The 57398-nt window shown below is 62.2% G+C and carries 51 protein-coding genes and 1 tRNA gene (2 of these 52 cut by a window edge); 35 read left to right on the top strand and 17 right to left on the bottom strand.

Translation table 11 applies throughout. The features are described from left to right. From AAG612_RS12205 to eda, 6 genes are all read left to right on the top strand, one after another. Window positions 1–1280: the 3' portion of a tryptophan halogenase family protein gene (locus AAG612_RS12205; RefSeq protein ID WP_342510445.1), read on the top strand. 217 nt of this gene lie to the left of the window's left edge; only the last 1280 of its 1497 coding nucleotides appear in the window; its start codon lies off the left edge, out of view; its stop codon occupies window positions 1278–1280. A 106-nt stretch (window positions 1281–1386) separates the two neighbouring features. Then, window positions 1387–2832, top strand: coding sequence for a glucose-6-phosphate dehydrogenase (gene zwf, locus AAG612_RS12200; RefSeq protein WP_342510443.1), 1446 nt, complete (start codon window positions 1387–1389; stop codon window positions 2830–2832). Continuing rightward, window positions 2825–3448 carry a 6-phosphogluconolactonase gene (locus tag AAG612_RS12195; RefSeq protein ID WP_342510442.1) on the top strand — a complete coding sequence of 208 codons (624 nt, stop codon included), beginning with the start codon at window positions 2825–2827 and terminating at the stop codon, window positions 3446–3448. Before zwf ends, AAG612_RS12195 begins: the two co-directional genes overlap by 8 nt. After that, window positions 3445–5265, top strand: coding sequence for a phosphogluconate dehydratase (gene edd, locus AAG612_RS12190; RefSeq protein ID WP_342510439.1), 1821 nt, complete (start codon window positions 3445–3447; stop codon window positions 5263–5265). Before AAG612_RS12195 ends, edd begins: the two co-directional genes overlap by 4 nt. Beyond that, entirely contained in the window at window positions 5262–6251 is a 990-nt protein-coding gene (glk, locus tag AAG612_RS12185) for a glucokinase (protein ID WP_425341857.1), read from the top strand. Before edd ends, glk begins: the two co-directional genes overlap by 4 nt. Next, the gene (eda, locus tag AAG612_RS12180) at window positions 6248–6874 is read left to right on the top strand and encodes a bifunctional 4-hydroxy-2-oxoglutarate aldolase/2-dehydro-3-deoxy-phosphogluconate aldolase (protein WP_342510437.1); all 627 of its coding nucleotides are present in this window, start codon (window positions 6248–6250) and stop codon (window positions 6872–6874) included. Before glk ends, eda begins: the two co-directional genes overlap by 4 nt. Window positions 6875–7097: 223 nt before the next feature. On the opposite strand, the gene AAG612_RS12175 is transcribed toward eda, so the two are convergent. From AAG612_RS12175 to AAG612_RS12155, 5 genes are read right to left on the bottom strand one after another with little or no spacing between them, the layout of a single operon-like run. Next, window positions 7098–8996 carry a hypothetical protein gene (locus tag AAG612_RS12175; protein WP_342510435.1) on the bottom strand — a complete coding sequence of 633 codons (1899 nt, stop codon included), beginning with the start codon at window positions 8994–8996 and terminating at the stop codon, window positions 7098–7100. A gap of 3 nt (window positions 8997–8999) precedes the next feature. Next, window positions 9000–10016, bottom strand: coding sequence for a TniB family NTP-binding protein (locus AAG612_RS12170; protein WP_063512799.1), 1017 nt, complete (start codon window positions 10014–10016; stop codon window positions 9000–9002). After that, window positions 10016–10918, bottom strand: coding sequence for a hypothetical protein (locus tag AAG612_RS12165; protein WP_342510431.1), 903 nt, complete (start codon window positions 10916–10918; stop codon window positions 10016–10018). The genes AAG612_RS12170 and AAG612_RS12165 overlap by 1 nt, the downstream gene beginning before the upstream one ends. Window positions 10919–10935: 17 nt before the next feature. Next, window positions 10936–12414 carry a DDE-type integrase/transposase/recombinase gene (locus AAG612_RS12160; protein ID WP_188642662.1) on the bottom strand — a complete coding sequence of 493 codons (1479 nt, stop codon included), beginning with the start codon at window positions 12412–12414 and terminating at the stop codon, window positions 10936–10938. Next, window positions 12411–13322: a hypothetical protein gene (locus AAG612_RS12155; RefSeq protein ID WP_188642661.1), complete on the bottom strand. Its 912-nt coding sequence runs from the start codon at window positions 13320–13322 to the stop codon at window positions 12411–12413. Before AAG612_RS12155 ends, AAG612_RS12160 begins: the two co-directional genes overlap by 4 nt. A gap of 659 nt (window positions 13323–13981) precedes the next feature. On the opposite strand from AAG612_RS12155, the gene AAG612_RS12150 reads away from it, so the two are divergent. After that, window positions 13982–14758, top strand: coding sequence for a hypothetical protein (locus AAG612_RS12150; RefSeq protein WP_188642660.1), 777 nt, complete (start codon window positions 13982–13984; stop codon window positions 14756–14758). A 35-nt stretch (window positions 14759–14793) separates the two neighbouring features. Here AAG612_RS12150 and AAG612_RS12145 read toward each other — a convergent pair whose 3' ends face one another. Further along, window positions 14794–15738, bottom strand: a complete 945-nt coding sequence (locus AAG612_RS12145; RefSeq protein ID WP_342510425.1) for a hypothetical protein — start codon at window positions 15736–15738, stop codon at window positions 14794–14796. 573 nt (window positions 15739–16311) lie between these two features. On the opposite strand from AAG612_RS12145, the gene AAG612_RS12135 reads away from it, so the two are divergent. Beyond that, window positions 16312–16686, top strand: coding sequence for an excalibur calcium-binding domain-containing protein (locus AAG612_RS12135; protein WP_342510424.1), 375 nt, complete (start codon window positions 16312–16314; stop codon window positions 16684–16686). A gap of 18 nt (window positions 16687–16704) precedes the next feature. Continuing rightward, entirely contained in the window at window positions 16705–18396 is a 1692-nt protein-coding gene (locus AAG612_RS12130) for a VRR-NUC domain-containing protein (RefSeq protein ID WP_342510422.1), read from the top strand. Window positions 18397–18849: 453 nt separating this feature from the next. On the opposite strand, the gene AAG612_RS12125 is transcribed toward AAG612_RS12130, so the two are convergent. Next, window positions 18850–19320, bottom strand: a complete 471-nt coding sequence (locus AAG612_RS12125; protein ID WP_342510420.1) for a Panacea domain-containing protein — start codon at window positions 19318–19320, stop codon at window positions 18850–18852. 274 nt (window positions 19321–19594) lie between these two features. Between AAG612_RS12125 and AAG612_RS12120 the strand changes: the two genes are divergently transcribed. Continuing rightward, window positions 19595–20104, top strand: coding sequence for a GIY-YIG nuclease family protein (locus tag AAG612_RS12120; RefSeq protein ID WP_342510417.1), 510 nt, complete (start codon window positions 19595–19597; stop codon window positions 20102–20104). A gap of 106 nt (window positions 20105–20210) precedes the next feature. Here AAG612_RS12120 and AAG612_RS12115 read toward each other — a convergent pair whose 3' ends face one another. Continuing rightward, window positions 20211–20546, bottom strand: a complete 336-nt coding sequence (locus tag AAG612_RS12115) for a helix-turn-helix domain-containing protein (protein WP_342510415.1) — start codon at window positions 20544–20546, stop codon at window positions 20211–20213. A 13-nt stretch (window positions 20547–20559) separates the two neighbouring features. Here AAG612_RS12115 and AAG612_RS12110 point away from each other — a divergent pair, with 13 nt between their 5' ends. The 4 genes from AAG612_RS12110 to AAG612_RS12095 all read left to right on the top strand — a co-directional run bounded on the left by AAG612_RS12110 (window position 20560) and on the right by AAG612_RS12095 (window position 24292). Next, complete coding sequence (locus AAG612_RS12110) at window positions 20560–21375, top strand: 8-oxoguanine DNA glycosylase (RefSeq protein WP_342510413.1); 816 nt, start codon at window positions 20560–20562, stop codon at window positions 21373–21375. Between the two features lie 457 nt (window positions 21376–21832). Then, window positions 21833–23023: a PfkB family carbohydrate kinase gene (locus tag AAG612_RS12105; RefSeq protein WP_342510411.1), complete on the top strand. Its 1191-nt coding sequence runs from the start codon at window positions 21833–21835 to the stop codon at window positions 23021–23023. Next, window positions 23020–23610 carry a 7-cyano-7-deazaguanine synthase gene (locus AAG612_RS12100; RefSeq protein WP_342510410.1) on the top strand — a complete coding sequence of 197 codons (591 nt, stop codon included), beginning with the start codon at window positions 23020–23022 and terminating at the stop codon, window positions 23608–23610. Before AAG612_RS12105 ends, AAG612_RS12100 begins: the two co-directional genes overlap by 4 nt. A gap of 373 nt (window positions 23611–23983) precedes the next feature. Continuing rightward, window positions 23984–24292, top strand: coding sequence for a hypothetical protein (locus tag AAG612_RS12095; protein WP_342510408.1), 309 nt, complete (start codon window positions 23984–23986; stop codon window positions 24290–24292). A gap of 33 nt (window positions 24293–24325) precedes the next feature. Here AAG612_RS12095 and AAG612_RS12090 read toward each other — a convergent pair whose 3' ends face one another. After that, entirely contained in the window at window positions 24326–28048 is a 3723-nt protein-coding gene (locus AAG612_RS12090; protein WP_342510406.1) for a hypothetical protein, read from the bottom strand. 236 nt (window positions 28049–28284) lie between these two features. On the opposite strand from AAG612_RS12090, the gene AAG612_RS12085 reads away from it, so the two are divergent. From AAG612_RS12085 to AAG612_RS12055, 7 genes are all read left to right on the top strand, one after another. Continuing rightward, window positions 28285–28623: a hypothetical protein gene (locus AAG612_RS12085; protein ID WP_342510403.1), complete on the top strand. Its 339-nt coding sequence runs from the start codon at window positions 28285–28287 to the stop codon at window positions 28621–28623. A gap of 65 nt (window positions 28624–28688) precedes the next feature. Beyond that, the gene (locus tag AAG612_RS12080; protein WP_342510401.1) at window positions 28689–29942 is read left to right on the top strand and encodes a TolC family protein; all 1254 of its coding nucleotides are present in this window, start codon (window positions 28689–28691) and stop codon (window positions 29940–29942) included. Window positions 29943–30007: 65 nt separating this feature from the next. After that, window positions 30008–31117: an efflux RND transporter periplasmic adaptor subunit gene (locus AAG612_RS12075; RefSeq protein ID WP_342510399.1), complete on the top strand. Its 1110-nt coding sequence runs from the start codon at window positions 30008–30010 to the stop codon at window positions 31115–31117. 58 nt (window positions 31118–31175) lie between these two features. Beyond that, window positions 31176–34439, top strand: coding sequence for an efflux RND transporter permease subunit (locus tag AAG612_RS12070; protein ID WP_342511197.1), 3264 nt, complete (start codon window positions 31176–31178; stop codon window positions 34437–34439). A gap of 22 nt (window positions 34440–34461) precedes the next feature. Next, the gene (locus AAG612_RS12065) at window positions 34462–34833 is read left to right on the top strand and encodes a SpoIIAA family protein (RefSeq protein WP_229658168.1); all 372 of its coding nucleotides are present in this window, start codon (window positions 34462–34464) and stop codon (window positions 34831–34833) included. Then, entirely contained in the window at window positions 34830–35462 is a 633-nt protein-coding gene (locus tag AAG612_RS12060) for a cation diffusion facilitator family transporter (protein WP_278322083.1), read from the top strand. The genes AAG612_RS12065 and AAG612_RS12060 overlap by 4 nt, the downstream gene beginning before the upstream one ends. Window positions 35463–35464: 2 nt before the next feature. Beyond that, on the top strand, window positions 35465–36418 hold the full coding sequence (locus AAG612_RS12055; protein WP_342510392.1) for a cation diffusion facilitator family transporter: 954 nt from the start codon (window positions 35465–35467) through the stop codon (window positions 36416–36418). A 51-nt stretch (window positions 36419–36469) separates the two neighbouring features. Here AAG612_RS12055 and AAG612_RS12050 read toward each other — a convergent pair whose 3' ends face one another. Continuing rightward, window positions 36470–36745 (bottom strand): ArsR/SmtB family transcription factor, encoded by a 276-nt coding sequence (locus AAG612_RS12050; RefSeq protein ID WP_123639991.1) that lies wholly within the window; start codon window positions 36743–36745, stop codon window positions 36470–36472. A 138-nt stretch (window positions 36746–36883) separates the two neighbouring features. Between AAG612_RS12050 and AAG612_RS12045 the strand changes: the two genes are divergently transcribed. From AAG612_RS12045 to AAG612_RS12015, 7 genes are all read left to right on the top strand, one after another. Further along, window positions 36884–37261: a hypothetical protein gene (locus AAG612_RS12045; protein WP_342510391.1), complete on the top strand. Its 378-nt coding sequence runs from the start codon at window positions 36884–36886 to the stop codon at window positions 37259–37261. Beyond that, window positions 37254–38126 (top strand): 3'-5' exonuclease, encoded by an 873-nt coding sequence (locus AAG612_RS12040; RefSeq protein WP_342510390.1) that lies wholly within the window; start codon window positions 37254–37256, stop codon window positions 38124–38126. The genes AAG612_RS12045 and AAG612_RS12040 overlap by 8 nt, the downstream gene beginning before the upstream one ends. Before the next feature lie 36 nt (window positions 38127–38162). Beyond that, window positions 38163–38897: a hypothetical protein gene (locus AAG612_RS12035; protein ID WP_342510389.1), complete on the top strand. Its 735-nt coding sequence runs from the start codon at window positions 38163–38165 to the stop codon at window positions 38895–38897. Next, window positions 38897–39730, top strand: coding sequence for a hypothetical protein (locus tag AAG612_RS12030; RefSeq protein WP_342510388.1), 834 nt, complete (start codon window positions 38897–38899; stop codon window positions 39728–39730). Before AAG612_RS12035 ends, AAG612_RS12030 begins: the two co-directional genes overlap by 1 nt. Before the next feature lie 105 nt (window positions 39731–39835). Then, window positions 39836–40672, top strand: coding sequence for a hypothetical protein (locus AAG612_RS12025; RefSeq protein ID WP_342510387.1), 837 nt, complete (start codon window positions 39836–39838; stop codon window positions 40670–40672). An 11-nt stretch (window positions 40673–40683) separates the two neighbouring features. Next, a complete protein-coding gene (locus AAG612_RS12020; protein WP_342510386.1) occupies window positions 40684–41337 on the top strand; it encodes a hypothetical protein in 654 nt (217 codons plus the stop codon). Between the two features lie 680 nt (window positions 41338–42017). After that, window positions 42018–42602, top strand: a complete 585-nt coding sequence (locus AAG612_RS12015) for a DUF6602 domain-containing protein (RefSeq protein WP_342510385.1) — start codon at window positions 42018–42020, stop codon at window positions 42600–42602. 213 nt (window positions 42603–42815) lie between these two features. Here the strand turns inward: AAG612_RS12015 and AAG612_RS12010 are convergent, their stop codons facing one another. From AAG612_RS12010 to AAG612_RS11995, 4 genes are all read right to left on the bottom strand, one after another. After that, the gene (locus AAG612_RS12010) at window positions 42816–43256 is read right to left on the bottom strand and encodes a GNAT family N-acetyltransferase (protein ID WP_342510384.1); all 441 of its coding nucleotides are present in this window, start codon (window positions 43254–43256) and stop codon (window positions 42816–42818) included. Window positions 43257–43306: 50 nt separating this feature from the next. After that, a complete protein-coding gene (locus AAG612_RS12005) occupies window positions 43307–43468 on the bottom strand; it encodes a hypothetical protein (RefSeq protein ID WP_342510383.1) in 162 nt (53 codons plus the stop codon). A gap of 141 nt (window positions 43469–43609) precedes the next feature. Further along, entirely contained in the window at window positions 43610–45661 is a 2052-nt protein-coding gene (locus AAG612_RS12000; RefSeq protein ID WP_342510382.1) for a hypothetical protein, read from the bottom strand. 474 nt (window positions 45662–46135) lie between these two features. Then, a tRNA-Cys gene (locus AAG612_RS11995) sits at window positions 46136–46209 on the bottom strand. A 233-nt stretch (window positions 46210–46442) separates the two neighbouring features. Between AAG612_RS11995 and AAG612_RS11990 the strand changes: the two genes are divergently transcribed. Further along, entirely contained in the window at window positions 46443–47222 is a 780-nt protein-coding gene (locus tag AAG612_RS11990) for an acyl-CoA thioesterase (protein WP_342510381.1), read from the top strand. 135 nt (window positions 47223–47357) lie between these two features. Here the strand turns inward: AAG612_RS11990 and AAG612_RS11985 are convergent, their stop codons facing one another. Beyond that, entirely contained in the window at window positions 47358–48662 is a 1305-nt protein-coding gene (locus AAG612_RS11985; protein WP_342510380.1) for a crotonase/enoyl-CoA hydratase family protein, read from the bottom strand. Window positions 48663–48728: 66 nt separating this feature from the next. Continuing rightward, entirely contained in the window at window positions 48729–49913 is a 1185-nt protein-coding gene (locus AAG612_RS11980; RefSeq protein ID WP_342511195.1) for an LL-diaminopimelate aminotransferase, read from the bottom strand. A 161-nt stretch (window positions 49914–50074) separates the two neighbouring features. Here AAG612_RS11980 and AAG612_RS11975 point away from each other — a divergent pair, with 161 nt between their 5' ends. The 6 genes from AAG612_RS11975 to AAG612_RS11950 all read left to right on the top strand — a co-directional run bounded on the left by AAG612_RS11975 (window position 50075) and on the right by AAG612_RS11950 (window position 56490). Further along, window positions 50075–51970, top strand: coding sequence for a PHA/PHB synthase family protein (locus AAG612_RS11975; protein ID WP_342510379.1), 1896 nt, complete (start codon window positions 50075–50077; stop codon window positions 51968–51970). A gap of 111 nt (window positions 51971–52081) precedes the next feature. Next, window positions 52082–52900 (top strand): phasin family protein, encoded by an 819-nt coding sequence (locus AAG612_RS11970; protein ID WP_342510378.1) that lies wholly within the window; start codon window positions 52082–52084, stop codon window positions 52898–52900. Window positions 52901–53204: 304 nt separating this feature from the next. Next, window positions 53205–53543 (top strand): ATP-dependent Clp protease adapter ClpS, encoded by a 339-nt coding sequence (clpS, locus tag AAG612_RS11965; RefSeq protein WP_342511192.1) that lies wholly within the window; start codon window positions 53205–53207, stop codon window positions 53541–53543. An 88-nt stretch (window positions 53544–53631) separates the two neighbouring features. Continuing rightward, window positions 53632–54855, top strand: a complete 1224-nt coding sequence (locus AAG612_RS11960) for an LptF/LptG family permease (protein ID WP_342510377.1) — start codon at window positions 53632–53634, stop codon at window positions 54853–54855. A 10-nt stretch (window positions 54856–54865) separates the two neighbouring features. Beyond that, on the top strand, window positions 54866–55963 hold the full coding sequence (gene lptG / locus AAG612_RS11955) for an LPS export ABC transporter permease LptG (protein ID WP_342510376.1): 1098 nt from the start codon (window positions 54866–54868) through the stop codon (window positions 55961–55963). Further along, a complete protein-coding gene (locus AAG612_RS11950; RefSeq protein ID WP_342510375.1) occupies window positions 55960–56490 on the top strand; it encodes a GNAT family N-acetyltransferase in 531 nt (176 codons plus the stop codon). Before lptG ends, AAG612_RS11950 begins: the two co-directional genes overlap by 4 nt. Window positions 56491–56502: 12 nt before the next feature. Here the strand turns inward: AAG612_RS11950 and AAG612_RS11945 are convergent, their stop codons facing one another. Further along, window positions 56503–57398 carry the 3' portion of a fatty acid desaturase family protein gene (locus AAG612_RS11945; RefSeq protein WP_342510374.1) on the bottom strand. Its footprint extends 229 nt past the window's final position, so only the last 896 of its 1125 coding nucleotides appear in the window; the start codon falls outside the window, past its right edge — the gene reads right to left on this strand; its stop codon occupies window positions 56503–56505.

The raw sequence follows: 57398 nt of genomic DNA, 5'->3' as shown, positions 1-57398 counted from the left end.
CGGCGTGCGATGCGACCTACAAGCTGGGCATCCGCTTCACCGGATGGAGCGAGAGGGAAGGCTTCGAGAGCTATTTCCACCCCTTCCCCGGCCCGGTCGATCTGCATTCCGAGCCCGGCTTCGTCCATAACTGCCTGCTTGCCCGCCGGGGCTTCGACCTGCCCGCCCATCCCGACGACTGGTTTCTCGCCACCGCACTGGCTGAACATGGCCGGGCGCCCCATGCCGCCGACAGCTTCCCCTTCGGCCCGAGCTACGGCTACCATTTCGACGCCTACAAGCTGGGCGCCTTCCTGCGCGACTGGGCGACGGCGCGCGGCGTCACCCGTTTCGATCGCACGATCCGCGAAGTCGAAATGCACGAGAATGGCGATGTCGCCGCGCTGGTGACCGATGCTGGCGAGCGGATCGAGGGCGATATCTTCGTCGACTGCTCGGGCTTTCGCAGCCTGATCGCGCAAGAAGCACTGGGCGTGCCCTTCCGCAGCTTCGGCGACAACCTGTTCAACGACCGCGCGGTGGTGATGCCCACGCCGCATTCGGGCACGCCCAGGCCGCAGACCGAGAGCATTGCGATGCGCGCGGGCTGGCGCTGGCAGATCCCGCTCACCAGCCGCATCGGCAATGGCTACGTCTATTCCTCGGCCCATATCTCCGACGAAGAGGCCGAGGCCGAGCTGCGTGAAGCTCTGGGCCAGCCCGAAGGCGAGACGCGTGTCCTGACCATGAAGGTCGGGCGGGTGGAAGAAAGCTGGCGTGGCAACTGTTTGGCGGCGGGGCTCGCACAAGGGTTCATCGAACCCCTCGAAGCGACCGCGCTGCATATCGTGATCGTCACCGCGCTGGAGTTCGCGCAGGCTTACGAAACAGGCGGGTTCACGCCGCAGCACCGCGACGCCTTCAACGCAACGATCGCGACGCGTTACGAAGGCATCCGCGACTACATCGTGGCGCATTATCGGCTGAGCCAGCGGACCGACACCGACTACTGGCGCGCGAACGCGAAGAACGATTCGCTGTCCGGCGGGCTCAAGGCAATGATGACGGCGTGGTTCCGCCAGCAGGATGTGTCGGCGGCGAACGACTCGGCCTATGGCGGCAAGCGCTATTACGCCGATGCCAGCTGGCATTGCCTCTTCGCAGGCTATGGCACCTTTCCGCCGCGCGAAAAGCTGCAGCCGCCGCCGACCGGCCTCGGCGTCGCCGATATCGAGGGGACGCGCGGCATGATCGACGCCTGTCTTGCGAATTTCTCACGCTACGACCCGTTGATCGGGTGAGCGCCCGCCTCCATAGGGGGCGGAAGCAACCCGAACCCCGGGGCCGCACTAGCGGAAAACGAAACCGCGCACCGCCTTGCGGGCGTTCGAAGGAGCCGACCAGTCCATGCCCACATCGTCTTCCACGCTGCTGCTGTTCGGCGCGACCGGCGATCTTGCGAAGCGGATGCTGCTGCCCTCGCTCTACGCCCTGCACGAAGACGGCCTGATTGCAGAAGACCTGCGCATTTTCGGCACCGCGCGCAGCGAGCATTCGGATGAAGAGTTCCGCGAGATCGCGCGCGACGCGCTGCACGAATATCTGCCCGAAGACCGCAAGTACGAGGGCAAGATCGCCACCTTCCTCGGCCACCTGCAATACCAGCCGCTCGACGCATCGACCCTCGAAGGGTTCGACGATCTGGCCGCCAAGCTGGGCGATATCTCGGGCGGGCTCTCGATCTTCCTCTCCACCGCGCCCTTCCTGTTCGAACCCACCATTCGCGGGCTGCAATCGGCGGGCCTGGCGGGCGAGAACGTACGGATCGGGCTGGAAAAACCGCTCGGCAACGATCTCGCATCCTCGCGGGTCATCAACGATGCGGTCGCCGGTGCCTTCGACGAGGACCGCATTTTCCGGATCGACCACTACCTCGGCAAGGAAACCGTGCAGAACCTCATGGCGCTGCGCTTCGCCAACGCGATGTTCGAGCCGCTGTGGAACGCGAACGGGATCGAGCATGTCCAGATCACCATCAGCGAGACGGTCGGGCTGGAGGGGCGGCATTCCTTCTACGACGATACGGGCGCGCTGCGCGACATGGTGCAGAACCACATGCTCCAGCTGCTCGCGCTGATCGCGATGGAGCCTCCGGCAGATTTCGACTCGACTTCGGTGCGCGACGAGAAAGTGAAGGTGCTGCGCAGCCTGCGCCCCGTCACCTCCGACGAGATGGTGCGCGGCCAGTATGGCAGCGGCGCGGTGCAGGGCGAGGCGGTGAAGGCCTATACCGACGATCTGGGCGACACGTCCGAAACAGAGACCTTCGTCGCATTGAAAGCCCACATCGACAACTGGCGCTGGCAGGGCGTGCCCTTCTACCTGCGCACGGGCAAGCGCATGGCCGAACGCCGCAGCGAAATCGTGATCAAGTTCAAGGCTGTGCCGCACAACATCTTCGCACAGCGCGGCGGGCGGCTCAATTCCAACCGCCTCGTCATCCGCCTGCAGCCCGAGGAATACGTGCGCCTGATGGTGATGGCCAAACAGCCGGGAATGGACCGCGAAGGCGTATCCCTGCGCGAAGTCCCGCTCGACCTCTCGCTCACCCAGGCCTTTGCCAAGGCGCGCCGGCGGATCGCGTATGAGCGGCTGCTGCTCGACCTGATCGATGGCGACCCGACGCTGTTCGTCCGCCGCGACGAGGTGGAGGCGCAATGGAAGTGGATCGATGCGATCCGCGAGGTCTGGCGCACCGAATCGATGACTCCGCAGCTCTACGGCGCGGGCAGCTGGGGGCCATCGGACAGCTTCGATCTCGCTGCAAACGGCAAGGTGAAATGGCATGACTAAACCCAAGGTTCGCTGGGCCGAGGATGGCTCGACCGGCGCGGTCGCCGATCATGTCGAGCGCGTAGCCAAGGCGTCCGATGCGCCGATGATCGCAGTGCCGGGCGGCTCGACCCCGGTGGCGATTTTCGACGAGCTTGCCGCGCGCGGGCTCGACTGGACTGGCGCACGGCTGATGCTGGGCGACGATCGCCTCGTCGCGAAGGACCATCCGGCGAGCAACCAGGCGAAGCTGGAAAGCGCGTTTGCGCAAACCGCCGCCATTATCGAGCCGCTGGCCGAAGGCATGGCGGTGCCCGAGCTCGATCTGCTATGGGTCGGCATGGGCGCGGACGGGCATATCGCCTCGCTCTTCCCCGAGATGATCTGCGACGATCATGCCGGGGCGAGCGTGATCCGTACCGAGCCTCACCCGCTGCCGCCCGAAGCCCCCTTCCCGCGCCTCTCCATGAATATGGAAGCGCTCACCACCGCGCCCAAGGACACGATCATCGTGATCCGGGGCGAGGACAAGAAGGCGGTGATCGAGGATGCGCTGCGCGGCGACAGCGATCTGCCCATCGCCCGCCTGCTGCGCCATTCGCGCGCACCCGTCACCATCTACTGGAGCCCCGCATGACGCTGAACGCCACGCTCGCGAAAGTCACCGACCGGATCATCGAACGTTCGAAAGATTCGCGGCGGCGCTATCTCGACCTGATCGATCGTCAGCGTGACGAGGGCGTGCATCGGCCCACCCTCTCCTGCGGCAACCTCGCCCACGGCTTCGCGGCGAGCGGCGACGACAAGTCCACCATCCGCAGTGGCAAGGCGATGAATATCGGCATCGTCACCGCCTATAACGACATGCTCAGCGCGCATCAGCCCTATGGCCGGTACCCCGAGCAGATCAAGATCTTCGCCCGCGAACGCGGGGCGACCGCGCAGGTCGCGGGCGGCGTGCCCGCGATGTGCGACGGGGTGACGCAGGGCCAGGATTCGATGGAACTGTCGCTGTTCAGCCGCGACGTGATCGCGATGGGCACGGCCGTCGGCCTCAGCCACGGCATGTTCGAAGGCGCCCTGCTGCTCGGCATCTGCGACAAGATCGTGCCCGGCCTGCTGATCGGCACGCTGCGCTTCGGCCACCTGCCCACGATCCTGGTCCCCGCCGGCCCGATGCCGTCGGGCCTTGCAAACAAGGAGAAGATCCGCGTCCGCCAGCTCTATGCCGAAGGCAAGGTGGGCGAGAAGGAGCTGATGGACGCCGAGAGCGCCAGCTATCACGGCGCGGGCACCTGCACCTTCTACGGCACCGCCAATTCGAACCAGATGATGATGGAGATGATGGGCCTCCACATGCCCGGCTCCAGCTTCGTCAATCCGGGCAACAAGCTGCGGCAGGAACTCACCCGCGCCGCCGTCCACCGGATGACCGAGATAGGCTGGGACGGCGAGGATTACCGCGCGCTCGGCCATTGCATCGACGAGAAGGCGATCGTGAACGCGGTGGTCGGCCTGCTCGCGACCGGCGGTTCGACCAACCACGTGATCCACCTGCCCGCCATCGCGCGCGCCGCGGGCATCATCCTCGACTGGGACGATATGGACGAGCTGAGCGACGTCGTCCCACTGATCGCGAGCGTCTACCCCAACGGCGCGGGCGACATAAATTACTTCCACGCCGCCGGAGGCATGCCCTACGTCATCCGCGAACTGCTCGGCGCAGGCCTGGCGCATGACGATATCCGCACGGTCTACGGCAAATCGCTGGCCGAAGGCGCGCAGGAACCCATGATGGAGGGCGAGGACCTCGTCTGGAAACCGGCTGCCGAGGAAAGCCGCGACGATACGCTGCTCAAGCCCGTCTCCGCCCCCTTCCGAAAGGATGGCGGTCTCGCGCTGCTGGAGGGCAATATGGGCCGCGCGACCATGAAGGTCAGCGCGGTCGCCCCCGAACGCCACACGATCGAGGCGCCCGCGCGCGTCTTCACCACCCAGCATCAGGTCGCCGAAGCGTTCAAGGCGGGCGAGCTGGACCGCGACGTGGTCGTGATCCTTCGCTTCCAGGGCCCAGCGGCGAACGGCATGCCCGAGCTACACATGCTGACCTCTCCCCTCGGCGTAATTCAGGACCGGGGCTACAATGTCGCGTTGGTGACCGACGGGCGCATGTCGGGCGCGAGCGGGAAGGTGCCTTCCGCCATCCACGTCTCGCCCGAAGCCTTCCACGGCGGCCCGCTGGCCAAGGTGCGCGACGGCGACATGGTCCGCGTGTGCGCGACCACCGGCAAGCTCGAAGCGCTGGTCGATGCGGGCGAATGGGACGCACGCGAACTCGCCGCCCCGCCGCCGCCCGAGTGGGGCAGCGGGCGCGAACTCTTCGCCATGCTGCGTCACCACAGCGATCCGGCGGAAAAGGGCGGCAGCGCCATGCTCGCGGAGGCAGGTCTGTGATCGCCGGGCCCGATCGCCTCGTCGCCGTCGACATCGGCGGCACGCATGCCCGCTTCGTTATCGCGACCTTCGACGACGACGGCGAGATCACGCTGGACGAGCCGGTTACGCTCAAGACCGAAGACCACGCCAGCTTCCAGACCGCGTGGGAAGATTTCGGCCAGATGCAGGGCGGCGACCTGCCCCGCGCGGTCTCGATCGCGGTGGCCGGCCCGGTCGGCGGAGAGGTGATTAAGTTCACCAACAATCCGTGGATCATCCGGCCCGCGCTGGTGAAGTCCAAGCTGAACGTCGACGCCTTCACCATCGTCAACGATTTCGGCGCGGTCGGCCATGCGGTCGCGCGTGCTCCGGACAGCGATTTCCTCCACCTGACCGGCCCGGACGAGCCGCTGGCGGCGGAGGGCACGATCAGCATCATGGGCCCGGGAACCGGGCTCGGCGTGGCGCATGTCTGGCGCGACGGGATCGGCGGCTACCGCGTGCAGGCGACCGAGGGCGGACATGTCGATTTCGCCCCGCTCGACAATATCGAGGACGCGATCCTCGCGCGCCTGCGCAAGCGCCACAACCGCGTTTCGGTGGAGCGGGTCGTCTCCGGCCCCGCCATCGTCGATATCTACGCGACGCTCGCCAGGATGGAGAACCGCGCCACCATAGAGCAGGACGACCGCACGATCTGGCAGGCGGGAATGGCGGGCGAAGACAGTCTTGCCGCGGCGGCGGTGGACCGCTTCTGCCTCTCGCTCGGCAGCGTTGCGGGCGACATCGCGCTGGCGCAGGGCGGCTTCGGCGGCGTGGTGATCGCGGGTGGGCTCGGCTACCGCATCCGCGACACGCTGGCGGAATCGGGCTTTGCCGAGCGGTTCCGCGCCAAGGGCCGGTTCGAGAAGCTGATGTCGACCATCCCCGTCAAGATCATCACCCATCCCCAGCCCGGCCTGTTCGGCGCGGCTGCGGCCTTCGCCAAGGAGCATTTCGCGTGAAGCCCATCGAGCAACTGATGCGTACCGCCCCGGTCATCCCGGTGCTGGTGATCGAGGATGCGAGCGACGCCGTACCGGTAGCCGAAGCGCTCGTCGCGGGTGGCCTGCGCGTGCTCGAAGTGACCTTGCGGACCGACGCCGCGCTCGATGCGATCCGCGCGATGCAGGGCGTAGAGGGCGCGATCGTGGGCGCGGGCACCGTGACCAACCAGGCGCAATTGCAGGCCGCGATCGACGCCGGGTCCGAATTCATCGTTTCTCCGGGTCTCACCGATACGCTCGGCCGCGCGGCAATCCGCGCCGAGATTCCCTTCCTCCCCGGCATCGCCAATGCAGGCGACCTCATGCGCGGGCTCGACCTCGGCCTCGCGCACTTCAAGTTCTTCCCGGCAGAGGCCAATGGCGGCATCCCGGCTTTGAAAGCGCTGGCTGGCCCGTTCGGCGATGTGAAATTCTGCCCCACCGGCGGAGTGAAGCAGGACACCGCGGCCGACTGGCTCGCGCTCGATCCCGTGCTGTGCGTGGGCGGCAGCTGGCTGGTTGGCCCGAAGGAGGGCGGCGGCTCGATGGATGGCGGCGGGATCCGCGCGCGCGCCGAAGCTGCGGCAGCGCTGGCAGGCTAGTTCCCTGGCTGAAAATATCAGATTGCACTGAGAACCCCTCAAATTCCAACTGGAATCAAAGGATGTTTTCACAATCGCGTTGGGGCCGATTGCAGTAGTTTTCCCTCAGATCAACCTATTTCTGCAGATACACGCTCACCCTCCGCATATGAAGTGCGCCATCTATCGGGGAGGCAATGGGAATTCGGCGGCTGGCCGCAGAGGCACGTGGCCAAGGGGTGGATCAGAAACCCAACGAGAGTTGTGCGTCGCGTATCAGCGTTGCGCGATTGATCAGTTCGAAAGCATGAGCACGGTCCCAACCACCCGGAACGATCTCTCGGACCCGCGCGGCACTCAGGAGGCGCGAGGTCCGCGTCGGATCCAGGTCGAGATGCTTCGCTATCTCCGAGGTTGCCGCGACCTCTCCGGCACGTTTGGCGACAAGCTCAAGGGGAAATAGCTTTGGATTGATGCCCGTGCTGGCGATACCGTCCAGCATGCCGGAACTCGTCGCCGAGCAATTCAACACTTCATAAGCATCGGATTGGCAGATGGTAGATGACAAGCCGCACAAAGAGGGCGCCCCCTTGGCGGCCACTTTTCCGATGAGATCTTTCGCGGAACTTTCGTCGATCTGAAGCCGCTTGGCTAACTGATTATCATCTCCCGGCTCGAGCTTTGCCGAAATTCGGCCAAGCGCTACCGCACTCAGGACTTCACCCCAGGGCTTCAGTCTACCCGAGACCAGTCGCATCAGATCATATAAAGCGACCGTCGCAACGTGAGGTGCGGGCTGCTTCAGAGATGTCTCATCGCAGAAGCGATCGGCGGCTTGTTTAGAGAAGAAGTAGCCCGATCCCGGCAGGCTGAGCGCGGTGGGGATGAGGTGCCCCCGTATTACGCATTGCTCGATGGCATATTTCGGAAGCCCGAAACGCGAGGCAACCGATGATGCGCTCACTCGGGTTCTCCACGCTTCAGCGAATGCCAGCAATTCTCGCACCTCGAAAGCGGGAAGCAATCTATTACCATGAGCGCGATACCTCCGGGTGATCAGGCACGCTTCCCACGCGGCGCGAAGCGTGTCGTCTTCCAACCCTGAAATCGCAGAAGCCTCTCTTAGCCCGACGATCCGATCGAGTTCGTCGCCACAAGTTGAGTGGTTCATTGCCCTGATGCTCGCGTATTCCGCCTCGGCCGCATCGATAGCCGGCTCTACTCCCAAGGCTGCGTAGCTCTGCATTAGCGGCGGAAGGGTCTGGCCTGTGGGTGATGCACTGAACTCGATGTCATCCAGACCAGTCGGCCAGCTTTGGACGGCCTTGCAAGCTCGATGGAGGCGGATCACCTGCGGGTCACCATCCTCTTCGGTGGAAGGGGCTTCCATGTGCTTCGCTAGCCCCAGGATCACGTCAAGCAGTGCCTGCGGATCAGCCCTCCCGAGATCACTCGGGAGTAAGTCGAAAACTGACGCGCGTTCCTTCTCCGTGCAGCGCACTAGACACGAGATAATCTCGAGTGCTGGCCGCAGTCCCTCGGATACGTTCGACGTCGATCTTTCGGCCAGCCTTCTCCCGCACTCGTCGCAACGATCGACGGGCGTGAGCGTCCTGACCCACCCCTGCGCCTGCGGAGGCTGCGATCGGCACGCATCGCAGTGTTGCAGCAGGATGTCCCAGGTCACCGGACAGAAGGGGAGGAACTTCAGCTCCCAAGCAGCGAGATGATATCCTCGGTCACGAAGGAACGTGGGCGAATATCTCCTTGCACGGCTTTCGATGCTGCCTGCGGGAACGATCATTCCGAAGTATTCCCGGGCTCCGTTCTCCTTTTCGGGATATTGTCTGGCGGCCACCTCTTCGCGCGTGACGCCAAGCGCCTCCGCGAGTGCGCCGATATCGATGTCGGGATCCTCGGAAACTAGCACCCGATTTCGGTGCTTGAGCCCGACTTCCCGCAGGACCGTCCAGCTGTTCGGCGCGCCGGCGAGTTCACAGGCTCGGGCCATGCCGCCTCGCAGGGATTCCCCATCTCTGAAGGAGAAGGAAACCCGGTCCCGATAGAGCAGCCGACGAGGAGCATCGTCTGTCGAACGTTCCCCACGCAGCAGTTCCTGCGAGATATCGGCCAGAGCGAGCATGCGTCAGGCTGCTTCGAGGAGGAGGCGCTCTAGCGGATTGGTATCGCACAGCCCGAGCGAGATCGACCAGTCATCGACTGCGACTACGAGATCGTCGACAGAGATGAAATCGCGGTCGTCGTGGATCGAGATGCGCAGCGCCTGTCTCACCACGCTCATGAGCTGGCCGATGATCCCGTCGCATGCCTGCCAGAGAGCCAGCGCCAGTTCCTCATCGGCGAGGCCGGTCGGTTCGGCAATGATGCCGATCCGGATCATCTCTTCATCGAGCTTTGACAGGAATCCGATCCACAGGTCCCTGTCTTCGTCGACTGCCCAGTCGAGTGCTCCGAGACGACACGGTGCCATGGTCCGCATGAGGAACTCTTGGTCCTTGCTGATCATCTCTTCTGCCTTTTCGGTCCCGAGCAGGACGATCCCCACGTGTCCGCCATTAAGCAGCGTCTTGAGCTCCGCCGTGAGGCGCGGGCCGTAGGCCGATCCCTTGCCTCCCTCGTGCGCTTCATCGATCATGAGGAGATCTGTGCGGGCATGCCGCATCGCCTCGCAGGCGCGATCACGGAGGATTTCGAGGTCCTTTGTCGCCGGGAAGCCTTCGCCGAGGATTTTCAGGATCGCGCGATACATGTCGCTCGGCCCGCCACCACTGCCGAAACTCATGAAGACGACCGGCCTAATTCCTTCCTCGGCGCCTTCGTTAGCCACGTCCACGAAGGTTTCAGCCGCGGTGGTCTTTCCCGTGTGTGGCGGGTCGAAGACACAGATCGCTGTCTGCCTGCGTCCTTTCATTGCACGTCCAAGATCCTGAGCCTCTTGAAAGGTCAGCATGGCTTCGAGCTGGCGGGGATAGGGAAGCCGGATCGTGTTGAATGCCGCGATCGCCCGGGTCGCAGCAGTCGAGCGCATGGCCACCTTTTGGTCGCGCAGCGACCGGAAGGCATCCTTGATCGCCGGAGAGATGGTCAACTGATCAGCTTCAGTGACATCCTGTATTTCGGCCTTTTCGCTTTTCTTGCTCATCACTTCTCCTTCCATGTAAGGCCTCTTCCCGAGGATCGACGCGGCGGCGCCTCTCGCCGCGTTCTCGAGTTCGCTCTGCCGTTTTCATTGCGCGCGCGGACCGGGACACCCCTCTTCTTCGCGCGCTGCATCTCTGCCCACGTCTTGGGCGTCTGCTTCGCCATTTTCCTGGGCCGCGGGGTCATGTCTCCCGCGTCCTTGCGCCGACTTCCCGCAAGGGCATTGTCGATGACGCACGCGTCCGGCTCGAACGGATGGATGTCCTGGGGGTCGGTATCGGTCCGGGTCTCAACAGCGGGGGTGTCCTCGCCTTCCTCGGGCGTGAGTTCGACGTAGCGCCGCAATGACGCCGCCGTCGATTTATCCGCCAAGGCTCGGCCGAGGAGCTTGCGGTTTTTCGCCGACGCTTTCTCGTTCACATTCGAGATCATGTCGAACAGCTTGGCGCGGAAAACCGCCTGCTCCTCCTTAGAGCAGAATTCGTCGGCCTCGATGTTCGCCAGCTCCATGCACTTCTCGTGCAACCAGACGGGAACGCCAGCCATGTCCGGATTGTCGCACTTGAGCGTCACCCACCGCTTGTGTTCGCCGAATGGGATCCAGAGATGGACTACCCCGAGGTCATCCGGATCGAATTTCAGCTTGCCACGTGCGGTGACCTTGCGGTGCGGATTTTGGTTCCTGCGGGGCTGCTTCGGTGTGACGTCTCCTTCGGGAATGGCGCCGCGCTCGAAGAGCCCGACGATCTCACCCATTTCATGGCACGAATACCGGTTGTGCATGAAAACGACCCCGGTCGCGTAGACGGCAGCGTCGAACTTCACGCAGCCCATGTTGCGATCGAACTCGTCGAGATCCGCGATGACATTGGGCGCGCGGGTAGCGGTGGCCTTGCGCCACATCAGGAGGGGTTGCCGGTTCACAGGCCCTTGTGCCTCGTGATGTTGTAGGTGAAGCAGGCCCGGTCGAGCAGTTCCCGCGCCTGCGAGATCGTGCAGAGGATCTGCTTGTCCGGATCGAATCCGAACTTTCGCATCAGGGCGATGTCGTAATTGTGGCTCGGAAGCTTCTTGAAGAGCATCTGGAGGATCGTCCCGATGGTCCTCTCGATGAGACCCTTATGCGTGGGATGCTCCTTCCCGGTGAAGTTGACCTGAATGTAGGCTTCCGCGCACGCGTCCTCGAAATGACGGGAGTGCGCGCCTGCGGAATTGTCGACCTTGATGCGGTCGGGACGTAGTCTGACGAAAGGCAGGTCCGGGAATTTCTCGAGCAGATCAGCGGGAACCTCCTTGATCGAGTTGGCGTGCCTGACGGTGCGCAGCAGGGAGGCACTCGAAGCCGCCTCGGCGCACAGATCCCATCCGACCAATGCCGTCGTGCTGCATTCGGCCATGAGGGTCATCGTTGCCGAACCCATGCCGATGCCGGTGTCGTCATCGACGAGGAAGACGTAGGGAACGGGCGTTTCATCCGCCTCGCATAGCGAACCGAACGACGGTCGCTCGCTGAAGCCACCACCACCGTAGCGCGCGCGCTTTCCCCTCTCGGTAGTCGCGAGGCCGAAAAGCTTCGGGGTGCGCATATCGCGGACCCGGCGCCAGAAGGTGGTGTAGTGAACGGCCTTATAGGGTGTCGACGGCCTGGGATATTCGGCGGCCTTGTCGCCGACGCTCCAGGTTCCGTCCTCACCTTCGACGAGCATCGGACGGTCCAGCGGCTTGCCGTTGCTGACCTTCCACAGGTCGGCCACGTAGCAGTCGTAGAAGCTCTGGATCTGATCCCGGTCATTCGCGAGACAGGCGGACATCATGTGATAGAGGATCAACTCGACCGGGTGTCTGCTGACGATCGAACGCAGGTAGCGACCGGCCATCGACACGCCATCGCGCGGCTTGCGCCTTCCCGGTTCCCCGCGTTCCCGCAGCCATTCGCGAACTGTGGTTGGGTGCGGCTCCCATCCCGTGGGATTTAGCGCAGCAATACCCGGCTGGGAGACCGCGCGGCGGATGACCGGAAACATGGCGTCGTCGGACAGGGAGCCGCAGTTGTCGTCGCAGAAGAGGCTGATCGCGACCCGCAGCGGCGATTTCGCGTCCATCGTCCGGCACTGCTCGGCGTCCAGTTCCATGTTTCGCGCAAGCCGCCGGCTTTCGTTGCTGGAGGGCTTCGAGCGGAAGATGATGCCGTCCTGTGCGAAGATGGCATTCATATCAGCCGTGGTGGGCTTGCGGGGATGTCCGTTATCGTCATCGACCATGAAGTCGGGATAGGAGGCGCCGTAGGGCGCGCGATATGTGACCGCGTGGTCGGGATCGACGCGTTCGAAGTAGTAATCGCGGCCGAGGATCTCGACGGGATCCCCTTTCTCTTGAGGGTAGGCGAGAGGTCTTGTCATGCTGCTATCCCTTCGAATCCCGGCAGCGGTCGCGACGCGACGATCGGCGTGGGACTTAGAATGGTGCGGTCGTGGAATGGCTTATCGAAGTCGACGGTGAACAGTCCGCCAGCGATGAGACGCTCGACGACCGCATTGCCGTGCTTGCGATCATGTTGAGCGACGAGGCTGATCAGGTCGCCCCATCCCATCTGCTGCATCTTCGCTCGGACTGCCTGCGCGCGTGAACTCTCATGGTTGGTCAGTGCCATTGCGCGACGTCCGAAGATGTTGGCGACGTTGTGTTCACGCCATCTCGAACCGCGAATATCCTCGAGGTAGCGGATGGAGAACTCCCAGCCACACCTGCGGACGAATTCCCGAACTCTCGCCAAGCTGACCTTGTCGTCGGTGCTGAGATCGTCCGGAGTGCGTTTGACCTCGACTATCTCGATCCGACCATCGCGGTAGAGGATCGCGAGATCGGGACGATAGGTGAAACGCGGCCCGCCGAATGCGATGTCGAATTTGTAGGGATGGCATTTGAACTGGACGATGTTGCCATCGACTTCGCACTGCATGGCGAGCAGTTCCTCTCCCCTTCCCTCGCCGACTTCCGTCATTCCGGTCTTCACCGACGGCATGCGGAAACGCAGATGGAGACCTCCGCGCGTCACCACTGGTCTCTCCGTCCCGCCGTGGCGGAACACCACGATGTGGCCGAGCGGAGGATTATCGGTCTCGCCAGTGCCGGTCCGAACAAGCCGGCGTCCGTCCGCTGGCTGGGCTTCATCCCGAAGATCGGGGATGGCCTGAGATCTTTGCGGATGGCTGATGGTCACGACACGGACCTCCCGCTGACCGGGGTCCACCGCCAAGGGGAGGTGCGCCGCGAACGCATCGCCGAGATGCTCGGGTGTCGGTTCCATCGCATCGGCGGGATGGAGCGGGCTGAACCAACTCGCGTAGCGGTGAGATCCGCCCGAACGTAGTTCGTGTGCCCATCTTCCGCATTTTTCCGCTCGGCAGATCCGCGATCATGATCGCGCTCTGAATGCTCGCTATCAGCGAACGGGCATTCACCCTTCGGCTTACTCTTGTTCGCCGGTGGTTCGATCTCAATGCTCATACGCACATCTCCCTTAGTGCGTTGGCATTTAGAAAGTGCGTTTCAGAAAAGCAAGGAGATTCGCATTGGCATGTAGAATTTTTGTGTTAACTCGGCAGGTATGGATGAGAAAACGACGTCAGCATCTTCGCTCGCCCACCACTGGCATATGGTGGCAAGCGAGACATGAAAGGCGGCGCATCGGTGTCGCTGCCCAGCTCGCTCCCGGCCACTGATGAAGAGGAGTGGAAGCTACTATCACCTTCCCGGCGCGATCTGGCGCGACGTCGGATCGATGCGATAGAAGGGTGGCGCGACGGGGAACTCGACATTGAAGAGGCATGCCGAACTGCGAACGTGAGCATCAGTCGCTTTTACAGGCTTGCGGCTGCCTGGCGCGACCACCCATCGCTTGGTTCTCTCGCGGTGCGCCGAGGGTCAGGCGCGTCAGCTCGGGCTCGACCGTCCAAAGGGGAGGTCGTGAACGCCCTTCAAGCCGTTGTTGGTAAGGTCGTTCGCGCCCACGCCGATGCGTCTGTCGCCCAGTTGACCCGCCACATGGTCGAAGCAGCTGGAGTTGATCCAACCTCCGCGCCGAGCCCAATGGTCTTGCGCCGTATCGTCGAGACAGAGATTCGGCGCGTCAAGGCTACGGGCGAGGCAGGTCACGCTCTGCGCTTCGATTGTTCGGCTATCAGCGCCCCGCAGGGGGATGGTCGGCCTTGGATCTTGTTCGTCGTTCTCGACGTGGGCACGCGGATGATACTCGGCTGGCATGTCGCGGAGAGCGCCGTAGCGCTCCCAGGCTATCAGCGAGCGGCTCGCGATGCCCTGGCGAAACTTGACGATCTGTCTCCACCGACCTGGGCAAGGCGACTGACCGAGGTGGAAATCAAGTCCGGGCTCGACAAGGAAGCGACTGCCAAGCTTGTCGAGCGCCTTGACGCAGCCATATCCGGCAATGTCCAGCACGCAGACAGCGACGCTCGCTTCGGTCGATATTTTAAGAAGCTGGTGGGCGGCAAGCTTGGTCTCCTGACCCTGACACCGGCAAGGACGTTGCGCGGAGATGCCCTGCCTCCGAACGGGGACATGACCCCTTGGTCGCGTTCGGAGCTTGAGGGCCATTTCGCCATCAGGGCAGCGGAGTATAATGATGAGGTCATGCGAGAGAAGCAGCCTCTAGCTTCCGACGCCTTGAGCGAGATCCCTGCGGAAGTGCTCGAACTCCTTCATATGGTTGCCGAGCCACAATGAATCGCCTCTGACATCGGGCGACCTTGGCTTCGGACTCAGCCTACGGCAATGTCGAAGGAAACCTGGTTGTATCCGCAACGACGGTTGTGATCGCTGACGGCCTGGTCGATTGTCGCCATTGCGAAATCTTCACTGATCGCCTCGTCCTGCCGGGAGAGGTTGGCCGCGGAGGTCTTCAACGCCTTCTGGATCTGAAACACGACGCGAATATCCGACAGCGCGCCTCCGAAGGTCTGCGACATGATCCGCTGGAGCGACCGCGGGTGGCTCTTCAAGTCATCGAGGCCATATACGCCCAGTGATGGGCGTGCCTCGTTTAGGTCATGCGGACTTAAAAGCAGTGGCCGGGCCATCGCCTTCGTCGAACGCTTACGAAGCAGATCATCGACCAGGGCTCTGACAGAGGCCGGCCGTGCCGGGTCGAAGGACACACGATGGGCGAGGATGCACTTTTCCGGCAACGCTACAGCCACAAGGACGAGTGGAAAGGTATCGGGATGCGCCTTCACCACCAACCGCGGCCACATTCTGCCAACCACGATGCGGGGAGCGCCCTCCGCATTCGCGGCCTGGGCTTGGCGCTGGCGTATCCAGTTGTAGATCGTTGGGCGGGACGGTGGCTTGGCTCCGACTTCGACGCAGCGCTGTTCGACGATCGGCGCCACTTTCGTCAGTTGCGCATCAGCGCCGCTTGCCTCGATGACTTCGGTCGCAATCGCCTTGGCACGTGGGTCGATGCCGTAGTTGCGCGTCGCTCTTCCCCGCTTGGTCACTACGAGCATCTTTGCATTCCGGTGTTCGCACCATGCCTTGACCAGCCGCTGAAACTGGTAACGCGTTATCCCGATCGAGCGAGCGAGGCGAATGGCATCCTCGCCGGTCGGAGACGGCAAGCTCAGATACTTGTCTATGGCGGCTAACCTGCGCTTGGCCTCGGGCACGCGCGTCGGCTCGATACCGGCAAAATCCGGTTCAGGCATTTTTCCACTCCTAACTATTACAACTGCAAACTTTGGCTCATTCCACTCCCCTCCACCCCAAGAGGGTTGTCGGGCGTCTGCGACCGCGCGCGTTCACCGCACCTCGGTGCGACGGCCATTGAATGGATCGGAAGGTCCGGTAAGAAGTCCGAATGTCGGCACTTCTTCTTCTCGCAGCCGCAGTCGGCGGGCCGGCGAGGCTTTCACCTGCACCCCCGAAGCCGTGTGGGACAGCGATGGGCCTGTATGGTGCGAGGAAGGTCCTCGTATCCGGCTCGCCGGCATTGCAGCGCGCGAGCTCGACGGCTCCTGTTCCGATGGTCACCCCTGCCCCGCAGCCGACGCGATGGTGGCGCGCGACGCATTGGTCGACTTGATCGGCCGCCCCACCGGCACCGGGCGCCACGGTCATGTCCTCGTAGCGGGTCCTGCGATGCGATGTGTTTCGACCGGTTCTGCAGGAGGCGATCGGACAGGCGCGTGGTGCATCTCGCCGAAGTCCGGTGACCTGTCTTGTGCTATGGTCCGCGGAGGTTGGGCAGCTCGGTGGGGCCGGTATTGGGGGAGGCACGAATGTCGCTGAGGGATTGGAGTGATCGGCAAGGCGAAGAGCCCAACTGGTCGATCAGGCTGGAGTTCGGGCTGGTCGCCGCGCTTGTGCTTGGATCACTGGTCATTGCAGTTGTCTCGCTCGTGTGGGCGGCCGCTGCTTCGGCCCATCCCGGAGGTCTCGCGGCCGACGGATGTCACAATGATCGCAAGAACGGTGGTCGACATTGCCACCGCGCTCAGGCCCCACAAGCACGGGAGCGTCCGCCAGCAAGCGGGGCTGTAAACTATGCGAATTGCGCCGCGGCGCGTGCTGCGGGGGCAGCACCGGTCAGGAGAGGCGACCCGGGATATGCGAGGCACCTCGATCGCGATGGCGATGGTGTCGGCTGTGAGTAGTTTTCGCCCGCGAGCGGGATGGTCGACGTGAAAGGACTTTGGCGCAGGCTCGCCGAACTCGCATCTACTCCGACAGCGGCAACCCCGCGGCACCCTCCCTCGCAACCCAAGAACCCTACGCGTTGCGCACTCGACTTCTTCTCCGATCGGTTTCTCACCATACGAGATCTTGGCTTTTTCGGGCAGTTTTCCCGCTCGCCGAATGGCCGCTATGTCGTTGGCTGGTCGGATCGCAGTCCGGATGGCAGTAGAGGCGGCCACCGGTATGACGGAGAGGGGCGATGGATCCTGCTCGAGGGCGATCGCCTGATTGCACAAGGCAACCTTCAGCGTCCCCAGGACGGGAAGGTCGCCGACGACGGCACGGTATTGATAAGCGACTGGTTGTTCGGGGATGGGCTCGACGGAGTGCTCGCTGGCTTCTCCAGCGAGGGACGGCAGCTTCTACACCACGCCCTAGCGGCCAACATCGACAATCACGCACTCTCTCCTAACGGAAGGATCGCGATCTGCCGGACGCTCAATTCTCCGGGGAGCAGTGATAGCTGCAAGCTGATCCTGTTTGATGTGCATGCGGGACGGGAACTCGCCCGATGGGATCCGGAATCCGTATCCATAGCCGGCTATGAATTCGATACCGATGCTGACCTGGTTCACGTCGTCACGGAGGACGGAGATCGCGCGGGTTATGACTTCACCGGTCGATTGGTGAATGCCACTGAGTGGCAGCGCGCTCGGATTGGACGCGGTGACCTCAACGTGATCAAGTCCGCCATCGAGCAGGCCGGGTCAGATGCTGCATCCGAAGACATCGCGGCGATTCTGCAGGGCCTCGCCGTAGCATGCAGCACCGACGCTGATTGGCTTCGTGCAAGAGCCTTTAGAGCAAAGGGCGAACTACTCGAGAAACTGGGTCGCGATGCCGAAGCGTTGGAAGCGTATGACAGCGCGCTGTTGCTTGACCCTCAGGTTGGCGTTTTCAGGCGTTCGGAAAAGTTGCGGCGCGCAGTTGGGGGGACGTCGAAGACGAAGCCACCGCCCAAGGGACGTCTGGAAAAGCAGGCTGACCGGTTCGGCATGAAGCATGAGGTCATCGAACTTGAAAAGGGCGAAAACAAGCTATGGAGGAGTGCCGCCTTCCGCGAATGGACGTCGATCGAGAATGCCGCGCTAGAGCACTACCTCGATGGAGGGTGGAGTGGGGCCGCAACCGAAGGAGGCTTGATCCTCACGGTTATCAAGGCCGCGTCCTTCGCTAAGCTGGCGGAGCGTAACGCCGATACCTACATCGAGGCGCTGTATGCGCAGAACGTCGCGTTCGATGAGGATCGATATGCCATCGGCGATCTGCTGGCGAACGTCAGGCGAGCGGACATCGGGCAGCTGCGAAGGAACTGGGCTCTGATATCCAAGAGTTCAGGGGAAGCCCCTGCATTCTATCCAGGCGTCTGGTGGGATGGCGTGGAAGGCCTCTTCAAGGCGCTCGGCAACGAACGCCTCGCCGCCATTGCGGATCGTTTTTCTTCTGCGCCCTACGACCTGAGAGCGGGCTGGCCGGATCTCACGCTCTGGCGCGGCGACGAGGTTCGGTTCGTCGAGGTCAAAGGCCCCTCTGACTCCATACACGCAAGCCAGGCGCGACTAGTCCGCGATTTGCTCAATCCGTTGGCGCATCACGTGACGCTAGCAGAAATCATACAGGCCACATGACCTTGGAGATGCGTGAACGTGAGAGAAATAAACACTCACTTCTTGTTCTTCCTCCAAGGAAACACCTCATGTTTACGGTCGAGCCAGACAAGGTAGAATACCGATTCCTCGATCACGCCATGCATTCGCGCTGTGTTGCTTCGATCTACTCGGATCTCATGCATTCGGTAGTCCTTCCCGATCGTGTCGGGTCTCGTAAAACGCTTCGCCGGTCGCACTTCGCCTCGATGCGGAGAGCAAAGACTGGAATTTCGAAGTGTCGTGACATCCATCGTTCGCAGTTTCTCGACGACACCGACGAAGCTCTTGAGATCAGCCTTGTTCCAGCTCGAAAGGCATTCCGTCTCTGCCCGGTAATGGGCGAAACTCACCGTTACCCCTTCATGATCTTCTAATGACCCCAAGGACGGGCGGGGATCTTGCCGGTCGGTGCGCATACGGCCCTTCTCGGAGTTATGCGGCATCCTTGATCTTCTCCCTGTAGAAGCTCTTCATGGCGGTCTTGGGGATGACCCTGTCGCTGGGTGCCAGAGGTGCGAGGCCCTTTCGAGCGGTGTGCCAGGGGCCGCCGGGCTCCTTGGCGAGTTCGTCCAGCTTGAACGGCATGTAGCAGCCATAATCCCTCTGGATGCATTCTAGCATCTCGAGTTTGCTACCCTTGATCGTGCGGCTGTTCTCGATGTCCGGTAAGCTCGCGACATCCATGCGCTCGAAGCGCTCGTAGATCGCGGGAATTATGGGACCTGTGCCCCAGGCCTCGAATTCCTCTTCGAACATTTCGTGTCCGGTGTTCGCCAGATACCAGGCCTGTGCGAAGTAAAGGAGCCGGTGGACAACGTCGGTGGTGATGACTTCACCCATCCTTCGGTCGATCCGATTGATAAACCAGTCTGCGACATCGTGGGCATCGATCTTACGGGCCATATCTTCCATCTCTTTGTTTTCCTTTCCAAGATGAACTTCAAATCCCGAAATTTCCGTAAAAATGGTCCTCGGTTTATCGATGGCTAGATCCAGGTGTCGCCCAATCGAAAAATGACGAAAGCGCCTGAAGGCTGACCGCCCAGCACGCCGAGCGTGTAGAAGGTGCTACGATTTCCCAAGGCGAGCCCGGTGTCCCCCTTCGAGGGAAGCGAACTGCTATCCGCGTCTTGCGGTCACGGCTCGCAGACGTCTGGCTGTGTGCTAGATGGCGCGAATGGCGGTTTATTTCATTCTGGAAGAGAACGACGCTGATTGGCGAATGAAGATCGGGCGATCACGCAACCCGCAGGGTCGCGGTCGCGCCTTGCAGACCGGAAACTCGCGGCCGCTCAAATTGGTCGGTTGGATTGACGACGGATCCGACGCTGTGACGGAGGCTCGTCTGCATGCCAAGTATGCTTGGGCCAATGTGAATAGAGGTAGCGAGGTCGCGGCGCGGGAATGGTTCTACCTGCAACCGGCCGATATTCTTGCCGATCTCGCACACGCGGGTCGTTTCGGTTTCGTTGCCAAGAACGCGGACGCGTTCGAGATTGTGGGCTACGACCGCGATGCGGTTCCCGAGTATGTCGGCGTCTGGGACTGGGCAGACTTGGAGATCGACGAATGCTGCCCGTTCTGCGGTTGCTTTTGCGGGATGCATTTCCAGGACGCATCCTGGATGTATCACTGCATGAATTGTGACGCATTGACCGATTTCGAGGGAGGCGGAAACCTTCCCTGATGTGTGAAACGCCGAAGGCGGGACGACGGCGACGTGAGCAGCTGACTGAGTTCGGCGGACCTGCGAACTTCTCATCTGTCCCAGGCGCTTGGCTGTCACATGCTGATTAGGGTCGTTCTTCCGACGCTAGCGCGCGGCGTTGCGGGCGACGCCCCTCCTGCGCCAATAATCGATTAAGTTTGGCCACGTCGCGCTCGATCCGACGCGTGAGACGCATGAGTTCATCGGCACGCTGCACCGGAGGCGGAGGATTCTGGTTCAGCCATGCATCCATAGCGTCATGCATGCCATTCGTAAGAGCTGCGGTTCCTCGCACGATCTTGCTGTAATGCGGCTGCGTTATTCCGAGCTGCTCCGCGACCGCGTGCTGGGTAAATCGACGCGCCAGGCGGGCGCGCTCCATCTTTTCCAGAAGACTTCTTGCTGCCGAATCGGAATGCATATAATATGCATATATGCATTCTTTATCCCTCTCAACCGACCAGATCGTCTACGCGTTGAAAGAAGAGGCATTCCTCGAATTGCGCTTGCCTCCCGCGTCCACCGGGGTCGGCATTTCGGACTTGCGATGGGGAATGCATGACCATCCCAAGACGCCGGCCTACTGGGCGGCGCAATCCTGGATGTGGGGGCTGGAGGCACCAAGGCATTACAAGCTCGGAAAGTCCTTGGAGGACGAATTGGTCGCTTGCCTTCTGGGGGGCTACGGCATCCCCGCCGAAGTCGGTATCGCCGCTTACGAGCGCATTAGATCCGAATGCGATGGACGTTACGAGGCCATGGCGGATGAGGGCTTTGTGCTGGATCTGCTGAGCAGGCCGCTCGAGGTCAGGGGGCGGAAGGTGCGTTACAGGTTCGCGCGGCAGAAGGCGCACTTCCTGGCATCTTCGTTTCAGGCTCTGCCGGAGATCGACCAGGGTCTTCCCGATCGTGCTCTGCGCGACGGGATTATGACCCTCAAGGGAATTGGCCCGAAGACGGCGTCGTGGGTCGTGCGCAACTGGCGGGACAGCGACCTGGTCGCCATCCTCGATATCCATATCGTTCGCGCCTGCGAACATATGGGCCTCTTCGAGCCCGGCTGGAGGGTGGAGCGCCACTATCTAGCCATGGAGGAAGCATTCCTCGCCTTTGCAGAGGTGATCGGAGCGCGCCCCTCGCTGCTCGATTCGGTCATGTGGAACGTCATGCGTGAACTGGCCAGGCAGCCAGTCATCGATCGCAGGCTGGAACCGACAGCCGATCTTCCTCTCTTTGCTTCGGTCAACTGAGTATTCCGCTGAAATGAACATGTTCGCGGTTGACGCGCGTGCACACCGGACATCATTCTTCCTTTCAAGGGAGAAGTATAATGTCTGGAAGAGGGCCGGATTCGGGAACGGATCACAATCGCAATTCGATCGGCAGCGGTGGCTCACCTGGTAGCGGATCCGGAGCGGGTGGGGGCTCCGATGCTGACGACTGCATCTTCGTCCAGACCGCGCCTCTCTCCAGTCCGGTCCCAGCCGTCGTTTCGGGCTTGAAGGTCGGCGATGTGCTTGAGGTGGATCTTCAGAATACTCCCTCCGGTAATCGCTTGGTGGTCAGCACCGCGGGCGGACAAGCTGCAGGTTCGCTCACACACCCCGGTCACTTGAAGATCATCCAGTGCATTGGCACCGGACACATCTACAAGGCGACGGTCGTCCAGAAGACGGGCGCCCTCATTGCCCTGAGGATTGAACCGAAATGACCGCTGTCGTCGGCGGTGTTTACGCCGAGGAATGCCTCGAACCGTTCTGGAACGATGTATACGGGTCGGGCGGCCGCGCGGCAGCCGCGCTTTCGGGCTGGTGCGATGATCTGAAGCTCGTCACCTATCGGTCATCGGCGTTGGCAGATGGGCTGGAAAACCTGTCGGCCATCTATGGTTTCCCGATCGAAGGCCCCGAGGTCCGGGATGCGGTAAGTTTTCGCTATATCCATTCTCTCGATGAGCCCAGGATCGCACCGCGGCCCGATTCCATTAGCGTCCACCCACCGATCGAAGTCAGCGGCGACGTCGTTCTACGGTTCGGAATGCTCGAAGGGGATGCGAGGGTGGAAGCCCGCCGGGCAGTATACGACCCGCAATCGGCCTTCGATCCCCGGCCGTTCCACGAGAATGGATCCACGGCAGACGAGCTCGCCTTCATCCTCAACGCTTTCGAGGCAAGGCGGCTGACGAACGAGACCGAGCCCGAACGCATGGTCGAAGCATTGATCAAGAAGCAGGATGCCAGCATCGTGGTTCTCAAGCTTGGCGGTCATGGAGCGATAGTCGCGACGCGAACTTCGCGAACCCGGGTTCCTGCCTACCGCAGCGACACGGTATGGAAGCTGGGCACCGGGGATGTCTTCTCGGCTGCTTTCACAAAGTTCTGGGCATGCGATGGCCTGGAACCCGCGGAAGCTGCCGATCTCGCTTCGAGGTCGGTATCCGTATATGCATCGACCCGCTCATTGCCGATCCCCGCGAAGAAGGAACTCGCGGCGCTGGACCTCTCGCCGGTCACACCTACGAGCGGACGGGTTTACATCGCAGCACCGTTCTTCACTCTGGCTGACCTCTGGCTCGTCGAGGAGATCAGGCAGCGTCTGCTCGACATGGGCGTTAGCGTATTCTCGCCGTTGCACGATGTTGGCTTGGGAACGGCGCAGGAGGTCGCGCTGCGAGACCTCGAGGGACTGGACCAAGCCGATGTAGTGTTGGCAGTCCTCAGCGGTTCAGATCCAGGGACGATATTCGAGGTCGGATATGCGGTGGCGAAAGGCAAGCCCGTCATCTGCCTAGCCCAGAACATGCGCGACGAGGATGCCAAGATGCCAGAGGGCAGCGGGTGCCTGATCGTATCGGATCTCGTGACCGCCATCTACCATTCGATCTGGGCGCTGGCGTGAAGGGACTGCTTCTCTCGGGCGGCATGGATTCGATTGCGCTTGCTTGGTGGCTGAGGCCCGAGCAAGCCATCACCGTCGATTACGGACAGCTTGCAGCGATCGCCGAAACGCGAACCTCGCGTCAGGTATGCGAGGAACTCGGCATCGGGCATACGGTCATCGACGCGAGATGTCCCGAGCTTGGCTCGGGCGACATGGCGGGCGACGCGCCGCACCAACTGGCGCCGGTTCCCGAATGGTGGCCATTCCGAAATCAGCTGCTGGCGACATTGGCCGGCATGAAAGCCGTTCAATTGGGCGTAACGGAGCTGATATTCGGGGCAGTTCGAGGCGACGGTTCGCATGCCGATGGCCTTCCCCGGTTCTTCGAAGACCTAAACCGGTTGATGTCCGGGCAAGAAGGAGGACTGAACGTGACAGCGCCCGCGATCGAAATGTCCACCGAAGAGCTGATCTTGAAGTCGAAGGTTCCGCGATCCGTCCTGGCATGGGCGCATTCCTGTCACACGGGCGAACTGGCCTGCGGCGACTGCAGAGGTTGCTACAAGAACGCGGAAGTGATCGCGAACGTGTATGGGGATCTTTAACGAGCCTCGACCGATCGAGGGCGTAGCAGCTCCGACGAGATCTTGGCCGGCGTTTGAGCACGCTATCCCCCTGACCCGGCGGATCCTGACCGGTTCTGACGGTTTCTTCGAGGTGTTGGCTCGGCGCCGCTCCGCGCTGGGAGGTTCTGTCAGCGAGCGCGAACTGTCCTCTGTTCTGTGGCATGCCATGCTTCTTCGAGAACGGAACCATAATTCGAGGTTCGGCGAGTGGGAGAGCCGCGCGGCCCCGTCCGCAGGGGGGCTCCATTCGCTCTGCATCGCCTGTCTGCCCGTCGACGGCTCGCCGTGGTGCGGACTATACGATCCCGAAGCACACGAACTTCGGAGCTCCTCCTCTTTCGAAGGCGCCATCTTGCTCAATCGCAACGAGATAGACGAGATTTTGAGTTCGAGGCACGGGATCACCCTTCAATTCATCGGTGATCGTCGACGCTACGAAGCGTGTTACCAACATTGGGAATCGCTGTTCTGGCGGGACGCAGGGGCACTTCTCGGAATCATCACGATGATCGCAACCGCGCTGGGTCTCGAAGCGTCGCCGGTTGGGCGAAACGGAAGAGACATCGTCGCCGCGGCTGGTTTCCCCACCGAATACCTGGCGGGCGGTGCAATCCACATCGGCTCTGCCGGGACAACCGACAAGATTGGCGAAGGGCATTAGGAAGCGGGCTATCCGCCTAATGGCGAGCCGGTTTCACCGTCTGTGTTGAGAAGCGACAAAGGGCGAAAGATCCGCGACCGATGTGATAATGTCGAAGGCCTGCCCCAATGCGGCATTGAATTGCATCGGGACCAATGACGATGTGACGAGCGCGGATACCAGAGAGATATCCCCGGCCTCCAGGCCGGTAACTTTCGCTAGGTCTTCTAGATGATCCCTCGACACCGCAATGCGGTCCGTGTGCTTGACCGTCGGCCCTCTTTTTGCATTCTCCGCCGACCTCGGTGAATATTCCGAGAGGCGTTCGGCGATTTCGCCGACCGTCCGGTCGGCGCGGAGGCGTTTGCATTCTATGGCGAAGACGCGGCCGTCAGCGGGTCGCCAAGCCAGCACATCGACGTCGCCGTTTCGCTTCGTGCCTCCCAGTCGCGTCATATCGACCTCGGCGATTGCCACCAGTCCCAGTGCTTCAAGGTCGTCTCTGACCTGCTGATTGAACGCGTGCCCCCTCTCATCAATGACAGCGCCTATCCAGCTCCGCATCTCATCACTGCGATAGAAGTCGACGGGCAGTCCGCCCGAATGCGCACGCAGAGCGTAGGTCAGGGCATGATCCAGGAGGATTGGAGACAGCACAAGTTCGGGATCGTCTCTACCGTCGAGATTTATGATCGGCCGCGCCAGAAGGCTGAGGCGCCGCGCATGGCGCCACGGCCACCAGTCCCTCGCGGTTGCGCCCTCGGGCTTCTTCTCGTTCCACTTGGACCGAGGTCGCAGCGACCATGTGTCGAGAAGGGCACCAATTCCGTCTTCATCGATTTCGAGCCTATCCTTGGCTAGCTGGATCAGTTCGGAACGACGCATCCGCACGATATCTCCGCCTCGTTCGAGTGCGATCAGACCGACATACGACACCATGTCGGCCATGCCCAAGGGATCGACGCCGTATTCGGCCAGGAACGCTGCATCGAATGCCGCGTCCCTCTTTTCCTCATACTCTTCCCGCTCCAATGGTTCTGAACGTCGATAGATATCAGCGTAGTCGCCGGCAGCGGCCTCGAATTGCTCTTGGGAGGACGCTCGCAGGTAAGGGGTATGAACTTGTTCGGCGAAATCGTTTTCGAAGCGGAGGGTGCCATTCGGCATCACCGCGAGTTCGGAAGCGAAGCCATGGTGGATCTCGTCACTTCGAGAGGCGATCGCATTCATCAAGGAGATTTCCGCCATCATCTGATCAAAGTCGTAGACCGAGCACTCGCGCCCATGCTCCGTAGGCGAGGTGCACAACGCCATTTCAGCCAAGACCCGTGAGCACAGTCCGGCTTCGGCTCGCTCGCTTTCAAGGTTGATGGCGACCCGGACACCCTCTTCGGGGGGATGGAGGGAGAGAACCGCTGCAGCCGTCGTTCGCCATCGGTTCCTGTCCTTGTCCACCGCATGATGATTGCGAAGCGCCATCTCGATGACGTTGGCCCTGTCCAGGTCTTTAAGCCTCGTTCGGATACTGGCCCATAGATCGTCCACCAAACCAGCGAGGAACTTGGTTGCTTCGAGGCCGCGAACTACATTCGTTTCGTCGTCGGCCCCGACGCTGGCCAATCCGACTTCGGCCCACGCCCGGACCTCCGGTTGCACCTTCCGAAGCGGATGATGGACGGCACTCGCGATCACCATCTGCGTGGTCGTCGCAGCGTTGAACACGTGAAGATGGCGCGCTGCGTCATCCTTGACTATCTTGCGTTCCATCGCATCAGCGCACGCAGCCGTGTCTTGGTTTGCCAGGCCGGCGGCACCCGAGGCGATCGCCCGCACCATCCATCGGTCGCCCTGATTACCCGGTTGGCCGAAAGAACGAAGATAGGGTTCAGCACAGGAGATCCGGATCGTCCCGCCTCCGATAGAGACATTGGGCGGCTCGATTTTTCCTTCATCTGCCAGCAGTTCCTGCTCATCAATCCGTCCGAATGTCAGGACTACCTCGACATGCCCCGGCAATTCTTCACCCAGATGGATTTCGAGTTCTGGCGCAAGCGGGATGAGCCAGTTCTGTGCCATGTCCCATACTCGAAAGGGGAGCGATCCGGCAGTGATCGGGTCAATGACCTCTACCGTCAGCCACCACATTGTCCTGCTGCCCTCTATTGCGACTGCAGGGTGACCATGACGCAGATCGTCAACGCTCACGAACGCGCTTTCGGAGCTGGCCGCCTCGAACAGGGGCAACGCGGAAGGGCGCTGCACCTCCGCCCGATAGCCTCTCGAAGGACGTGCAACGCTATGCTTGTCGAGCGCCTGCCTAATCCGGATGCGCAGCTTGCTGAGATGATCGGTTCCCATCTGGATCATGGATGGCGCCGAGTGATCGACCTGCTCGGGCAGAAGCGTGAAATCCTGCTCTTCGACCATGCCGTAGAGGTTCATGAACCCATTCGGATTGAACAGCTGGATGCCTCGCCGTGCGAGTTGATCCTCCTGCTCGAGAATCCTGAAAATGCGCAGTGCATCGATCTCCCCGGCGGATGCCAGTAGCGAAAGGTCGTCGTAACCAAGCCCGACGATCTGCCAGTCGTCTGGAGGTCTTCCGTGATCGGCGACCACACCGCGGCCCTGTCCACCGAAGACCAGCAGCGTCATGCCGCGCAAGTAGTCATCGCGCGCGCTGCACTCTGCCGCTGCTTGCGTCATCAGCCTTCGGACAGGCCCTGAAACGTCCTGGACCGAACGGAAGCCTTCCGCGATTACGTCATCTGGGCGGTCCGGCACGAATATGACCTGACAATAGGCTCCCGCATCGAACCTGCATAACTGGACTACGCAGTGACTTTCGACATCCGACCAGGGTGGAGCGGCGGGGCTCAGGTCGAGTCCGCGCACGGCGTCCCCTACCGCCCCCAAGAATTGATGTTCGGTTAGATGTCCTTCGTAAGCATCCCCCGCTTGGTTATCCCTCGCGAGTTCCAGTGCGCGGCGGCGGACCGCCGCGCCAATTGCCGTGGGAAGCAGCACCAGGATGCCATCTTCCGTCCGCGAGACGGGCCGCCGCTCAAGGCTCGTCCAGTTGATGGTTTCGTTGCGCAACAGCTGCGGATCGACGCGCGAGAAGTCGAAAGGGAGAAGGTCGAACGGTTCCACACCAATCGCGCGCAGTTCCGCCTCGGTGAAAGTGACAGCTGCGCATGCACGTAGTGCCTTCGCGGTATCGAACCGAAACCGGTCACGCGGCTTGCCCTCACCAGCTTGGTAGCGTCGCAGTCCTGCTCGCTCCGCTACCGCCTCGCCAATTGCCAACAACGCGTTTGCCTGACGCATTCCGTGCTGGGCCCATTCGTGACCATCTGCGATTGCACTGTTGAGCGCAGAGAGACAGCTCTGGGTATAGGCGGCGTTCGCTTCCCAGGTTCCTTCTAGGATGCGGAAGTCGCCGGCCCCTGTGGTGATGTTGGAGACGAAGACGTCTTCGGAGGGATCCTCCAGACGCCATACGGACCCGCGCGCGAGGTCATCATTGAGGAAATCGCGGATCCGCGCAGCCGAGGGTTCTTCGTGTCCATCGCAATGCGCAGCCGCCAAGTGGGCGAGCACCTCCAGTCGAAGTATACCGCCTTGAAGACCGGCATCGAACATGAGCCCTGCGACCATGCCGCAGGTTGCGTTTCGATCGAGCTTGCGCAGCCGTCGGCACAGCCGCTCATGCGTCGCCGTCAGAGATTCGATGTCGAGGACCGCTCCCGCCGTCGCCATTGCTTCCAGTTCCATGCCATGTAGATGGCTGGGCTTGTCGCGATAGGCAATTGGGCTTGCTCGTCCGGTAATGAGGCTACGGTATGCTCCGCGTGTCCTGACAAGATGAGTGCCTCGAGAATATGAGATGGGATCGGTTGAGTTTTTTCGAGCCGCTCAGCACGATTAGACCACCGCGCTGTAATGAAATCACATTTCGTCTTTTAAGATTATTCTTTCGTAGCGGTGCTCCTGCTGCTAACGGACGACCGATGACCCGGCTCTTCGCCCGCTCCCTCGTGCTGCAGCTCGTCACGCTGTGCACTGCATTCAGTGTCCTGTGGGCGCCGGTGGCGGATGCGGCCGAATGCGCGGGAGAGCCTCCGGTAGCATCCCAGCTCGAGCAGCACGATGAACCCGGCAATGATGACAGGGGGCCTGAGAAGCACGGCGCCTGCGCTCATGGCCATTGCCATCATGCTTCGCAGGCTGTCGGACGGTCGTCTGACGCCTTCATCTTGGGCTCGGTGATGAGCGGCCTACGCGCTGGCGACCAGCCCTCGTTCGCGTCCAATCTGACCGAACTCGCAACCCCTCCTCCTCGCGCCTGACGTTCGCCGCGCGTCGGACCTGTTTTCCGACGCCGAACTGAACGTCAGCAGAGGAATACCCATCCATGTTCGCCATATCGTGGCGAGCAGCCCCCGTCTGGGGGCTGATACTCGCCCTGTCCACGGGACCTGCCAGCGCGCAGGACCCGCGTGTCGTCACGCTCGACGACGCCCTTGAACTCAGCGGGGTCGCCGCTGAGGCCGACACCGCCATCACCAACCCCCGCCTCGTGGGGCCCCGCGCTGAAACCGACGCGGCGGTCGCGCTTGTCGATCAGGCTCGCCTGAGCCCGAACCCCGAGATCTCGTTCGACGTCGAGAACGTCGCCGGCAGCGGCGCATTCTCGGGTCTCCAGTCTACCGAATATACGCTCTCCGTCGGCCAGCGTCTCGAACTCGGCGGCAAGCGATCCGCGCGGATCGGTGCGGCAGAAGCCCAGGCCGAACTGGCATCTCTCAGGGCCGACCTTACCACGGTCGAACTGGGACAGCTGGTGCGCGAGCGATATCTCGCAGCTGCTGCAGCGGCTGCGCGGGTCGAACTTGCCGAAGATGTCGTGGCGCGTAACGAGGAACTGGCTCGCATTGCTGGTGTCCTTGTAGAGGTTGGCCGCGAGCCGCCTCTACGCGCATTGAGGGCGGATGCGGCCCTTGCCGAAGCGCGCGCGCGCCTGGTTGAGGCAGAGGCGGAGAGTCTGTCGGCTCGAACAGCGCTCGCAACTCTATGGGCCGGCGGTGAAGCGCCGCTCGTTCCGGCGGAATTTCCGGATATCCTTCCGCCGCCTTCGTTTTTGTCCGAGGCGCAGGAAAGCCTCACATACAGGGTCGCGCGAGCTGAGAGCACTGCTGCTGCGGCGGAAATCGAGCGGCAGCGAAGTTTGCGTATTCCCGATCCGACGGTCTCCGCGGGCGTGCGGCGCTTCGGGGAAAGCGGCGATAATGCCTTCCTCGTCGGCGTTTCGATCCCCCTTCCTTTTCGGGACCGGAACCAGGGCAACATCGCTGCTGCCGAGGCTCGGTTGCGTGCAGCGAACGCTCGCGAAGCGGTGGCTCTCGCAGACTACGAGCAGGCGGTCGCCACGGCCCGGGCAAGGTATCTTGGTGCCGAAGCGCGCGTCGAAACCCTGTCGCAGACATCGCTCCCGCAGGCGGAGGAGGCGCTGCGCCTCGTTCGCATCGGATATCGCAACGGACGTTTTCCCCTGATCGAAGTTCTCGCGGCCGCAGAGGCACGTGACACGATCCGCGAGGCGCTCATCGCCGCCCGCGAACAGAGGGGCCTGGCCGCAGCCGAACTGATCGGGCTGGCCGCACAATGAAGGATACATCAATGACACGCAGAAAACTGGCGATCCTCGTCGGTATCGTCATCGCGGTTGGCGCTATGGCGCTGATATTCTGGCCAACCTCCGAGGTCGACGACCATCCAGGTGAGGATGACCATGCGCAGGAAGAAGCTTCGACCGAGACACCTGAAGGGGTGATCACGCTTAGCGAAGAGCAGATTAGCGAGGCCGGGATACAGCTGGCCTCCGTCCGGTCTGGAGCCGCTGTCGAGCTTGTCTTTCCGGCGACTGTCGCGGCGAGCCCCACAGCCTCCGCTCGGATCGACGCCCGCGCCTCGGGGGTCGTCCGCTCCGTCGGCAAAACGCTGGGCGATTATGTGGCGCGCGGCGAGACCGTCGCCCGCATCGAAAGCGCGGATGCCGCTGCACTCGCCTCCCAGGTGAGCGCAGCGCGCGCTCGGGTGAGCGAGTTGTCTGCCGCCTACGAACGCGAGCGGCGTCTGTTCGAGGAAAATGTCACGGCCCGCCAGGATCTGGAAGCCGCGCGGGCCAATCTCAGCGTGGCACGTTCGGAACTTCAGCGGGCGCAGGCCGCGGTAGCGGCAGCTGGCGTCAGCGGCGACGGGCGTTCGCTGGCGGTCACCTCTCCCCTGGCCGGCAGGATCACCGCGGCACCGATTGTGCTCGGGGCCTTCGTGGATGCCGGCGAGGAACTCTACCGCGTGGTCGATCCCAATGGACTCCAGATCGAGGTGGCGCTGCCTTCGGCCGAAGCCTCTCGCATTCAACCTGGTGACGAGGCCGTGCTGGTGGTCGGCGACGGTCGGGAAATTGGGGCCCGGGTTCGTTCGGTCACGCCTTCGCTCGATCCGGAGAGCCGCAGTGCGACTGCGGTCCTGTCGTTATCGCGCGGCGTTCCGGGGCTTCAGCCGGGTGCCTTCCTTCAGGCGCGGATCAGGCCTTCGGGCGAGATCGACCGCGACCGTATCGCGGTGCCGGAGGACGCCATCCAGGTGGTTGAAGGACGCGACGTGGTCTTCGTCCGGACGAAGACCGGCTTCCAGGCTCGCGAAGTTGAGCTTGGAACACGATCCGCTGGTCAAGTGACGATCCTTTCCGGTCTTCAGGAGGGATGGCGGATCGCTGTCGCCAATGCCTTCCTGCTCAAGGCCGAACTCGGGAAGGAGGGCGCGACCCATGGTCACTGAGACTCAGAACGAGCCCGCCGTGGATACTCACACCGATACGGCCAGCCATCGCCACGGTTTGATCGGTGCCATCCTCGACATCGCCGTGCGGTTCCGCTGGGCGGTCATCGTCCTCACCGTTTTCGCAGCGATCTACGGCGCCATGAACCTTTTGCGCCTTCCGATTGATGCGGTGCCGGACATCACCAACACGCAGGTGCAGATCAACACCAGCGCGCCTGCACTCTCTCCCTCGCAGGTGGAGACGCAGGTAACCTTCCCCATCGAGACCGGGCTTGCCGGGATCGAGGGGCTGGAGATGACCCGCTCGATCTCGCGTAACGGCTTCAGCCAGGTCACCGCGATCTTCGAAGAAGGCACCGACATCTACTTCGCACGCCAACAGGTGAACGAACGGCTCGCTCCGATCGGTGCCTCGCTGCCGGAAGGAGCAGAGCCCACGATGGGACCGATCTCGACGGGCCTGGGCGAGGTCCTCATGTATACGATCGAATACGAGTATCCGGGAGGTCGCGATGCGCCCAAGGGTGGTCGAACAGGCTGGCAGTCGGACGGGAGCTTCATCACCGAACGCGGTGATCGCCTCGACACCGAGGTCGCCAAGGCAGCCTATCTTCGCACGGTGCAGGACTGGGTCGTGGCTCCGCTCATGCGCTCGATTGACGGCGTTGCCGGGGTGGATTCGATCGGCGGCTATGAGAAGCAGTTCCTCGTCCAGCCCGATCCTGCCCGTCTTACCGGCTATGGCCTGTCGTTCGACTCCCTGATCGATGCTTTGGAAGCGGCGAACCTCGCCGAAGGCGCCAACTTTGTCGATCGCGCCGGAGAGGCTCTGCTCGTCCGCGTCGATGCGCGTCTTGGGGGCACCCAGGACATCGAACAGGCGGTGGTCGCGACCCGCGAGGGCGTTCCGATCCGGATCGGGGATGTCGCCTCGGTGCGCATCGGCGGCGATCTGCGAACCGGGGCAGCCTCGCTCAATGGCGAGGAGGCGGTCGTTGGCACGGTCCTGATGCGCAGTGGCGAGAACAGCCGCACCGTGGCTGCCGCCTCGGCCGAGCGACTGGAAGAAGTCCGCGCCTCGCTCCCTGCCGGAGTGGTCGCCGAGATCGTCTACAACCGCTCGTCGCTGGTCGATGCGACCATCGCCACGGTCGAGAAGAACCTCGTCGAGGGCGCGCTTCTGGTGATCGCAGTCCTGTTCCTGATGCTCGGCAATATCCGTGCTGCGATCATCGCCGCATTGGTCATTCCGATATCCATGCTGATGGCCGCCGTGGGAATGAACAGGCTTGGTGTCTCGGGCAACCTGATGAGCCTCGGGGCACTGGACTTCGGGCTTATCGTCGATGGCGCCGTTATCATCGTCGAGAACAGCGTCGCGCGGCTCGCCGCCAGACAGCACCGCGAAGGCAGATTGCTCAGCCTCGGCGAACGGCTGACGGAGACACGGCTGGCTGCACAGGAGATGATCAAGCCGACCGTCTACGGTCAGGCGATCATCCTCTTGGTCTACGCGCCGCTTCTCACCTTCACGGGGGTCGAGGGCAAAACGTTCTCGCCCATGGCCATCACGGTCATGCTGGCACTCGCCTCCGCCTTCGTGCTGTCCCTGACCTTCGTGCCGGCGATGATCGCGGTGCTCCTCAATCGCAAGCTGACCGAGAAGGAGGTCAAGCCCGTTCGGATGGCGAAGGAACGCTATGGCCCGGCGGTGCGCCGCGCCATCGCACGTCCCTGGCCGGTGATCGGTGCGGGCGCCGGGCTCTTCGCCGTAGCGGCTTTCGTGTTCACCTTCCTCGGCAGCGAGTTCACACCGCAGCTGGATGAACGCGACATCGCGGTTCAGTCGCTGCGGATACCGTCGACTTCGCTCGAGCGCTCGCTCGCCATGCAGAGACAGGTGGAGGACAGGCTCGAGACCTTCCCGCAAGTCGAGCTGGTTTTCTCGCGCACCGGCACGGCCGAGGTCGCGAGCGATCCGATGCCGCCGAACGCGTCCGACGCCTATGTGATCTTGAAGCCGCGCGAAGAGTGGCCCGATCCCGACCTGTCGAAGGATGAACTCGTCGCACAGATGGAGGAGTCGCTCAGCGGTCTGGTGGGCAACCTCTACGAATTCAGTCAACCCATCGAACTGCGCTTCAACGAGCTGATCGCGGGTGTTCGCGGCGACGTGGCGGTCAAGCTCTACGGAGACGACCTTACCGCGCTGACCCGGTCAGCCGGAGAAGTGGCCGAGGTGCTGCGCGGCGTCGAGGGTGCTGCCGACGTCAAGGTCCAGCAGGTCACTGGCTTTCCTACGCTCGACATCGCCTTCGATCGCCCGACGATCGCCCGATACGGTCTGACCGTGGAGGAGGTCGCACAATCAGTGGCCATCGCGCTGGGTGGTCGCCCGGCGGGACTGGTATTCGAGGGGGACCGCCGTTTCGATGTCGTCGTGCGGCTCGAGGATGCGACCCGGGACGATTTCGATCAGCTCGGCGCTCTGCCCATAGTCCTCGAAAGCGGGGTCACGGTCCCGCTTCGCACGCTGGCGGATTTCCAGGTGGTCGATGGTCTCGCCGAGGTTCGCCGGGAGCAGGGTCGCCGATTGGTGATCGTGTCGGCGAACGTGCGCGAACGCGATCTCGGGTCGTTTGTCGAGGAGGCCCGGGCAGGCGTCTCCGAAAGCGTCGAACTGCCGGCTGCCTCCTTCATCGAATGGGGCGGGCAATACCAGAACCTCCAGGCCGCGCAGGCGAGGCTCGCCCTCGTCGTTCCGGTCTGCTTCGCGCTGGTATTGCTGCTCCTGTTCATGGCGCTCGGCGGATGGGTGCCAGCGCTGGCGGTGTTCAGCGCGATCCCGATGGCACTGGCAGGCGGGGTCTTCGCGCTTGCCTTACGGGGGATGCCGTTCTCGGTGTCCGCTGCCGTGGGCTTCATCGCTCTATCGGGTGTCGCGGTATTGAACGGGCTCGTGATGATGACCGCGATACGCCAGCGCCTCGACAAGGGAATGCCTCTCGATGAGGCGATCTCCGATGGCGCACTGGCGAGGCTGCGACCGGTGCTGATGACAGCGTTGGTGGCCTCGCTCGGCTTCGTGCCTATGGCCCTTGCGACCGGCACTGGCGCGGAAGTCCAGCGTCCGCTGGCCACTGTCGTGATCGGCGGATTGATTACCGCGACCGCGCTTACGCTCTTCGTCCTGCCCGCGATCGCGCGGCTCGTGCTCAATCGATCGGACGATGAGCGCAGCTGGCGCGAGAAGTGGTGGGATCGCCTGCGTCGAAACGTGACCAGCGACGAGCAGCGCGAACTGACGGACATCGCATGATCGTCCGGGAAAGGAGAATACGATGTTGAAGATAGACGAAGAGAACGGGCTGCTGCGGATACGCGCGAGTGGCCAACTCGAAAGCTCGGACTACGATGACTTCGTGCCTCGGTTCGAACAGCTTGTCGGGCGAAAGCCCGGCAAGCTGCCGATGGTAATCGAACTCGCGCCCGATTTTGCAGGCTGGGATCTGCCTGGACTATGGCGCGACCTCAAGTTCGACGCGCATCATCAGGACAGCTTTGGCAGGATTGCCATCGTCGGCGATGCGAAATGGGAGGAATGGGGCACCAGGTTCTCCGATCCTCTCATCCGCGCCGAAATGAAGTTCTTCGAGCCCTTCCAGCGCCAGGTTGCCGAGAACTGGGCCCGATCCGGGGCAGACACGGCATGAGTGGCGACCATGATATCGATCTCGGTTCGGCCGGGAAGCGCCGGACGCTGTGGATCGTGCTCTGGCTGAATGTCGCGATCGCGATCGGGTTCTTCGTCGTCGGCTACTTCGCGGACTCGAACGCGCTCTTGGCGAACGGGTTAGACAACTCGTCCGACGCGATAGTCTATGCGCTCAGCCTGCTCGCGCTGGCCCGCTCGCGCATTTGGCAGCGTGGTGCGGCGCGGTTCTCCGGGGTCATGCTCTTGGTATTCGCGGCAGGTGTCATTGCCGATGCCGTGCGTCGGTTCGTGGAAGGCTCGGAGCCAGGTGGATTCATGATGCTGGCGATGGCGGCAGTCGCAGCCGTGGTGAATCTGATCTGCCTGCGGATGCTCCAGCGGACGGAGGACAAGGACGTCAGCATGCGCGCAGCGACGACCTTCAGCTTCAATGATTTTATCGCCAATGGCGGGATCATCATCGCGGGGATCGTCGTGATGCTCACCGGCGCGAATTGGCCCGACCTGGTGGTAGGCGTCGCTGTGGCATGCATTGCCCTTTATGGCGGCATCCAGATCCTGCGCGATGCCCACATGGACATTCATGACGAGGAAGGGAGCGAGCATCGGAAGGGGGATCAGTTCTGAACATGAGCAATCAACACACACATGGTGGGCATGGTCACCACAGCCACGGCGAGGAGAACCTGAGCGATCGCCAGCTGATCTTCGCGGTCGCGATCAACGTCCTGCTTACGCTCGCTCAGATCGTCGGCGGGATCGTCTCGGGTTCGCTGGCTCTCATTGCCGACGCCCTTCACAACTTCAGTGACGCCGCCTCGCTCGGCCTCGCGTGGTTCGCCCGGAGGATCGGCAGGCGTCCCGCCGACAGACGGATGACGTTCGGTTATGCGCAGGGCGAGGTCGTCGCCGCGCTCATCAATCTGACGACGCTGCTCATTATCGGCTTCTATCTGCTCGTGGAAGCGATCAACCGCTTCGCCGATCCGCAACCGATCGAAGGATGGACGGTGATCGCCGTTGCGGGCGTGGCATTGGTGATCGATCTGGTGACCGCTTTCATCACCCACCGCGGCGCCAAGGACAGCATCAACATGAAGGCGGCGTTCCTGCACAATGTGTCGGATGCCATGGCCTCCGTCGGGGTGATCGTCGCCGGGATCCTGATCCTGCTATACGATCTCTACTTGGCCGATCTGGTCATCACCGTCATCATCGCCGCCTATGTGATTTGGCAGGGGCTTTCGTTGATGCCGCGCACGGTTCGCCTGCTTATGGGTGCGGTGCCCGATGACGTCGAACTGCATGAGATCATGGACGAGCTCGAGGCGATCGATGGGGTCGAGAGCATCCACCATCTGCATGTCTGGAACCTGGGAGAGCACCGCCGCGCCCTCGAAGTGCATATCCTGCCGTCCCATTCGTCTCTCGAACGGTTCGAAGACGTCAAGCGAACGGTGCGGCTGCGCGTCTCCTCTCGGTTCGGTATCGAACACACGACGCTGGAAGCTTGCCTCGCAACGGACTGCAACGAGGGACTGATAGCCCAAGCCGGGCATTCCGGACGCGTATCCGAGGATTGAACTCGCACGTGAAAAGCACGGGCGGCCGGAACCTATCTGTTCGATGCGGTATTACTTGGCGGCTTCGGAGAGGAAGGTCGCCAGCCTCTGCACGGCTCCTCGCTCTGCCCTGTAGGTGACTGAGCGCCCTTCCTTCGTCGAAGAGACCAGCCCCGCGTTTCGCAATACCGATAGGTGCACCGAGGTGTTGTTGGGCATGGTGTCGGTCTGCTCGGCAACCTCGCTGGACGTGATGCCGTTGGCCGCTCGCGCTATGGCCAGGAATATCTCCAACCGGGTTGGCTGGGCCAAGGCACTGAGTTTCGCGACGGCATCCATCTTTTCCATTCTCCTGCAGATAGCGTCAGTGATCCCTACCGACAAGTTAATTCAATACTTCATTACCTATTGAAGTATTTTCTGTTCATGCTATGTGCCATCCACGAGGCACCGGAGGGTCCGGTGCAGAGCGTGGGGAGCGGTGCGATGAGCGATACCGCAGAATTTGAATTCGAACCTTATTTCGAGCAGCGCGCCGAGGACTGGGCACTCGATCCGCTCGAGGACGAAAGCGGCGGCATGTTGGCTGTTCACCGTGTCGCGCTCGTTCGGATCGCATGCGTGGCTGCAGAGACCGGGGCGAGAATGCAGCGGGACGGCTTGGCGGAGGATCCCGTCGGCTGGATGGTCGCGCCGCTCGAGCTCTTCGAAGGCCGTGCGCCGATCGAAGCTTGCATGGAGCGCAGCGCCTGTTCGAAGGCGATCCTTCTTCACGGCTTGGGTCTCGGCCTCGACGCCGATCCGGCAGTCATCGATCGATTGCTCTTCGATCATTCGGCATCCTTGGAGACCGGACGTGGCTGAACCGGCGCAGTCCGACATCCGGCAGCTCCGCCGTGTCGATCTTCATGTAGGTGAAACAGGCTTCGGGGATCCGGACGATCCCCAACGTGTCGCGGCCGTTCTGGATGTGGAGACCACCGGGCTCGACCCTGAAAGCGACAGGGTCATCGAACTGGCGGTGCGACGCTTCAGGTATGATCCCGGCGGGCACATCACCGAGATCGGTCGGGCGTGGTGCTGGCGCGAGGATCCCGGCGTTCCGCTGCCCGAAGATGTGATCCGAATCACCGGCATTACGGATCAGGACCTCATCGGACGGCGGATCGACGACCGGGTCGCGACCGATATCATCTCGTCCGCCGATGTTGTCATCGCCCACAACGCCGCGTTCGATCGTCCGATGGTGGAGAAGCGCCTCACCGACCTGCCGATCAAGCAGTGGGCCTGCTCCTGCGTGGAGATCGACTGGGCAGCTGCCGGTTTCGAAGGCCGTTCGCTCGGTTGGCTCTGCGCGCAGGCAGGATGGTTCTATGATGCGCACCGAGCGCAGGGGGATGTGGATGCGCTCATCCAGCTCCTGCGCCATGAGCGGACCGATGGTCGTCCTCTGCTCTACGAGCTCGATGGCAGCTCTTCATGCGATAGTTTCGTTATCGAAGCGGTCGGCTCGCCCTTCTCGACCAAGGATGCTCTGCGGATGCGCGGCTATCGCTGGGATCCGAAGGCGCAGGTCTGGTGGCGTGAGGTCATGGAGTTCCGCCTTCTCGAGGAACAGGCGTGGTTGGCCAGCGAGGTCTACGTGAGCGGAAAGGGGGCACGAGCGCTCGGTCCCAGGCTGACGCGCCGAGACGCATACAGCCGCTATCGCCTCGATAGTCCGGATTGATCGATGCCCAGAAAAACCAGCTCAGGAGGACCGAACATGGCAAGGAAGCTGACCCAGCGGAAGACTGCCGGCAAGCAGGTCACGAAAGCGACGCTGCCGGACGGCCTGTTGAACGCCGCACCGGTTACCTACCAGGTGGCGGACACCAGCATCACGGCCCTGCAGGTGTATCACAATCCCGATCGCCGACCGTCGGGCGACGGTCCCTGGAACAACGAGGCGGACAAGGTCTCCTGGATCGACAACGAGACCGGCATCGGCTGCATCATGCTTCGCCAGAAGAACGGGACGATCTCGGGATATGTGGGGGTGCCCCCCGAGCATCCACTCTTCGGGTTCGAGGCGGATGCGGTGCCGGTCGGCGTTTCCAACGCGGTGCACGGGGGCGTGACATACGGCAAGGCGTGCGAGGTCAACCGGTTCGAACGGCGCGCCCACGGCAAGCCGCGTCAGGAACGCTACACGGTTTGCCACACGACTTGGGTCAGGACGGTGCAGGACTACCGCACGGTGCAGACCACCGAGGACGAGTTCCATGAGGATCTGTGGTGGCTGGGTTTCGACACCGACCATCCGGGCGACCTCGTTCCGGGCGGTCGATACGGCGAAGCTCGCAAGGGTGACGTCTATCGCGATCAGTCCTTCGTCTACGCGAACTGCATCGAACTGGCGCGGAAGCTGAAATCGCTGATCGAGGACGGTCAGGCCGGAGATACGTCGACACACGAGCCACTCCGCCTTTCGGCGCCCGCCGAGCATAAGGGTGAGTAATGGTCAGCTCGTTTCACCCTTTCGGTGCCGGTAAGGAACGCTACGGCGATGATCGACATCCCGATCTACCCTGGGGATACTGGATGGTTTCGAGCGGATCGGTGCCGGGAGAACCGCCGTTGGTCGATGAGGACGGCCGTGAGTGGAGATCGGTGCGCGAGGCATTCTGGATCGATCGCCTCGGTCTGCCCGCCATCCATTCCGGGTGGATGAACGGGATCATGGAATTCATGGCGAGCTACCTCGCAATTGCCGACGGTCGCTTCGTTCCGCCGGAGGAGCGTGTCCGGGACATTTTCCTAGGTGATGGACACCTCGACCAGTTCTTCAGGGCCTATCTGCTGGCTGCCGGGCTGGTGAACGACACGGACGGCCGACCGACGCCTGAAGGGCGCTCGGTGCTGCTGATGCTGATTGCTACGCGCACGCAAGAGGATGCTACGGAAGGTGTCGGTCTCGATTGGATCATCGCGAACCGGACGGTCGGTGGTCATTCCGAGCGCATGGCTGCTGCTGATCAGGTGGAACGGCGGGAACGCCTCGCTGCCCGCATGGCGCACCGCTTCTCTACCGGTTCGATAGGCAATGATCCGGTGGTGAAGCTGATCGGCTTGCGGATCACCCGCGAGATCCCTGTGCGCAGCACACTGTGGACGATGACCTGGCCCGATGGCGACTGTCTCGCGCGTGACAGGTTTTATCTCTGGCTCCTCGAGCGCATCGATCGCTGGGACAATTGGAGTGAAATGGTCACACAGAAAGGCGCGCGTGCGCTGACAGAACATTTTCTAAAATTGGCCTTTTGTGACCGTGATTTGAGTAGTTCGGAGTGAAAGAAAGGACGATGTCATCCTGCTAAACGACACAGAAAGGAAAGTATCGCCTTCTTTGCGCGTTTGAAGATTATCTGCGGGTAAAGAAATTCGAGAGGAAGTCCGATGAATGTAAGACCGCTCGCCATAAGCAGCGCAATCCTCCTCGCAGGTGCTTTCGCATCAGGGGCAATTGGTCAAGCGCAAAATTCATCGAGTGGTGCGAATTCGAGGCCTGAACGAAGTATCGAGGAGAGCGCCAAGATTTTTCTTCAGGAAAAGGCAAAGGCGCAAGCTTCGCAGCGCGCAAAACTTGAGCAGGCAGGCATCAACTTCGGACAATATCGTAGCTTGGTCGCGCGGCTTAATAATATTAGCAGGAAAGAAAGCAGGGGCTTGGCCGCTGATACCGAGGCGGCAATCGATGCCGCTCTTGTCGAAGATATTGCGCTCGAGTTGGCTACTTTGGGATTCGGCCCGCAGGATCTTCGGCCCGGAGCCGGTGCCACGGCATTGATAAACGCCGCTTCAAAAAAGATCCGTTTGCAAGCCGACTACGACGACTACAAGCTACTCTCCGACCTCGTCGTTTCAGGAACGGTCCTGGGCTATCGATTGCCGGATGCAGGCAGTGCCGGACGTGCTTTCATGGAGATGAGGATCGACAAGGTCTACAAGGGTCAAGCGGAGACAGAATCGACGGTGCTGGTCGAATTGCAGTCCGGGGTCACAAGCGGTGGGGAGAAGCTTCAGTATTCGGGCGAATTTCTACCCGCGCCGCAAACTCAGATCGTTGCTCTCCTTTCGGATATACCACGAGCTATCCGTTCCGATGATGGAAGGCTCTCGCGTCCGAACGTCGGAACGAGCTACACCAAGATGGTCGAGCCTCTCACTATTAAGGGTTCTGTTCTAAAAAGCTTCCGAAATGCGATGCCTGACGTCGCTGTCGGTAATCTGTGAAGGAGCGCGTCATGTCGAAAAATAACTCACGCACGCAGGCATCGGCCGCTGTTCTCGCTTTAATAGCTACCGCAGGGCTACATGCGCAAGCATCGGCTCAAACTAGCATTCCCAACAAATGGGACGTTTCGACCCGAAACATAACTGTGGATCAGAATCTGCCTTATATTTGCGATGCGCCGCTACAACGGGCCGTCGCGACAGTAAATTCCTATGATCCGAATTTCCGCATAACTTACGGTTGGAATGTTCCTCCAACCGACAATCGCTCTGCGATGTATTATCGGTCGTATGGCTACGGTGCGACGAATACCCGTGCGCAAACCCTTAAATCCATCCAACCTTTGTCCAGTTACAATTTTTGGGAAAGCTATGGGACTATTGTGGACGCCGATATTGGGCTCAATCAGGACCTGATTTTTTGGCCTGGGACAAGCGACACGAAACAATGGTATGATCTTCACTGCGACGCCAACCAGCAAGGCGCATTCTCGCAGTGGCATTCTGATTACGAGTCGATCCTGATGCATGAGTTGGGCCACTTCGTGGGGTTTGAAGATCGCAACGACGGTGTAACGCCGTGCGCGATGAGCGACTATAAGCTCGGGACAATCAGACGATCTTTCTGTAGTGCCGAATTGAGTGCCTATCGCGCTGCTTACTGATGAAAATTTCTAGGTCTCATCTCACTCTATTATTTTTGACAGTGAGTTTAATAGGCTGTTCCCAGCAAGCTACTCGGGTGCCTGTATGTCCGTTAGACGACCAGCTACCTGCACCAGATGGCAGCTATAGGACCTATGAAAGGGTGGAGAATGTTGGTCAGGTTCCAGTTCCTGAAGGTTGGAGCGTCGTGGAAAACTTGCCGCAAGAAAACCGGATAAGCCTACAATCAAATTCCGGCATCACTCTCCAGTTTGATCTGGAATGCTGTAGCACACCCCCCAACCTGCGACTGGCCTCATATTCCTTCAATGCATCTGGTCGGCCGGTTTGGCTAGAGGCTGGGCAGCAGGGGGGAAAAACGATACGAGGATTTCTCTTTCCAACTGCTTTTGTTGATCCTGAAGAGCTTGCGAAAGAGAACATTGTTCTCCGGTCACCACCACAATTGCAGTTCGGCGCTGTCTGTGGTGACTTGGCTCGCGTTACCTGTCGAGATTCTGTAATTCGGATTGTGCGGGGTTTACGCTTTGACAGCAGCGCTACAGCCAAGTCAGTGAACTCTGCCGTCTCAACTGTTCCCGCTCGTTCTGCAGATCGCTGGGAGGAAAGTCAGGCAGAGCCTGGTTTTACTCCGCCGTCTTCTGGATCGGACCAAATTTTTACGCCGTCCCTGTGTTGATTGGCCTCGCTAGGGCGGGTCCTTTCCGCGCATGTGGTCGACAGCGAGGGCACCTTCAGCGATCAGATCGACGTGGTCGTGTTCGATCGGCAGTATTCGCCGTTCATCTTCAGCTTCCAGGGGCAGACGGTTGTGCCGGCTGAAAGCGTTTACGCAGTTTTCGAATGCAAGCAGTCGATTGACGCGGGGATGGTCCGGTATGCCAAGGAGAAGATCTCCAGTGTGAGGTCGCTTCACCGCACCAGCCTGCCGATACCCCACGCAGGCGGCGAATATCCCCCCAAGCCCCTCCAGCATATCTTAGGAGGGCTTCTGACGCTCGAGAGTGGATGGTCCCCCGCGCTGGGCGAGCCTCTCGAGCGCGCACTTCTCGAAGGACCCGCCGGCAGTCGCCTCGATCTGGGCTGTGTTGCCGCACACGGGATCTTTTCATGCGACGAGGACGGTTGTGGCACGATCACCCCGATGGGGAAGCCCGCCACTGCATTTCTGTTCGAACTCATCGCGCGACTGCAGGAAAAGGCGACCGTCCCGATGATAGACGTTCGCGCCTATGCGCGTTGGCTCGACGTCGCGAGCGCCTGAGCTTCCCAAAAGGCTTTTATTCCTCTTGCGAGAAGAAGGGCGCGAGAGTGGTTCGCCCGCTCACGACTGCGGCCCAGCACCATTTGTCGCAGAATCTTTTCCGGGATCATTAGACACAGCTTCCTTGAACTGGACGGTATCGCGGTCGAACCCGACACATGGCCGAGGGTGCTTTTTTTTCGACCGAACGAATTGTCTGCCGCTAGGCTGTCGTCAGGCGACTGCCACTCTCTTTCGCATGAGCGCATGACCCTGGACTTCGTTTTCGTCGGGCACGAAGCCGAGGCGGGCGAAACGTTCCCTGGCGCCTGTCCGCGCAGGATCGACTGCTGTCCACAACCAGTCCGGTCGGACGTGATCTATTAGCTGGGGTATGGCCTGAACGAGCAGATCGTGGGCCAACGCGCCTCCACGACGTTCCTTCACTACCACCAGAGAATGGATGATGGGGTCGTTATCTCTGGTTGCCATGACGCATCCGACACACTCGCCGTCCATCGTGGCGAGGTAGACGTGATGCGTTTCGACGGCATCCCGTGGGTTCAACACCAAAAGCTCGGTATCGGGTTCGAGTTCAGCTCTTGTCAGCACGCTCTCGAGATCAAGGGCACCGGACTCGCCTTCGGCCCGCCTCGTCTCGCATCGATTGCCCAAAGCTGCGACTCCCTGCCCAGCAGGGCGACGTGCTCTTTATCCAGGTGGGGTCAGGCCCGTTCGCCGCGGGGACGCGCGGGGACGGGACGTGCGACCGGCTGACGGTCGGCCAGGCTCTCCGCAGCATGTGCACGGCGCTCGCGCTCCTGGCGCGAGTAGGCGTCCGCCACGGAGCGGATTTCCCGGATCATGTCGGAACTTAGAAGTGCCATGGTGCCTGTTATCCTTTCGCCGTTACCAAATCTTGAACGATGTCTGTGGTTCCGGCAAGCCCTGACGTATGTGTGGAGTGCACAACGAGGACTGGACTGCCGATATAGAGGTTTTCCGTCCTAGATCAATACTCCGCCTCATTAGAGGCTCGCGAGGTTCTCGGGACCGAGGATGGCAGCATGTCGGCTTCGTGCGCCTTCGATCCTGACTGGAAGATGTCCGGCGTGCCGCCAGGCCTTGGCATGTCCGTCGCACCTTCCGTCGAGTGACACGTCGTTCGAGCCGCCTTCCACGATGGTCAGGAGAACCCCTTGGGCATCATACGGGCACTCCAATGTGGAAGGCCGCGCAGAACTGTCGTCCCGCCATAGTGCTATTACCCTGTCGCTGCCGTTCGAACGGTGCGTTCCTATCCGATCCTGCAAGGTCATAAGCCCTCTGGATGTGAGGGTCAGGACGGCACAGCCAGGATCCTCTGCGAGCACCGTCGCGTATCGGGCGGGCCAGCGCGCCTCAATCTGAGGCGCATCCATGAGGAGCGCGATCACCAGATTGGGGCCGACCGCGCGGATGATCTGCTGACACGGATCGACACGCGCCAGATCCTCGCAGATCATTGCGGCAAAGACGGAGTCCCGTCGCATGACTGTGAAGTCGACTTGGCGCGACTGCAGGGGAATGTTCTCCCACCATGCCAAGTCCGGAGACAGGCGGCCTTGAAGCCCGTAGTCACGGATCTGCTGCGCGTCGAGTTTCCAACGATGGTGCTTTTCGCGCACCGTCTCGCGTCCGCCCTCAAGGCCGGCGCTGGTGTCCTTGAACGTGGATGCGGCGACGAAGTTGCCGACGTCTCCTTCTCTGTTGGTGCTCGTTCCCGAGACGATCAACTCTATGCCCTCGCACCGATCGCGCAGGAGGTTTTTGATCTTCACGAAGCGTTCGTAATCGAGCGCCAATTCGGGAAGGACGACGCCATGGATTTCGGACGCGTGCGACTTCGCCGCCATAATGAGATCGTCGAGGAATATCTCTAGTGGGCAGTCACGACCGTCGGCGGCGAGCCAATCCTGGTCGACGTCGAAATAGCCGATTTTCGGCGCACCGCCGCAGTCCTCGATCTGCGAAGGTCTGAAGCAGCGTGGCCCGACCGAATAGGGCAGCGGAACCAACAGAAGGTTCATCCTACGGTCGGGAAAATTTTCCGCTTCGCGGGTCGGACGCCGTCTATAGTTAGGTGTCCAGTGACCTTTCACGATTCCATCCGGCGGCAGTAGAGCGAGATGGTGTGATATGGACCGGAGAGTGCATCCCACCGAAGGCGTTCGAACCTTGGGGAGGACGTTCAGCATCGATCGCCGTGCGACGGAAAGGGAGCTAACGTCGGCAAACTCCTGTTTGTCTCCGCCCGTGATCTCGATGGCGCCGGAACTACGCACCACGTGTTCCAATATGACGTCTGCCTCGAACCATACGATCTCGGTATCAGCACCATCGAGATAGGCCTGGACTTCGTCCACGTCGAAGACGAAGCCCGTGCCAGCCGCTGCCTCGTCGGCGATCGCCAACAACCGCCACGCGTGCCTCCACCAGTCAGGCTGAACCTTCCGGTTTCCATCCTCCGGGCGTTCCCGCACGTCGCTGTCCGCATGTCGGGCGAAGACTATCCACCAGCTTTCGAACAGAGGCTCGAGAGCCGTCCAGTGTGGACTCGCAAGCACCGATTTCGCGAAGTCCTCCAAGTTCGCTTTGGGATCGCGACGTGGAAGGGATCGCCATGCCTGGGCCGCGACGGTGATCTGGTCACGGTCGGCATCGTCGATCTCGAGATGGCGTGAACTGTCGGAGCTGCTGACCCCGCAGCTTCCAGCGACTGCCTTCTTGGTCGGTTGAAGATGATGGTAGATGCCAGACTGCTCGACCAGATGCGCGGCAATCGCAAAGACATCATATGGTAGTCGAGGGGGGAGATGGCGCCCGGGATCGAAAACGCCGTCGGCATTGTCCTCTCCATCCGTCCATCGGGCGATCTTGGCTTCGATGTCGGCCACGAGGATGTCCTCGGCAAGCAAGGTTTCCTTGAGCCTATCCTCTGCGACTTCGTCGGTCGTTGGTTCTGCGTCGGAGGGTGCCGGTGTCCGGAACCACTTGCGAGTGTCGTAACGGTCTCGATCGGCCTGAGAGAAGTCGAACATCAGGTCGAAGGTGTCAGCTATAGTTATGGTCAAGGTCCGATTCCCGTTCGGAATGCATCTAACCTGCACCGCTCGCCCAAATAGTCGATTGGAGTCAACGTGGGATCTCACTAGATGCCGCGCTGTCGCACGGGGCCGGCGAGCCCCACCCCTGACGAGGCTCGCCGTCCCGGCACGCACGATCATGTGGACCAGGAACTCGAAGCTTTGGGTTCTTGTATCTTCGAGCCGCCACCGATCTGGCGGGAAAACGTGTATCGGCGGGTCCCTTAGAAGGATTGCCCATAAGACCTATGGCGACGTCGAGCTAGGGCCCGACATTTACGAGGCCACCCGAGATCGCATCCTCGACGAGGACACGATATTTCCTGGCTTTTCAGTCCGGATACCCCGTCGTCTATCAAGCTTACGCAAACCAGGAGCGTCCCTCATTCTGCAAAAATGAGGGGCTCTTGATGCAATCTGATAGAAAAATGGAGGCCCGAGCCGGAATCGAACCGGCGTGCAAGGATTTGCAGTCCTCTGCGTAACCACTCCGCCATCGGGCCCCACTGTCGCGGGCTTGGCGCGAAGCGGGGCATCTAGCGAGTCATGCCCGCCAGTTCAATCGGATTGTGGCGCGCCTATTTTTGTCATACCTCCCGCCCCGCCACCCCACCCGGCCAGGAATGATACCATCAGGCTATGGTGGTCGGGTGGAGAGGCGGGGCGGCATGGCCCTGAAGCGAATGCGCGCGGCGACCGGGTTCCCTTCCACGAAGCTTCGTCTAAAGACCTGCCCATGTCGATTGCCGCAATGCTAGAACCGATCGCCGGAGACGGCGCGAGCGTAACCCTTCCCGCCGAGGAGTGGCTGCAGGGCCGCACGCTCTATGGCGGAGCGAGCGCGCTGGTCGCCTATACCGCCGCGATCCGCGCCTTTCCCGATTTGCCGCCGCTGCGGTCTGCCCAGGTCGCATTCGTCGCCCCGGTGGGCGCGCAGGTCACTCCGCAGGTCGAGCTGATCCGGCAGGGCCGTAATGTCACGCAGGTCCGCGTCGACCTGCTAGTCGATGGCAAGCCCGGCCTCTCGTCCCTCTGGCTGTTCGGCGCGGCGCGCGAGCCCAACGGCGTGCATCGCGCCCCGCCCGTCAGCCCGGCGCCGGTGCCTTTCGATGAAGCCGAACCGATGATGGTTGGCAAGGGCCCGGCCTTCATCCAGCACCAGTTCGAGATTCGCCGAGCGGAAGCTGCCGGGGGTCACGAGGAAGCGCCGGTGATGCGCCGGTGGGTTCGCCTGAAGAACGACGACGGGCTCGATTCCATCAGCCGCTCTATCTTGCTCGGCGACGTCAACGCGCCCAGCGCCATCCGCGTGATGGAGCGCGAAGGCCCGCTCAGCTCGATGAACTGGGCGCTCAACATCCTCGAGCCCGAGGCGGAAACGCGCGAGGGCTGGTGGCTGGCCGAAACCGCAAGCGATCATGCGGACGCAGGCTATTCGAGCGAGCGGCTGCGCCTGTGGAACGCCGACGGGCAGCTGGCGATGATCGGCCAGCAGGCCGTGGCCGTGTTCGGCTAGCGGATCCGGGCACCACAATCTCCCCTCCCCCGTGGGGAGGGGCCGGGGTGGGGGCTCCAAGCCATCGGCGTTGGCAGCCCTCCACCCAACCTTCCCATCAAGGGGGAGGAGTTCCCGGATCAGTTCCCTTGGGACCTAGCTCGCATCCCCGAACTCGGGCGCGCGCTTGGCCATTCCGGCCATCACCGCCTCGATCTGGTTGGGCTGACGGATGATGCCCGCCTGCTCAATGCTTTCGGCCATCAGCATCTCTTCACCGGTCTCGTCGTGCATCCGGTTGTGGAGGCGCTTGGCGGCGCGCACCGCATCGGGATTGCGCTGGGCGATCGTGCCCGCGATCTCCTTCGCCCGGGCGAGCGGGTCGTCCGAGACGAACGTCGCCAGGCCCAGCGTCAGCGATTCCTCGCCGCTGAACTCGCGGTTGGTATAGACGAGCTCGCGCAGCACGTCGTCGCGCACCAGCCCGCGCCACAGCTGATAGCCGCCCATGTCCGGCACCAGACCCCACTTCATCTCCATGATCGCCATCCGCGTATCGGGCGCGGCGACGCGAATGTCGGCCCCGCTGGCGATCTGCATCCCGCCGCCGAAGCATACGCCGTGCAGCGCTGCGATCACCGGCATGGGCAGCTTTCGCCAGATGGTCGCGACCTGCTGGTAGGTGTTCGAATCGCCATGCGTGCGATCGGTCAGCTTGGGCTCGTTCGCGTCGGGCGTGCGCGCAAAGCTCGACGTGTCGAGCCCGGCGCAAAAGCTGCGCCCCGCGCCCGACAGCACCACCGCGCGCACATCCTTGCGATCCATCAGGGCCTCGCCCGCAGCGATGATCGCTTCGAACATCGCAGGGTCGAGCGCGTTCATCTTGTCGGGCCGGTTGAGGCGGACGTGCATCACGCCATTATCGGCCAATTCGGTCTCGACCCGCCGCTCCTCTTCCTGCGTGCCTGCCTGGGTATCTGCCTGCGTTGCCATCGTCGCGCTCTCCCGCCTCTCGTCCGTTTCGATCAGATAGCGATCTTCGTTGCCGATGGTCGCCGCACTGTCCAGCCCGGTTTGCGAGAGTCGCGGCGGATCGAGCCGGTAGCCCGCACCATCGGTGGCGATCATCGCGTCCAGATCGACGCTCGCAAGCTTGCGCCGGAGCCGGGCGACATGCACGGCAATGCGGTTGGTCCCCGGTTCGATCGTCAGGCGCCACACATCGGCGAGCAGCGCCCGCTGGCTGACGGTGCGGCCCGGCGTTTCCGCCAGCCGCCAGAGCAGCGCGAATTCGCGCGGGTGCAACGCCAGCCAACGTCCGTCGAGCACCGCATCGCGGTAGAACAGGTCGAGGCGCAGCGGCCCCGCCTCGATCGACCTCGCAATGAGTTGCTGCGCCCCCAGCACCCGCCCCCGCTGCCTGCTGCCCTCGACCAGAGGCGCATCATGGCACGAAGCCATGCTTACCGGAGCAGCGAACAATCCGGAATGGATGCTTCCCTTGCGGGCCTAAGCCTATTGCAGCGCTCAGCTCTCCTGCTGGAGGAAGCGCTTCACGTTGCGCGCGGCCTGGCGGATGCGCTGCTCGTTCTCGACCATGGCGATGCGGACATAGCCTTCGCCCTCTTCGCCGTAGCCGATCCCCGCCGCCACCGCGACGCCGGCATGTTCGAGCAACTGCTTCGAGAATTCGAGGCTGCCCATATTGTGAAATCCCGGTGGCAGCGGCGCCCAGGCGAACATGCTGGCGGGCGGGACGGGAATGTCCCACCCGGCGCGCGCGAAGCTCTCCACCATCACGTCACGCCGGTTCTGGTAGCGCAGGCGGTTTTCCTCGACGATATCCTGCGGCCCGTTGAGCGCCGCGCATGCCGCCGCCTGGATCGGGGTAAAGGCCCCGTAATCGAGGTAGGATTTGACCCGCGTCAGCGCCTCGATCAGCCGCGGGTTGCCGACCGCGAAGCCCATCCGCCACCCGGCCATCGAATAGGTCTTGGACATCGAGGTGAATTCGACAGCAACCTCTTTCGCGCCCGGCACTTCGAGGATCGAACGCGTCGGCTTGCCGTCGTAGTAAAGCTCCGAATAGGCGAGATCGGAGAGGACCCACACCTTGTTCTCCCGCGCCCAGGCCACCAGCCGCTCGTAGAAGGCGAGGTCGACAGTTTCCGCCGTCGGGTTGCTCGGGTAATTGACCACCAGCACGCTCGGCCGCGGCGAGGTATAGGCCATCGCCTGGTCGAGTGCTTCCCAATATTCGTCGTTCGGCGTTGTCGGCACCGACCGGATCGTCGCGCCTGCAATGATGAAGCCGTAGGTGTGGATCGGGTAGGACGGGCTGGGCGCAAGCACCACATCGCCCGGGGCCACGATCGCGGTGGCCATGGACGACAGGCCCTCCTTCGAGCCCATGGTGACGACGACCTCGCGCTCCGGGTCGAGATCGACGTTAAAGCGGCGTCCGTAGTAATTCGCCTGCGCCTTGCGCAGCCCCGGAATCCCGCGCGACTGGCTGTAGCCGTGCGCGGAAGGCTTGCCCGCCACCTCGCACAGCTTGTCGATGACATGCTGCGGCGGCGGATGATCGGGGTTGCCCATGCCGAGGTCGATCACGTCGCGCCCCGCCTGCCGGGCCGCGTGTCGCATCGCGTTGACCTCGGCAATGACATAGGGCGGCAACCGCCGCATCCGGTAGAAGTGATCGTCGTTCAGGTGTGCCTCCCGCTTCGCTACGTTGGCCGCGTTTATTCTCGCGGCGCATTCTGGAACGCTGTGCCCTTCTGTGCAATTGGTGATTGGGAGAGCGCGCAAAAAATGCTGCATCCGCGCAGGCGGTAAGGGCCCGTGCCGCTCCAGATGAGAGGACCGACGCGATGGCGAAGACGACCCCCGATTCCTCGCAGCCTGCCACCGACGCCTTCGGCGCCATGCTGGAAGCGCAGTCGCGCTGGGCCGAACTGATGTTCGCACCGCTGGCCGAGGCTGTCGAACCAGACGCGAACGACGCGGCGCCTGCGCTTGGCGACCTGCGCAAATGGGCCGAGAACGCCACGCGCTTGCAGACAATGTGGATCGAATTCTGCCAGAAACACGCGCTCGACACGACGGGCGGGATGATGGCCGGCGATCCGTCGCAATGGCCTGCCAAGTGGTTCGCCATGTTCGAAACGTGGACCCAGCAGCTGCCCTTCGCCGATCCATCGGAACAGCAACGCTGGTGGGCCGAAAGCGCGCAGCTGTGGCAAGCGCTCATGCTGCCTCAGGGCGAAGAGAAACCCGAAGCGGAGCTCCCCCGTGAGGATCGGCGCTTCGCCGATCCGCGCTGGCGCGAACAGCCGGTCTTCGCGATGATCCACCAGACCTATCTTTTGCTGACCGACCGCGTGCTGGCGATGGTCGAGAAGATGGATACGATCGAACCGGGCAAGCGCGAGCAGCTCAAGTTCGCCACGCAGGCGATGGCCGAGGCGCTGAGCCCCGCCAATTTCGCCGCGACCAACCCGATCGTGCTCGACCGGATTATGGAATCGCGTGGCGAAAGCCTGGTCAAGGGCATGCAGAACCTGTTGCAGGATGTGCAGAAGGGCCAGCTGACCCATTCCGATCCGCAGGCCTTCGTGGTCGGTGAGAATATCGCGACGACGCCGGGCCAGGTGGTCTACGAGACAGACCTGTTCCAGCTGATCCAGTACGAGCCGACCACCGACAAGGTGCTGAGCATCCCGCTGGTGATCTTCCCCCCATGGATTAACCGGTTCTACATCCTCGACCTCAACGAGAAGAAGAGCTTCGTCAAATGGGCGGTCGACCAGGGGCTGAGCGTCTTCATGGTCAGCTGGAAAAGCGCCGATGCCTCGATGAAGGACGTTGTGTGGGACGATTACATCGCCGCGCAGATCGACGCGATCGACCATGTGAAAAAGCGCCTCCGCCAGCCTGCCGTCCACGCGATCGGCTATTGCGTCGCGGGCACCACGCTGGCGGCAACGCTCGCGATACTCGAGGCGAAAGGCGAGGCGGACAAGGTCAAGAGCGCGACCTTCTTCACCGCGCAGGTCGACTTCGCCGACGCGGGCGAGCTGCTCCACTTCATCGACAACCAGCAGCTGGCGGCGATCAAGGGGATCGAGCGCGATGGCGTGGTCGATGGTCGCTACATGGCAGCGACCTTCAACCTGCTGCGCGGCAACGACCTGATCTGGAACTACGTCGTGCGCAATTACCTGCTGGGCGAGGATCATACCGCGTTCGACCTGCTCCACTGGAACGGCGACGTGACCAACCTGCCCGCCAGGTGGCATCGCGACTATCTGCGCGATCTCTACCGCGACAATCTGCTCGTGAAGCCAGGCAAGCTGGAAGCGCTCGGCACACCGATCGATCTGACCACGGTGAAGGTGCCAACCTATGTTCAGGCAGGCAAGGACGACCATATCGCGCCCGCAACCAGCGTGTGGAAGATCACCGAGCATTTCGGTGGGCCGATGCGTTTCGTGCTCGCGGGATCGGGCCATATCGCGGGCGTCGTCAATCCTCCGGCGGCGGGCAAGTACCAGTACTGGATCAACGAGGACGACGACGTCGACACGCTGGAGGAGTTTCGCGCTGGAGCGACCGAACACCCGGGCAGCTGGTGGCCGGACTGGATCGAGTGGATCCGTACGCAGGATAGCAAGGAACTGCAGGTGCGCGGCAAGCGCAATCCAGGGGGCACAGAGAAGGATAAAGTGATCGAGCCCGCACCGGGTCGCTACGTCAAAACTCGGTAAAACGTATTTTTATTCAATATATTAGCAGTTTTTGTGCGCTGCACAAAAACTGCTTGAAATTCGCGTCCGCAAGGCATATTTGTGCAATGCAGCAATTGACGCGAGATTTTTATGGCCGATCAGACTGAACCCAAGGGCGATGCCGCCGCGCAAAAGGCCAATGAGGGCGCGGTCGCGGAAAAGTCCGGCGACAAGCCCGCCAAGGCGGACACTGCACCGGAAGCTGCCGCCAAGCCCGCGGTGAAAGCAGCCGACGCGAAGGCGACCGAGCCGGGCAAGGCAGCTCCGGTAAAGACCGAAGCGAAGGCCGAAGCCGCCGCGAAGCCCAAAAAGGCCGCGCCGCGCAAGAAGGCTCCCGCCGCCAAGACCGTGGCGACCAAGGCGGCTCCGGCAAAGTCGGCCACCGGCAAGAAAAAGACCACTGCCAAGAAGATCACTCCCAAATCCGGTGCCAAGCGCACCGCAAACACATCCAAACCCAAGGACACCACCATGGCTACCAAGACCGAAACCAAGAACATCGCCAGCGATATGGCCAACGAAATGCAGACGCGTCTCGCCGGCATGTACGAGAAGGGCACGGAAATGACCGGTGAAATGGTCACCTTCCAGCGCGCCAATGCCGAAGCGATGGCCGAAGCGAGCAAGATTCTCTTCACCGGCATGCAGGACCTGACCCGCACCGCCGTGGAAGAAAGCCGCAAGGCCGCCGGCCAGATGAACGAAGACGCCCGCCTTATGGCTGCCGCGAAGTCGCCGACCGAGCTCGTGAAGCTGCAGGGCGACATCATGCGCCGCTCTTTCGACAGCGTCGTCGCGACCAGCTCGAAGAACACCGAAGCGTGGATCAAGCTGACCAACGACGCTTTCGCTCCGCTGACCAGCCGCATGAGCGAAGCGGTCGACAAGATGAACAAGATGGCCGCCTAAGGCTTTCTTTTCGGGCAGCGTCCTCGAACGGGGACGCAAAGCTCACATTTTTCCGAACGGGCCGGGCGAGCAAATCGCCCGGCCCTTTTCGCATCTGCCGGGTTGTCCGATCGACACGATGCCATCCCCCGCTCACGGTCCCTTGCGGATCGGCCAACCAATACGATATTATCACGCTATGCTCGACCCCCTCGCCCCTACCTCGCTCCGCCAGCCCCTGCACACCTGCGCGGCATCGACGCAGGAGACGCCGGACAGCGCATTCGCCATGAAACACGCGATGGGCTCGGGGGTTGGCCCGGGAATGGGCGACGACGATGGCGACGGGAAGGGAACACGGCCCGAGAACCCCGAAATCGGTATCGCGACCAAGACGCGCGCCAAGCCCAAGAAGCCCAGCCAATACAAGGTGCTGATGCTAAACGACGACTACACGCCGATGGAATTCGTCGTGATGGTGCTCAAACGGTTCTTCCGGATGGATCTGGACGAGGCGACGCAGGTGATGCTCCACGTTCACCAGCGCGGCGTCGGCGTGTGCGGCATCTTTCCCTACGAAGTCGCGGAGACGAAGGTGAACCAGGTGATGGATTTTGCCCGGCAGAACCAGCACCCGCTCCAGTGCACGCTCGAAAAGGCCTAGGCTACCGCACCTCCAAACCCGCAGATGACGCGGCTGCGGTTTCCCGCTAGGGCCACCGGCATCCCGCCCGCCTTTCACTGGAACAGTCTTGCCGTTCTCTTCGCGTCTCGACCGATACATCTTCCGGCTGACCATCGTGCCATTGCTGGCCGTGTTCGTGCTTGCCGCGTCACTTTTGGTGCTCGACCAGATGCTGCGCCTGTTCCGATTCGTCTCGACCGAGGGCGGGCCGGTCGGCGTCGTCTTCCAGATGCTCGGCGCGCTGCTGCCCGATTATGCGAGCCTGGCGATCCCGCTCGGCCTGCTGCTCGGAACGCTGTTCGCCTTCCGCCAGCTATCGCTTTCCAGCGAGCTCGACGTGATGCGTGCGGTCGGCCTCAGCTATCTGCGGCTGCTGCGCGTGCCCTATGCAATCACGATCGCACTGATGGCAATCAATGCGGCGCTGGTTTTCTACGTCCAGCCGGTCTCCAAATATTTCTACGAGGAGCTGCAGTTCGACCTGCGCTCGGGCGCACTCGGTGCATCGATCAAGGTCGGCGAGTTCACGACACTGGCGGATCGGATGGCCCTGCGGATCGACTCGAGCGAGGATTCGGGGCGCGAGCTGAAAGGCATTTTTGCCCGGATCAATGCCGCGGATGGCCAGGTGCTCTCGATCAGCGCGCGTGAAGGGCGCTTCCTGTCGACCAGCGACGATCCCGACACGATCATCCTGCGCCTTTCCGAAGGCACGATCGTGCAGGACCCCGAAGGTCAGTCACCGCGCGTGCTCAGCTTCACCCTGCACGACCTCCCGATCGATCTGCCCGCGATCGAGAGCTTCCGCCAGCGCGGCGAGGGTGAAGCAGAATACATCCTGCCCGAACTGCTGCGGATCGGGTGGAGCGATTCCTCGAGCGAAGACCAGCGCAATGCCAGCCAAGCGAGCTTCAATTACCGAATGGTGGAGCTGGCGATGATGCTATTCATGCCCTTGCTCGCGGTCGCGCTGGCGGTCCCCCCCAAACGGTCGACCAGCGCGCTGGGCGTGTTCGTCGCGGTGGTGCTGGTGGTCGCCTATCACAAGGTCAACCAGTACATGCAGGACTTCGCCTCGCTCGGCCGGATCGACCCGACATTGGGTCTGTGGGGGCCCTTCGTGGTGTTCGTAGGGCTGATCCTGTGGTGGTTCTGGCAGATCGCCTATGTGCCGGGGGGGCAGCCCATCGGCGCATTGGAAAATGCGTTCGCTAAGATCGTGAAGCGGATCGGCAAGGTGCTGCGCCCGCGCCGCCGGTCGGACGCCTTCCGCGCCGAGCAAGCGAGCTAGGCGACCGGACATGCCCCTGGACTTTTTCCCCTCGCGCACGCTGACGCTCTATCTCGCCAAGATGTTCGCCCTGCGCATCCTCGCAGTGCTGGTGATGCTGGTGCTGGTGCTGATGATGCTCGACCTGCTGTCGACCAGCGGCGAAATCCTGGCCGTGCCGGGCAACAGCGAAGCGGAGCTGTGGCTCTATTCCAGCCTGCGCGTGCCGCTGCTGATCCAGCGCTTCCTGCCCTATTCGGTGCTGCTCGCAACGATCATCACGCTCGTGACGCTGAACCAGAACAGCGAGGTGATCGCGATGAAGGCCGCCGGGCTCTCCGCCCATCAGGTGCTCGCCCCGCTGCTGTTCACCGCGCTGCTCGTCGCGGGCACCAGCTTTGCTTTCAACGAGCGGGTGGTGACCCGCGCGGCGGGTGAACTGAGCGCGTGGGAGGATACCGACTTCGGCGCGCTGCCCGATGGCCCCACCGGAAGGGGCGCGATCTATCTGGTCGATGGATCGAATATCCTGTCCGCGCGCAGTTACGAACGCGGCGGCCAGGCACCGCAGCTGCGCGATGTTACCTACTACCGGATGAGCCCCAGCGGCGAGATCACCCAGCAGATCGACGCCCCGGTCGCGATCCACGGGGATGAGGGGTGGGCGATGCAAATGCCGCGCGTGCTCACCATCGGCACGGCGAGCGTCGCGGAACCCGGCCAAGTCATGGTCGCACCCGATATTACCCCGTCGCAGATCGAACTGACGAACATCGACCCGACCGCCCAACCCTTCTGGCAGCTGGACGATTCGATCCAGGCCTATCGCGCCGCAGGACGCGATACCGGCGAACTGGAGGCCAATTACTGGCACAAGATCTCCGGCCCGCTTTCGGCGGTCCTGATGCCGCTGCTGGGCGCGGTGGCGGGCTTCGGCCTCGCCCGGTCCGGCCAGCTGTTCATGCGCGCGGTCATCGGGATGGCGCTGGGCTTTGCCTATTTCGTTCTGGACAATGCTGCGCTCGCGATGGGCAACTTCGGTGGCTACCCACCCTTTCTTGCTGCATGGGCACCGTTCTTCCTGTTCCTGCTGATCGGCGAAACGGTACTCGTTCGCACAGAGGAATGAGGCCGCCCCACGAGGATGCATGGACGATCCGCCTGGCCCGCAAGGCCGACGCGGAGGCCATGCCCGCGATAGAGCGGGCCGCGGGCACGATGTTCGCGCGGATCGAAGCGCTTGCGGAGATCGCAGGTCAGCACACCGTCCCGCTCGACAGACTGCTACGGTATATCGCGCGTGGCCATTGCCTCGTCGCCGTTCACGAGGGAGCCCTGATCGGCTTCATCGTAACCGAGCCATTCGGGCGCGAGTTGCATGTGTGGGAGTTCAACGTGCATCCGGACTGGCAGGGGCGCGGCATTGGTGCCGCCCTGTTGCGCGGGTGTATGATCGATGCGGGCAATTCCGGCTTCACCGCGTTGACCCTCACCACGTTCGATGAAGTCCCGTGGAATGCGCCCTTCTACCGCAGGCTCGGCTTCGCGGATCTCGATGCCGACGCTCACCCACGCCTCGCCGAAGAGCTGGCCAAGGAATACGGCCACGGCATGCCCACCGGATCTCGCGTGGCGATGATCCGTGAATTGCCATGAAGAAGACCGGGCTCAGCCCTGTTTCGTTCCGCCCGGGCGCTTGATCATCGTGCTGCGCGCAATCCGGCCGACCAGCACCAGCATCCCCGGGTGGTTCGCCCCTTCGTAGGTCGAACCCGTGCCCAGCTCACCTGCAAGGCGGCGGTGCGCTTCGGGCAGGTCGTGATAGGGCATCGAGGGCATCAGGTGATGCAAGGCGTGATAGCGCAGGCCGACCGGCGCCCAGATTTCCGCCGCGATGCCGGGCGGGGGCACATTGACCGAGTCGAGGAACTGTGCCGTCACGGTCATCTCCTCGCCCTCGTTCTCCCACAGATGCGCGACCAGCGTGCGCAGCTGGTTGAGCAAGGCGGTGAGCGAAAGAACGGCGAGTGCGATCAGCAGCGGTCGCCAGCCAAACGCCAGGGGGCTGGCCAGCAGGGCGATGGCCCAGACGCTTGCGCCAGCTTCCTGCCAGCGGACCCGCTTGGCAAAAGCCCCCTCGGGCGCCTTGCGGCGGAAATCGGGGTTGATCGACAGCGACGAAAGCCGCTGCCACGTAAACCGGCGCACCGCAGGGATGACCACGCCCAGCGGCACCAGCACCGCAAAGCGGAACAGCAGGGCGACCGGCGCCAGCAGCGCAACCGCGACGAACAGCGGCAGGCTCCACGGCTTCATCAGCGCCAGCGGCAGGTATTCGGGATCTTCCATCGTCCCATACTGCGTGCGCTTGTGATGGATCGTATGCACGCCTTCGTACATGAAGCTGGGCGTCAGCAGCGGTATCCCGACAAGCAGGTTCCAGCCCGTCCGAAATCCGGGCAAAGCCTTGCGGTGGATATGCGTGAGTTCGTGGATGAACATTTCGGCGCGGTAGAACGCCAGCGCACCGACAAGCCCTGCCACGATCTGGATGGCGAGGTTGC

It is taken from the genome of Citromicrobium bathyomarinum (genome assembly GCF_038594605.1).
In the GTDB taxonomy this organism is placed as follows: Bacteria; Pseudomonadota; Alphaproteobacteria; order Sphingomonadales; family Sphingomonadaceae; genus Alteriqipengyuania; species Alteriqipengyuania bathyomarina_B.
The sequence above is the reverse complement of the archived record's forward strand: the minus strand, read 5'-3'. Positions and strand labels throughout refer to the sequence as shown.

Excerpts from the sequence above, each read along its gene's own strand:
- zwf (WP_342510443.1), top strand. The coding sequence starts at position 1,387 with ATGCCCACATCGTCTTCCACGCTGCTGCTGTTCGGCGCGACCGGCGAT.
- AAG612_RS12195 (WP_342510442.1), top strand. The coding sequence starts at position 2,825 with ATGACTAAACCCAAGGTTCGCTGGGCCGAGGATGGCTCGACCGGCGCG.
- edd (WP_342510439.1), top strand. The coding sequence starts at position 3,445 with ATGACGCTGAACGCCACGCTCGCGAAAGTCACCGACCGGATCATCGAA.
- AAG612_RS12175 (WP_342510435.1), bottom strand. The coding sequence starts at position 8,996 with ATGCTCGCTCTGGCCGATATCTCGCAGGAACTGCTGCGTGGGGAACGT.
- AAG612_RS12170 (WP_063512799.1), bottom strand. The coding sequence starts at position 10,016 with ATGAGCAAGAAAAGCGAAAAGGCCGAAATACAGGATGTCACTGAAGCT.
- AAG612_RS12165 (WP_342510431.1), bottom strand. The coding sequence starts at position 10,918 with ATGTGGCGCAAGGCCACCGCTACCCGCGCGCCCAATGTCATCGCGGAT.
- AAG612_RS12160 (WP_188642662.1), bottom strand. The coding sequence starts at position 12,414 with ATGACAAGACCTCTCGCCTACCCTCAAGAGAAAGGGGATCCCGTCGAG.
- AAG612_RS12155 (WP_188642661.1), bottom strand. The coding sequence starts at position 13,322 with ATGGAACCGACACCCGAGCATCTCGGCGATGCGTTCGCGGCGCACCTC.
- AAG612_RS12145 (WP_342510425.1), bottom strand. The coding sequence starts at position 15,738 with ATGCCTGAACCGGATTTTGCCGGTATCGAGCCGACGCGCGTGCCCGAG.
- AAG612_RS12135 (WP_342510424.1), top strand. The coding sequence starts at position 16,312 with ATGTCGCTGAGGGATTGGAGTGATCGGCAAGGCGAAGAGCCCAACTGG.
- AAG612_RS12130 (WP_342510422.1), top strand. The coding sequence starts at position 16,705 with ATGGTCGACGTGAAAGGACTTTGGCGCAGGCTCGCCGAACTCGCATCT.
- AAG612_RS12125 (WP_342510420.1), bottom strand. The coding sequence starts at position 19,320 with ATGGCCCGTAAGATCGATGCCCACGATGTCGCAGACTGGTTTATCAAT.
- AAG612_RS12120 (WP_342510417.1), top strand. The coding sequence starts at position 19,595 with ATGGCGGTTTATTTCATTCTGGAAGAGAACGACGCTGATTGGCGAATG.
- AAG612_RS12115 (WP_342510415.1), bottom strand. The coding sequence starts at position 20,546 with ATGCATTCCGATTCGGCAGCAAGAAGTCTTCTGGAAAAGATGGAGCGC.
- AAG612_RS12110 (WP_342510413.1), top strand. The coding sequence starts at position 20,560 with ATGCATTCTTTATCCCTCTCAACCGACCAGATCGTCTACGCGTTGAAA.
- AAG612_RS12105 (WP_342510411.1), top strand. The coding sequence starts at position 21,833 with ATGACCGCTGTCGTCGGCGGTGTTTACGCCGAGGAATGCCTCGAACCG.
- AAG612_RS12090 (WP_342510406.1), bottom strand. The coding sequence starts at position 28,048 with ATGGAACTGGAAGCAATGGCGACGGCGGGAGCGGTCCTCGACATCGAA.
- AAG612_RS12085 (WP_342510403.1), top strand. The coding sequence starts at position 28,285 with ATGACCCGGCTCTTCGCCCGCTCCCTCGTGCTGCAGCTCGTCACGCTG.
- AAG612_RS12080 (WP_342510401.1), top strand. The coding sequence starts at position 28,689 with ATGTTCGCCATATCGTGGCGAGCAGCCCCCGTCTGGGGGCTGATACTC.
- AAG612_RS12075 (WP_342510399.1), top strand. The coding sequence starts at position 30,008 with ATGGCGCTGATATTCTGGCCAACCTCCGAGGTCGACGACCATCCAGGT.
- AAG612_RS12065 (WP_229658168.1), top strand. The coding sequence starts at position 34,462 with ATGTTGAAGATAGACGAAGAGAACGGGCTGCTGCGGATACGCGCGAGT.
- AAG612_RS12060 (WP_278322083.1), top strand. The coding sequence starts at position 34,830 with ATGAGTGGCGACCATGATATCGATCTCGGTTCGGCCGGGAAGCGCCGG.
- AAG612_RS12055 (WP_342510392.1), top strand. The coding sequence starts at position 35,465 with ATGAGCAATCAACACACACATGGTGGGCATGGTCACCACAGCCACGGC.
- AAG612_RS12050 (WP_123639991.1), bottom strand. The coding sequence starts at position 36,745 with ATGGAAAAGATGGATGCCGTCGCGAAACTCAGTGCCTTGGCCCAGCCA.
- AAG612_RS12045 (WP_342510391.1), top strand. The coding sequence starts at position 36,884 with ATGAGCGATACCGCAGAATTTGAATTCGAACCTTATTTCGAGCAGCGC.
- AAG612_RS12035 (WP_342510389.1), top strand. The coding sequence starts at position 38,163 with ATGGCAAGGAAGCTGACCCAGCGGAAGACTGCCGGCAAGCAGGTCACG.
- AAG612_RS12030 (WP_342510388.1), top strand. The coding sequence starts at position 38,897 with ATGGTCAGCTCGTTTCACCCTTTCGGTGCCGGTAAGGAACGCTACGGC.
- AAG612_RS12025 (WP_342510387.1), top strand. The coding sequence starts at position 39,836 with ATGAATGTAAGACCGCTCGCCATAAGCAGCGCAATCCTCCTCGCAGGT.
- AAG612_RS12020 (WP_342510386.1), top strand. The coding sequence starts at position 40,684 with ATGTCGAAAAATAACTCACGCACGCAGGCATCGGCCGCTGTTCTCGCT.
- AAG612_RS12005 (WP_342510383.1), bottom strand. The coding sequence starts at position 43,468 with ATGGCACTTCTAAGTTCCGACATGATCCGGGAAATCCGCTCCGTGGCG.
- AAG612_RS12000 (WP_342510382.1), bottom strand. The coding sequence starts at position 45,661 with ATGTTCGACTTCTCTCAGGCCGATCGAGACCGTTACGACACTCGCAAG.
- AAG612_RS11990 (WP_342510381.1), top strand. The coding sequence starts at position 46,443 with ATGTCGATTGCCGCAATGCTAGAACCGATCGCCGGAGACGGCGCGAGC.
- AAG612_RS11985 (WP_342510380.1), bottom strand. The coding sequence starts at position 48,662 with ATGGCTTCGTGCCATGATGCGCCTCTGGTCGAGGGCAGCAGGCAGCGG.
- AAG612_RS11975 (WP_342510379.1), top strand. The coding sequence starts at position 50,075 with ATGGCGAAGACGACCCCCGATTCCTCGCAGCCTGCCACCGACGCCTTC.
- AAG612_RS11970 (WP_342510378.1), top strand. The coding sequence starts at position 52,082 with ATGGCCGATCAGACTGAACCCAAGGGCGATGCCGCCGCGCAAAAGGCC.
- clpS (WP_342511192.1), top strand. The coding sequence starts at position 53,205 with ATGGGCGACGACGATGGCGACGGGAAGGGAACACGGCCCGAGAACCCC.
- lptG (WP_342510376.1), top strand. The coding sequence starts at position 54,866 with ATGCCCCTGGACTTTTTCCCCTCGCGCACGCTGACGCTCTATCTCGCC.
- AAG612_RS11950 (WP_342510375.1), top strand. The coding sequence starts at position 55,960 with ATGAGGCCGCCCCACGAGGATGCATGGACGATCCGCCTGGCCCGCAAG.